This window comes from Streptomyces sp. NPDC005423 (genome assembly GCF_040606415.1).
In the GTDB taxonomy this organism is placed as follows: domain Bacteria; phylum Actinomycetota; class Actinomycetes; order Streptomycetales; family Streptomycetaceae; genus Streptomyces.
Window position 1 is genome coordinate 1 of sequence record NZ_JBEXET010000051.1, and the last position, 47,786, is coordinate 47,786.

General features: G+C 70.4%; 40 protein-coding genes and 8 pseudogenes. 22 read left to right on the forward strand and 26 right to left on the reverse strand.

From position 1 onward, the window contains the following. Nucleotides 1-263 precede the first annotated feature (263 nt). Nucleotides 264-3,089: a LuxR C-terminal-related transcriptional regulator gene (locus ABZT12_RS33995; protein ID WP_356391914.1), complete on the reverse strand. Its 2,826-nt coding sequence runs from the start codon at nt 3,087-3,089 to the stop codon at nt 264-266. Between the two features lie 172 nt (nt 3,090-3,261). Here ABZT12_RS33995 and ABZT12_RS34000 point away from each other — a divergent pair, with 172 nt between their 5' ends. Then, nucleotides 3,262-6,237: an AAA family ATPase gene (locus tag ABZT12_RS34000; RefSeq protein ID WP_356391917.1), complete on the forward strand. Its 2,976-nt coding sequence runs from the start codon at nt 3,262-3,264 to the stop codon at nt 6,235-6,237. Nucleotides 6,238-6,725: 488 nt separating this feature from the next. Beyond that, complete coding sequence (locus ABZT12_RS34005) at nt 6,726-7,769, forward strand: IS110 family transposase (protein ID WP_356391920.1); 1,044 nt, start codon at nt 6,726-6,728, stop codon at nt 7,767-7,769. Nucleotides 7,770-7,802: 33 nt separating this feature from the next. On the opposite strand, the pseudogene ABZT12_RS34010 reads toward ABZT12_RS34005, so the two are convergent. Beyond that, nucleotides 7,803-7,898: pseudogene (locus tag ABZT12_RS34010) on the reverse strand (transposase); the annotation flags it as partial. A gap of 316 nt (nt 7,899-8,214) precedes the next feature. On the opposite strand from ABZT12_RS34010, the gene ABZT12_RS34015 reads away from it, so the two are divergent. The 4 genes and pseudogenes from ABZT12_RS34015 to ABZT12_RS34030 all read left to right on the forward strand — a co-directional run bounded on the left by ABZT12_RS34015 (nt 8,215) and on the right by ABZT12_RS34030 (nt 10,968). Next, nucleotides 8,215-8,532, forward strand: a complete 318-nt coding sequence (locus tag ABZT12_RS34015; protein WP_356391923.1) for a hypothetical protein — start codon at nt 8,215-8,217, stop codon at nt 8,530-8,532. A 516-nt stretch (nt 8,533-9,048) separates the two neighbouring features. Next, nucleotides 9,049-9,882, forward strand: coding sequence for an alpha/beta hydrolase (locus ABZT12_RS34020; RefSeq protein WP_356391926.1), 834 nt, complete (start codon nt 9,049-9,051; stop codon nt 9,880-9,882). A gap of 22 nt (nt 9,883-9,904) precedes the next feature. Then, a pseudogene (locus ABZT12_RS34025) lies at nt 9,905-10,397 on the forward strand (WHG domain-containing protein). Between the two features lie 133 nt (nt 10,398-10,530). Continuing rightward, nucleotides 10,531-10,968: an SRPBCC domain-containing protein gene (locus ABZT12_RS34030; protein ID WP_356391929.1), complete on the forward strand. Its 438-nt coding sequence runs from the start codon at nt 10,531-10,533 to the stop codon at nt 10,966-10,968. A gap of 308 nt (nt 10,969-11,276) precedes the next feature. Here ABZT12_RS34030 and ABZT12_RS34035 read toward each other — a convergent pair. Then, a pseudogene (locus ABZT12_RS34035) lies at nt 11,277-11,495 on the reverse strand (DUF6009 family protein); the annotation flags it as partial. Nucleotides 11,496-11,514: 19 nt separating this feature from the next. Here ABZT12_RS34035 and ABZT12_RS34040 point away from each other — a divergent pair. Next, entirely contained in the window at nt 11,515-11,742 is a 228-nt protein-coding gene (locus tag ABZT12_RS34040) for an NAD(P)H-binding protein (protein ID WP_356391932.1), read from the forward strand. A 92-nt stretch (nt 11,743-11,834) separates the two neighbouring features. Here the strand turns inward: ABZT12_RS34040 and ABZT12_RS34045 are convergent. Together ABZT12_RS34045 and ABZT12_RS34050 are read right to left on the reverse strand one after the other, a co-directional pair. Continuing rightward, a pseudogene (locus ABZT12_RS34045) lies at nt 11,835-12,588 on the reverse strand (transposase family protein). Nucleotides 12,589-12,983: 395 nt separating this feature from the next. After that, a protein-coding gene (locus ABZT12_RS34050; protein ID WP_356392022.1) for an IS5 family transposase occupies nt 12,984-13,798 on the reverse strand; the annotation gives its coding sequence in 2 pieces (ribosomal slippage) (nt 12,984-13,456 and nt 13,456-13,798; 816 coding nt in all). A 42-nt stretch (nt 13,799-13,840) separates the two neighbouring features. Here ABZT12_RS34050 and ABZT12_RS34055 point away from each other — a divergent pair. After that, a pseudogene (locus tag ABZT12_RS34055) lies at nt 13,841-14,126 on the forward strand (IS5/IS1182 family transposase); the annotation flags it as partial. Nucleotides 14,127-14,335: 209 nt separating this feature from the next. Next, nucleotides 14,336-14,977, forward strand: a complete 642-nt coding sequence (locus ABZT12_RS34060) for a response regulator transcription factor (protein ID WP_356391935.1) — start codon at nt 14,336-14,338, stop codon at nt 14,975-14,977. On the opposite strand, the gene ABZT12_RS34065 is transcribed toward ABZT12_RS34060, so the two are convergent. After that, nucleotides 14,886-16,289, reverse strand: coding sequence for an ATP-binding protein (locus ABZT12_RS34065; protein ID WP_356391938.1), 1,404 nt, complete (start codon nt 16,287-16,289; stop codon nt 14,886-14,888). The two genes, ABZT12_RS34060 and ABZT12_RS34065, sit on opposite strands and share 92 nt — an antisense overlap. Before the next feature lie 47 nt (nt 16,290-16,336). Between ABZT12_RS34065 and ABZT12_RS34070 the strand changes: the two genes are divergently transcribed. Continuing rightward, nucleotides 16,337-16,609, forward strand: a complete 273-nt coding sequence (locus ABZT12_RS34070; RefSeq protein WP_356391941.1) for a helix-turn-helix domain-containing protein — start codon at nt 16,337-16,339, stop codon at nt 16,607-16,609. A 319-nt stretch (nt 16,610-16,928) separates the two neighbouring features. Here the strand turns inward: ABZT12_RS34070 and ABZT12_RS34075 are convergent, their stop codons facing one another. From ABZT12_RS34075 to ABZT12_RS34095, 5 genes and pseudogenes are all read right to left on the reverse strand, one after another. Further along, a complete protein-coding gene (locus ABZT12_RS34075) occupies nt 16,929-17,438 on the reverse strand; it encodes a nitroreductase family deazaflavin-dependent oxidoreductase (RefSeq protein ID WP_356391944.1) in 510 nt (169 codons plus the stop codon). A gap of 15 nt (nt 17,439-17,453) precedes the next feature. Further along, nucleotides 17,454-17,729 (reverse strand): annotated as a pseudogene (locus tag ABZT12_RS34080) (carotenoid oxygenase family protein); the annotation flags it as partial. Between the two features lie 94 nt (nt 17,730-17,823). Beyond that, a pseudogene (locus tag ABZT12_RS34085) lies at nt 17,824-18,258 on the reverse strand (transposase); the annotation flags it as partial. Between the two features lie 210 nt (nt 18,259-18,468). Next, a complete protein-coding gene (locus tag ABZT12_RS34090; RefSeq protein ID WP_356391946.1) occupies nt 18,469-19,284 on the reverse strand; it encodes a hypothetical protein in 816 nt (271 codons plus the stop codon). Continuing rightward, a complete protein-coding gene (locus tag ABZT12_RS34095; protein ID WP_356391948.1) occupies nt 19,281-19,682 on the reverse strand; it encodes a transposase domain-containing protein in 402 nt (133 codons plus the stop codon). The genes ABZT12_RS34090 and ABZT12_RS34095 overlap by 4 nt, the downstream gene beginning before the upstream one ends. A 179-nt stretch (nt 19,683-19,861) precedes the next feature. Between ABZT12_RS34095 and ABZT12_RS34100 the strand changes: the two genes are divergently transcribed. Next, a complete protein-coding gene (locus ABZT12_RS34100; protein ID WP_356391951.1) occupies nt 19,862-20,041 on the forward strand; it encodes a hypothetical protein in 180 nt (59 codons plus the stop codon). Between the two features lie 46 nt (nt 20,042-20,087). Here ABZT12_RS34100 and ABZT12_RS34105 read toward each other — a convergent pair whose 3' ends face one another. Continuing rightward, entirely contained in the window at nt 20,088-21,008 is a 921-nt protein-coding gene (locus ABZT12_RS34105) for an alpha/beta hydrolase (RefSeq protein ID WP_356391954.1), read from the reverse strand. 57 nt (nt 21,009-21,065) lie between these two features. Between ABZT12_RS34105 and ABZT12_RS34110 the strand changes: the two genes are divergently transcribed. Both ABZT12_RS34110 and ABZT12_RS34115 read left to right on the forward strand, forming a co-directional pair. After that, nucleotides 21,066-21,653 carry a TetR/AcrR family transcriptional regulator gene (locus ABZT12_RS34110; RefSeq protein ID WP_356391957.1) on the forward strand — a complete coding sequence of 196 codons (588 nt, stop codon included), beginning with the start codon at nt 21,066-21,068 and terminating at the stop codon, nt 21,651-21,653. Nucleotides 21,654-22,079: 426 nt separating this feature from the next. Then, nucleotides 22,080-22,769: a hypothetical protein gene (locus ABZT12_RS34115; RefSeq protein ID WP_356391960.1), complete on the forward strand. Its 690-nt coding sequence runs from the start codon at nt 22,080-22,082 to the stop codon at nt 22,767-22,769. Nucleotides 22,770-22,776: 7 nt separating this feature from the next. Here ABZT12_RS34115 and ABZT12_RS34120 read toward each other — a convergent pair whose 3' ends face one another. After that, a complete protein-coding gene (locus ABZT12_RS34120) occupies nt 22,777-24,018 on the reverse strand; it encodes an Ig-like domain-containing protein (RefSeq protein ID WP_356391963.1) in 1,242 nt (413 codons plus the stop codon). Between the two features lie 110 nt (nt 24,019-24,128). Here ABZT12_RS34120 and ABZT12_RS34125 point away from each other — a divergent pair, with 110 nt between their 5' ends. The 3 genes and pseudogenes from ABZT12_RS34125 to ABZT12_RS34135 all read left to right on the forward strand — a co-directional run bounded on the left by ABZT12_RS34125 (nt 24,129) and on the right by ABZT12_RS34135 (nt 24,939). Continuing rightward, nucleotides 24,129-24,452: a hypothetical protein gene (locus ABZT12_RS34125; protein ID WP_356391966.1), complete on the forward strand. Its 324-nt coding sequence runs from the start codon at nt 24,129-24,131 to the stop codon at nt 24,450-24,452. Next, nucleotides 24,449-24,685, forward strand: a pseudogene (locus ABZT12_RS34130) (hypothetical protein); the annotation flags it as partial. The gene ABZT12_RS34125 and the pseudogene ABZT12_RS34130, both read left to right, overlap by 4 nt. Beyond that, nucleotides 24,682-24,939 (forward strand): DUF5710 domain-containing protein, encoded by a 258-nt coding sequence (locus ABZT12_RS34135; RefSeq protein WP_356391969.1) that lies wholly within the window; start codon nt 24,682-24,684, stop codon nt 24,937-24,939. The pseudogene ABZT12_RS34130 and the gene ABZT12_RS34135, both read left to right, overlap by 4 nt. Nucleotides 24,940-25,149: 210 nt before the next feature. On the opposite strand, the gene ABZT12_RS34140 is transcribed toward ABZT12_RS34135, so the two are convergent. Continuing rightward, a complete protein-coding gene (locus tag ABZT12_RS34140) occupies nt 25,150-25,335 on the reverse strand; it encodes a DUF397 domain-containing protein (protein ID WP_356391972.1) in 186 nt (61 codons plus the stop codon). Continuing rightward, complete coding sequence (locus ABZT12_RS34145; RefSeq protein ID WP_356391975.1) at nt 25,332-26,183, reverse strand: helix-turn-helix transcriptional regulator; 852 nt, start codon at nt 26,181-26,183, stop codon at nt 25,332-25,334. Before ABZT12_RS34145 ends, ABZT12_RS34140 begins: the two co-directional genes overlap by 4 nt. A 166-nt stretch (nt 26,184-26,349) precedes the next feature. Here ABZT12_RS34145 and ABZT12_RS34150 point away from each other — a divergent pair, with 166 nt between their 5' ends. Continuing rightward, entirely contained in the window at nt 26,350-26,967 is a 618-nt protein-coding gene (locus tag ABZT12_RS34150; protein WP_356391978.1) for an ATP-binding protein, read from the forward strand. A gap of 23 nt (nt 26,968-26,990) precedes the next feature. Here the strand turns inward: ABZT12_RS34150 and ABZT12_RS34155 are convergent, their stop codons facing one another. The 7 genes from ABZT12_RS34155 to ABZT12_RS34185 form a co-directional block, all read right to left on the reverse strand. Beyond that, entirely contained in the window at nt 26,991-27,668 is a 678-nt protein-coding gene (locus ABZT12_RS34155) for a response regulator transcription factor (RefSeq protein ID WP_356391981.1), read from the reverse strand. Then, nucleotides 27,665-29,008 carry a sensor histidine kinase gene (locus ABZT12_RS34160; protein WP_356392025.1) on the reverse strand — a complete coding sequence of 448 codons (1,344 nt, stop codon included), beginning with the start codon at nt 29,006-29,008 and terminating at the stop codon, nt 27,665-27,667. The genes ABZT12_RS34155 and ABZT12_RS34160 overlap by 4 nt, the downstream gene beginning before the upstream one ends. Before the next feature lie 65 nt (nt 29,009-29,073). Further along, nucleotides 29,074-29,928, reverse strand: a complete 855-nt coding sequence (locus ABZT12_RS34165) for an ABC transporter permease (RefSeq protein WP_356391984.1) — start codon at nt 29,926-29,928, stop codon at nt 29,074-29,076. Continuing rightward, nucleotides 29,925-30,860, reverse strand: coding sequence for an ATP-binding cassette domain-containing protein (locus ABZT12_RS34170; RefSeq protein WP_356391987.1), 936 nt, complete (start codon nt 30,858-30,860; stop codon nt 29,925-29,927). The genes ABZT12_RS34165 and ABZT12_RS34170 overlap by 4 nt, the downstream gene beginning before the upstream one ends. Further along, a complete protein-coding gene (locus tag ABZT12_RS34175; protein WP_356391990.1) occupies nt 30,857-31,369 on the reverse strand; it encodes a hypothetical protein in 513 nt (170 codons plus the stop codon). Before ABZT12_RS34175 ends, ABZT12_RS34170 begins: the two co-directional genes overlap by 4 nt. Continuing rightward, nucleotides 31,366-31,920, reverse strand: a complete 555-nt coding sequence (locus ABZT12_RS34180; RefSeq protein ID WP_356391993.1) for a hypothetical protein — start codon at nt 31,918-31,920, stop codon at nt 31,366-31,368. The genes ABZT12_RS34175 and ABZT12_RS34180 overlap by 4 nt, the downstream gene beginning before the upstream one ends. Before the next feature lie 210 nt (nt 31,921-32,130). Then, entirely contained in the window at nt 32,131-34,041 is a 1,911-nt protein-coding gene (locus ABZT12_RS34185) for an ABC transporter ATP-binding protein (RefSeq protein WP_356391996.1), read from the reverse strand. A gap of 144 nt (nt 34,042-34,185) precedes the next feature. On the opposite strand from ABZT12_RS34185, the gene ABZT12_RS34190 reads away from it, so the two are divergent. Continuing rightward, nucleotides 34,186-35,109: a lysylphosphatidylglycerol synthase transmembrane domain-containing protein gene (locus tag ABZT12_RS34190; protein ID WP_356391999.1), complete on the forward strand. Its 924-nt coding sequence runs from the start codon at nt 34,186-34,188 to the stop codon at nt 35,107-35,109. A 241-nt stretch (nt 35,110-35,350) separates the two neighbouring features. Here ABZT12_RS34190 and ABZT12_RS34195 read toward each other — a convergent pair whose 3' ends face one another. From ABZT12_RS34195 to ABZT12_RS34205, 3 genes are read right to left on the reverse strand one after another with little or no spacing between them, the layout of a single operon-like run. Continuing rightward, nucleotides 35,351-36,592 carry an FAD-dependent oxidoreductase gene (locus ABZT12_RS34195; protein ID WP_356392028.1) on the reverse strand — a complete coding sequence of 414 codons (1,242 nt, stop codon included), beginning with the start codon at nt 36,590-36,592 and terminating at the stop codon, nt 35,351-35,353. 17 nt (nt 36,593-36,609) lie between these two features. After that, nucleotides 36,610-38,082: an FAD-dependent oxidoreductase gene (locus ABZT12_RS34200; protein WP_356392001.1), complete on the reverse strand. Its 1,473-nt coding sequence runs from the start codon at nt 38,080-38,082 to the stop codon at nt 36,610-36,612. Nucleotides 38,083-38,113: 31 nt separating this feature from the next. Continuing rightward, nucleotides 38,114-39,553 (reverse strand): FGGY family carbohydrate kinase, encoded by a 1,440-nt coding sequence (locus ABZT12_RS34205; RefSeq protein WP_356392004.1) that lies wholly within the window; start codon nt 39,551-39,553, stop codon nt 38,114-38,116. A 253-nt stretch (nt 39,554-39,806) separates the two neighbouring features. Between ABZT12_RS34205 and ABZT12_RS34210 the strand changes: the two genes are divergently transcribed. From ABZT12_RS34210 to ABZT12_RS34220, 3 genes are all read left to right on the forward strand, one after another. Beyond that, nucleotides 39,807-40,805: a hypothetical protein gene (locus ABZT12_RS34210; RefSeq protein ID WP_356392007.1), complete on the forward strand. Its 999-nt coding sequence runs from the start codon at nt 39,807-39,809 to the stop codon at nt 40,803-40,805. Nucleotides 40,806-40,887: 82 nt separating this feature from the next. Continuing rightward, on the forward strand, nt 40,888-42,420 hold the full coding sequence (locus ABZT12_RS34215) for an amino acid permease (protein WP_356392010.1): 1,533 nt from the start codon (nt 40,888-40,890) through the stop codon (nt 42,418-42,420). Nucleotides 42,421-42,620: 200 nt separating this feature from the next. Beyond that, complete coding sequence (locus ABZT12_RS34220; protein WP_356392013.1) at nt 42,621-43,718, forward strand: mechanosensitive ion channel family protein; 1,098 nt, start codon at nt 42,621-42,623, stop codon at nt 43,716-43,718. Nucleotides 43,719-43,731: 13 nt separating this feature from the next. Here ABZT12_RS34220 and ABZT12_RS34225 read toward each other — a convergent pair whose 3' ends face one another. Then, nucleotides 43,732-45,273, reverse strand: coding sequence for a M1 family metallopeptidase (locus ABZT12_RS34225; protein WP_356392016.1), 1,542 nt, complete (start codon nt 45,271-45,273; stop codon nt 43,732-43,734). A 210-nt stretch (nt 45,274-45,483) separates the two neighbouring features. On the opposite strand from ABZT12_RS34225, the gene ABZT12_RS34230 reads away from it, so the two are divergent. Next, nucleotides 45,484-47,703, forward strand: a complete 2,220-nt coding sequence (locus tag ABZT12_RS34230) for an NADP-dependent isocitrate dehydrogenase (RefSeq protein WP_356392019.1) — start codon at nt 45,484-45,486, stop codon at nt 47,701-47,703. Nucleotides 47,704-47,786: the final 83 nt, after the last annotated feature.

Genomic DNA, 47,786 nt, shown 5'->3' on the forward strand with positions numbered 1-47,786 from the left:
CTCCTCCGGTTGAACTGGCCGTTCACCAGGGAGACTTGCGCGGTGGCCTGCCCTTGTTCAGGGGGCATGCGCAGTCAGCGGATGCACGCCCCGGGGCAGAGACCCGCGCATTCCGGACTGCAGCCCGGCTACACCACTTCAGGGGACGCGATCGACAAGTCGGCCGTACCGACGGAGTCTATGCCCCAGCCATGACCACCTTCGGGAACGCAAGCACGGTGACGGCGAGGTCAGCCGACCCCGCCCGCCGTGCGCGACCGCTGTCAGTCCCCGCCGTCACTGCCCGAACCAGCGTCTGGCACCAGCCCCTGCCGGGCCAGGCTGCCGTCCAGCCAGGCCGCGGCCAGCTCCACCCGGGAACGGCGTCCGGTCCGCTGGAACAATTGCGACAACCGCTGTTCCACGGTCTTCTCACTCCACGCCAGCCGAGCGGCGATCTGCCGATTGGTGGAGCCCTCGCTCACCATGCCGATGAGCCGAACTTCCTGCTCGCTCAGTCCTTGGGACGTCGTGCGACGCCTTGGGAGCGAAACGTTCCGCCGCACCGCTGCAGCACCGAGCGGACTGCGGACGGGCCGACCCATGCCCAGCGTGTGCACGCTCCGCGCCGCCTCGGCCAGCCACCGCGAGGGGTCGTCGCCGACATCCGTCAGGGACTGGCAGCAGTCCACGCTCAAGGGCAGATCGACGCGCTGTCGCACCAGGTGGTACGCGCTCAGCGCGCTTTCCGCGTCGCCGTGCACCATCCCGCGCCCGAGGAGCACCGCCTCGTGCGTCATCGGCGAGGCCGCCTCCTCGTGCAGCGCCTCCAGGTGCCGAAGCGTATCCCGCGCCGTCTCCGCGCTGTCGCCCGCTGTCAGCGACATGATCCGCAGCAGCACCCTCTCGACCCCCGCCAGCAGTCCGCTCTCTTGTGCCCGCCGCACGTCGCGCCATGCCCCTGCCAGGGCCTCGTCCGGCTGCCCCGACCAGTACCGCACGCCCAGCCGCACCCGGGCAACCAGTGGATGGACGAAGGATGGGGGGATCAGTTCCAGCCACTGTCGGGCCCTGCCGAACTGCCCGCGCATGAGCTGGATCTCGGCCGCCAGCGCTCGGGCTGGCTGTGCGACCCCGGCCACGCCGTCGGACTGTCCCCTCGCCTCGATCCGGCGTGCGCGAGACAGAGCGCTGTCCCACTCTCCTGTCAGATAGTCGCTCAACAGGGCTTGATACTGCGCTGCTGTGCTCTCATCCGCCCTGGTGTACCGCTCCCCAAGCGCGGCGTTGAGAGCGCCCGCCAGGTCGCCGTACGCGGCGGCGTTCCGCAGCCGGTGCAGGGCAGCCTCGTCGATGGTGTGATGCAGCAGCTCTTGTCTGGCGCGCTGGAACTCGGCGTCGCCGCCTGCGGCGGCGGCCAGGAGCCGGACCTCCGCGGGCGACGGGACAAGTCTGGAGCCAAGGCCGGCGTCCGGGACGCAGTAGCCCGCCGCTGCCGGCCCGAAGGTCATCGGCGTGACCGGACCGATCCCGTAGGCGCCACCCAGCGCCGCCAGTCCGGCGGCGGTGGGCATCCGCCCGAGCGCCGCACGGTAACGGGGATCGGCGTCCTCGCTGTGCGGAGACCTGTGTTCGTGCAGCGCCATCAAGGCCCAGGCCCGAGCGACGAACACCAGAGGGCCCTGGACCTCGCTGTGCGACTGGTGCGACCCAAACGATTCCTCGATGCAGGCGAGCATCGGCTCGCCGAGCGAGAGTACGCCGATGTGGTCGGAGCGCCGCAGGCCGATGACGGCGGACTCGCGCAGGGCGCCGGGCACGTCGGCGCCGTATGGTGCCGGGCCCTCGTGGCCGACCGCCCCGGACCTCTCAGACTGAACGCCGTGGGGCGCGGTCGGGCGCTTCGGGATTGTCTCGGCAGGTGTCGGGTCCCTCGCCAGTACGTCCCCGAACGGCCATGGCCGCCCAGGGTCCGGTACGACGGCGCCCAGTTGGTCGGCCAGCGCTCTGGTGACCATGGCGTACGGCGGCTGCGCACCACCACGATCGGGCAGCGCACGCAGTGCCGCCGCGAGCGCCGGAACGGCGAACCCCGCCCTGCCGTCCGCATCGACGGTCACCACCCGATCCCTGATCAACCCCTCCACCCTGCGCCCGAGGGCCTCGAGCAGCCCGTCCGGCGACTTCGTCCGATACAGGGATTCGAGTTGCGGTGCCCCGAGCCGGGCCAGCGCCACCGCTGTCGCGACCGTGGAGGCGTCCGGCGACGTGTCCGGCCAGCCGTATCGGCGCAGCTCCGCGATGTCCGCCGAGAGCGGCAGCCCGCCCTCCGGGACGGTCAGACATACCTGCCCGTCGAGTTCGAGCAGAGCGCCGCACTCCTCCAGCGAGGCGAGGACCGAGAGCACCGCCCCCGCACTCCCAGCCAGCGGACCCAAAGCATGGGATATCTGCGTCACCAGGTCGGGTTCGACAGGTCGGCCCAGCCACCGCACGATGAGCGCGCCAACCGCGTCGGAAGACAGTGACTGCAGTTCGAGTACCAGGTCCGCTGTCGCGAGCAACTGCGCTCCGGCGACCTGTCCCGGGTCCATCGGCCGTCCGGCCAGTACCATCGGCACGCCGGTGGGGCGGAACGCGCGCAGCAGCAGACCCAGCGCGCAGGCCGTCCGCATCGGCATCGACCGAACATTGTCGAGGGTGATCGCAAAGTGAACATATTGGACGGCGTCTGTCATGACATCCGCCAAGGCCGACAGCAGGGCGATCTCACCGCCGGGGTCAGTGGTCAGCGCTCGCATCCGACGCACTTCGGCGATGCGTGCCGGAAGTCGGCCGTCCGAAAAAATTTTGGCAAGTGCGGCACATACAACGTCCACGAGGGCAGCCGCGCCGTCCGGGCCTTCGGCGACTTCCCAGCGGAGCCGCAAAACCCTGCCGCCCTCCTGGACCACCGCCCACCGTGCCTGCTCCAGGACAGCGGTCTTGCCGGTACCGACCGGACCGGTGACCAGGACCGTCCGCGCCGCGGAACCGGTGGCGCGCAACGCGGCGGCCACTTCCTCGACTTCGCCAGGCCTGACGGCAAGTGTCGAACGATGTTCCTGCATCACTACTCCTTGCCTCCCCCGTCCACCTACGTCGAACTGCTCTACGGAAAAACGGAGTTCGGTCGCATTAAGAGCGGGCCGCCCGTCACCTGCCTGGTTCGTCATGATTACAGGTGAAGAAAGTGGGCCGCTCGCGGGGGCGGTCCAGGACGGGCACCCGCCCGGTACATGTATGTCGTCGAAAGTCGTGGTGGAGACAGTGGCTGCTCGTTCGGACACCGACTGGGTTCTCGGTGGAACGCCTGTTCGTCTCGACCAGGCGGATGGACAGCTGATCGGCCGGGAGCGGGAGTCGGCCGAGCTCGACGGCGGCCTTCGCGATCCGGCTGGCCCGCGCCTGGTGTTCATCCGAGGAGAACGGGGCATCGGGCGCAGCGCGTTCGTGCACGCCGCTGCCGGTCGGCTTACCGCAGCGGGGATCGCGGTCCTGCCCGTGAACTGCGTTCCCGGTGACGACGAGCAGCCACTGATGCTGGCTTTTCGACTGGTTAAGGCCCTGGAGGAGCACCGGTCCGCGGCGGCGCAACGGCACCACCCACGTAAGCCGGATGCGAAAGCGCTGTCCGCAGCGCAACGGGGCGACCGAGCGGCGATGGCCGAGGCGCTCGCCGCAGCGCTGGCGCAGCCGACACCCGTGACGGTCGTCGTCGACGACGCCCAACATGCCGACGCGGATTCCCTCGCGCTGCTCGACCAGGCCGACCTCAGCCGCGTCCCGCCCGGCACCCGGCTGCTAGTCACGGCAGTACAGCACACGGGGACGGACACGGCGGATCCTTCCCGTAAGCCCGGCGACACCTCGAACCTGCGGAGTTCAGTGCCCCTCCCAGTGCCAGGGTGCGCCCCTGAGCAGCCGGTTCCCGATCCGGCAGTGCGCACGATCATTTTGTCGCGTCTGAGTTCCGAGAGCGTCACGGCCTGGCTCGAGCAGCGCTTGCGGGCCACACCCGACGCCGATCTCGTACAGCAGGCCCGGGTGCTGACCCGCAGCCTTCCCGGGGCACTCGACGCGCTGCTCGTCGCGTGGGTGGCTCAGGGTGCCATCGGTGTGGTCGACCGGCATGCCTTCCTGATCACCGGGGCGCCGGTGCCCACACTGCCGGACGGTGATCGCCATGTCGCGGCGCTGCGGGCGCTGGGCGAGCCCTGTGGGACAGTGGCCGAGGCGCTGAGCGTCCTGTGGCCGCTCGGCCGAGTGGCCGCGGCGCTGGTGGTGGCGTCGACAGGCCTCACCGCCGAGGTCGTCGACCACGGCATCGGTGCACTGGTCGACGAGGGCATCGTGGACGACCTGCACGCACCGGACGGCGCCACATCTCGCGGGTGGACATTTCGCGTGCCGCTTCTGGCACACAGCGTCCGGGAGCGGTTGAGCCCGTTCAAACGCGCCCGACTGTCCGCCGCCGCGGTCGACGCGCTGTGGTCGGCCGGGGCCCCGGGCGACGACACGGCCCCGCCGTCGGTCCTCGCCGAGGCGGACGCGGTGGCCTACCTTCCCAACCGGATCGCCGACGCCGGCCTTCTGGTCGACCGCGAACGCGCTGTGGCGGAACTGACAGCCGCCGCGGGAGCGGTGTACCCCGATCACGGGCGGCGCGGGATGGTGCGCTGGCTCCTCGGAGCGGTCCGCCTCATCGATGAGCCGTCGGCCCGCCAACGGGCGATACTACGCTGCGGCCAGGCGGCCTTTGGTTGCGATGACTTCCGTATGGCCCGAACAGCGGCCGAGCGGATCCTGAACGGTCCGGCCGAGGGTCTCGACGCGCTGACGCTCCACGAAGCCGCCACCCTGCTGGTGGCGTCGGCGGCTGTCGAGCAGGACTGGCAGGCATTGTCCCGGATGGGTACCGCAGAGTGGTGGGAGGGACGGCGGCTACCCGCTCTGGCCACCGTGTCCGGCCGTGTCCAGGCACTGTTGCAGCTAGAGAGGTGGCAGGAGTCGCTGACCCTGCTTGCACAGTCCGAGGCGGTGTGGAAAAGCACCCCGGGCACCCGCTCGTTGCTGGAGTTGTTCAGCCGGGTCGGGGAGTTTGTGCTGGGCCGGCCCGGTCGGTTCAGAAAGGATCTAGTCCTGGCGGAGGTGCCGGGCGTGCCACCCAACAAGGCCTTCGCGCAGAACATCGCCCAGTTCAACGTGCTGCTCGGCATCGGCGACCTACGAGAGGGAAAAGCCTTGTTGACTGTCCGGGCAATGAAACCCGAATCGCTGCCTGAGCCCAGCCGGTTCCTGTGGCATCACCTTGAGGGTCGGTGGGACGAGGCACTCACGCTGGCGCGCCGGAACCTGGTCAACGGGACGATGCTGACGGTCGCTCCCGGACACCTTCTGCTCCCTGCCCGAACGGCGGCCATACTTCTCGCACGAGGACGCGTCACCGGCGCGGCCCGACTGATCGACACCGTCCGCAGTCAGCTGAAGGGTCCGCTTGAACACGTCCTAGACCAAGCAGACGCAGAGGTACTGCGCACCCTGGGCGAACTCGAGGCGGCCGAGCAGGTACTGCGGCGTGGGCTGCGCGCCGCGGACGAGCGCGGATCCGTCTACGGCACGGACGAACTGTGGGCCTCCCTCGCCGCGGTGCACGCACAGGCGGGCGCCACCGAACGAGCGGCCGGCTGCGTGGCCCACCTGGAACAGCTGGCCGAACAGACAGACAGCAGCCGGACACGGCTGTTGTACCTGCTGACGTCCGGCACCGCGGTAGGGCCGGGTTCCGCGGAGGCCGGCCGGCATCTGTGCCAGGCGGTCGGTCTGGCCCGTTCACGCAGTCAGCCGTTCGAGACGGCCGTCACGCTCCTGACCGCGGCGCCCGCAACCGAGGGTCCGGCGAAGCTGCTACACGAGGCGTACGAGTTGTTCGGCGAGACGGGCGCCGCACTGTGGCGTTTCCACACCAGGACCGCAATGCGCGAAGCGAGGTTGGTCATACCGGGCCGCGAGATAGCCACGGAGGAAAACCAGCAGTTGCTGGCCACGCTGCTTGCCGAAGGTCTCACCAACCGACAGATCGCCCAGGTGCTGCGACTGAGCCAGGACGCCGTCGCGAACCGCCTGTCCAGGCTGTTCGCACGTACCGGTATGCGATCCCGCACCGAAGTCGTAACAGCCGTCCTCACTGGCAGCCCGCTCACTGGAGACAACCGTTGACCGCTCATGCCAGCTTTCCCTGTCGCCACCGCACGGAGGGTCTTCACAAGCGAAACGAAGTAACCCGGCAAGCCACGTCGGCCTCCTGAACCGCGTCAAACGCCGTCGATACCACTCTCCTCCGTCATGCCCTTCGCTCCCGTACTCGCGCTCTCCCCGGCCTCACCTGCGGCATCAGCGTGCCGGCATACCACGTTACGAAGAGACTGCCCAACGGGCGCTCGTGCGCCACCTGAGGTTCCCGACTTGTATTGGCCGTAGCGGAGCGCGGTCGGGTTGGCCGCTCGTAGCGTTCCGTTAGGACGCTGGGTTGGATGGCTCGTGAGGTTCCTGCCGCCCCTCTGGGGCTGGCCCGCTCGGGGTGTGCCGCTGGCCCGGTGTCCGGCCACGGCCTGACTCAACAGAGGCGTGTCCCGGCAGCGGTTCCCGAAGTCGGCGTGTCGGCCGTGGACGTCCTGTCGTCCGGCCGTGAGGAACGAACTCCCGTGATGTTGCTCGGTGTTGACCCGCACAAGTCCACTCACACCGCCACCGCGGTCGACCCTGTCTCGAATCAGCAGGCGGGCTCACTGAGGATCGACGCGAACCTGGCGGACTACCGGCGGCTCTTGACCTGGGGCCGCCGCTGGCCGCAGCGCAAGTGGGTGGTGGAGAACGCCAACGGGCTCGGCCGCCACCTGGCCCAGTGGCTCGTCGCCCGCGGCGAGACTGTCGTCGATGTACCCGCCTCGGCGACCAGCCGCGTCCGTCAACTCACCCGTGGCGGCGGCCGCAAGACCGACCGGATCGACGCTGCCGCCGCGGCCACGGCTCACATCCACGGAGACGGGCGTGAGGTGAACGCGGACGACCACACCACGGCCCTGGCCCTGCTCGACGAACGACGCGTCAACCTCGCCCAGGCCCGGGTCCGCACCGTCAACCAGCTGCACGCCGTGCTGCGTGACCTGCTGCCCGGCGGGGCTCCGCCTCAGCTGTCGGCGGACCAGGCCGCCACGCTGTTGCGCACGGTCCGCCCCGCCGGCGACGTCGAAAAGATTCGCCGGGACCTTGCCCGTGACCTGGTCACGGAGATCCGGGCGCTGGACAAGCGGCTGGCGGAGAACGCCGTACGCATGGAGGAACTGGTCGAGTCCTCGGGCAGCACGCTGATGAACACGCCCGGCGTCGGGCCGGTGCTGGCGGCACGGCTCGTCGGCCGCGTCGGGCGCGCCAGCCGGTTCGCCACTGCGGCAGCGTTCGCGAACTACACCGGCGTCGCCCCGGTCGAGATCGCCAGCGCGGACAAGGCCCGCCACCGGCTCTCACGTTCCGGCGACCGTCAGCTCAACTCCGTTCTCCACACCATCGCCGTCACTCAGATCAGGATGCCGAAGTCCCCAGGGCGTGCCTACTACCAGCGGAAACTCTCCGAAGGGAAGACACCAAGGGAAGCCAAACGCTGCCTGAAACGCCGCCTTGCCGACCATGTGTGGCGCGTCATGATCGCCGATGAGCGAATGTCCAAGCACCGCCTGCCTCAAGCTACTTGACAGGACACAGAGGCACCCCGAGATGCCAGACGGCCCCACGGCCTCGGGAATTCCCTTGAGCCCGTCACAGACCAGCATGAGCACGTCGTCCAGGCCGCGGTCCTTGAGCTCGGTGAAGACGTGCAGCCAGAGCGCCACGGGCGATGGCCGCTCTGCGGAACCTGGCCATCGGCAGACTGCAGCTCCTGGGAGCGGACAAAATCGCGAAACCCACCCGAACAATCTGGCACGCACCCAAACACGCCATTTGGATCTGAGGCATCATAAACAGCCCACTCCTACCGTGTACTGGGTACTTGTAGCCGCTCTGCCCTTGGGTGAAGCTACCTTCGGGACCAGACGCCCGGGCCAGGTGAGAGCTCTTATACCACTTCCCAGGACGCAACCAACAACCAATGCGCTGTCAGGCAATTCCTGCTGTGTCTTCGGGCAGTTCCGCCTTCTTGTGCTGGTCGACAACCGCGCTGCTGGAAGAGGATCAGGCAAGATTCCGAGCGGTGGTCGTATCACTCACGCCGTCTGCGGTTCTGCCCACTGCATTCACGTACTCATTGACCGGCTGCTGACCAACCTGATCAACAATGGCGCCGATCCACCCTCCCGGCTGATGCAGCCGCATCACGAACGCTGGGAGATCGAGTCCGCGTATTTCGCTTTGCGTCACACTCTGCTCAAGGGACATATGCTGCGTTCGAAGGATCTTGAGGGTGCCACCCAAGAGATGTGGGACCTCCTCGTGCTCTACCAGCCCTGCGATCGGTGACGGTCGCGGTGGTGGAGACCTACCCGGCCGAGTCTCCGCCCGGGGCCTGGTAGACGATCGCCCTCCAAGCAGCACGCGACACCGTCGTCCGTGCAATAAAAATGACCCGCAGGTGGTCCGATGCGGCAAACCGACCTGGTGAGGCATATCGGCACCGCTGCGCCGCGAAGGCAGTTGACCGCACGGCGGCCACGCGTCTCCACCCGCGTCACGAAGCACGGGATCTCTCCCGCTACGCCTGGAATGGCTACGACCGCCCGCTGGCCGGCACGGTCCGAAGCCCTTTAGCAGCATCAGCCTTGCACCTGCACCTGCACCTGCACCTGCACCTGCACCTGCAGACTCGTGCCACCAAAAACCCACATCGCGCCCCTCCGCGGGGTGGCACAGCCCGTGGCCGCCTCCAAGTGCGGCACAGATTTGCTCGCACCTTCAGCGGCGGAATTGAAGCTAACAGTGTTAGCTTTTGGATAACGAGATTAGCCAACAAGGCTGACAAACCATATGGAGGTAGCCGTGACCGAGTTCCTGAAGGTTGATGGTGGGACCATCGCGTACGAGGTGAGTGGCGCCTCCGGGCCGCTGGTCGTGCTCGCCCACGGCATGGGCGACAGCCGCGAGGCCTACCGGTTTTTCACCCCCGCCCTGGTGGAAGCCGGATACCGAGTCGTCGCGGTGGACCTGCGCGGCCACGGTGAGTCCAGCGTCGGGTGGGCGTCCTACACCCGCACCGACCTCGCGGATGACCTGATCGCCCTGGTGAAGCACCTCGGCGGGCCGGCGGTACTCGTCGGCCACTCCATCGCCGGCGGTGCGGTCACGATCGCCGCGGCCAAGGCCCCGGAGCTCATCACCGCGCTGGTCGAACTCGCGCCCTTCACCCGAAAGCAGGAAGTCCGTCTCGGCGACCTACGGGTGGCCGCCTACCGCCACGGCGCGACCCACCTCATGGGCACCACCATTCTCGGCAGCACCAGGCAGTGGGCCAAGTACCTGGACGCCGCATACCCCGGCCCTAAGCCCGGGGACTGGGACACACGCATAGGGCAGATCACCGCGATGCTTCAAGAGCCCGGCCGAATGAAGGTCCTGCAGGCGATGGGCAAGATCTCCCCCGCCGACGCCGGTGAGCAGCTCGCCAACGTCACCTGCCCGGTACTCATCGTGCAGGGCAGCCTCGACCCCGACTGGGCCTCGCCGCAGGCCGAGGGTGACGCGATCGTCGCCGACCTGCCGACCGGACTGGGCCGGCTACAGATGATCGAGGGAGCCGGTCACTACCCACACGTCCAGTTCCCCCAGCAGACCCTTACCGCCGTCCTGGCCTTCCTGGCCAGCGTCGGTGTCTAGGGCAGGCCTGGACGCGGCCACGATCACCGTCGCCGCCGCCGACCTCGCCGACGAGATCGGCTTCAGCGGGCTGACCATGAGACGGCTCGCCGAACGGGTCGGGGTGCGTGCCGCCTCTCTACAAGCACATCGCCAGCCAGGATGACCTCCACCGGCGCATCGCGGCACTCGCCTTCGACGAAGCCGCCGACGCGATCGGCACCGCTATCCAGGGCCGCGCCGGCCGCGACGCCCTGGCCGCCGCTGCCAGAGCCCTGCGGGACTTCGTGCTCACCCACCCCGGCCGCTACGCGGCCACCCTCGGCCTCACACCGACCGGTCCCGACGACCCGATCATGCTCGCCTCCAGACGAGGAATCGGACCCTTCGAAGCGGTACTGCGGGGATACGGCATTCCCTCACAGGACATGACCCACGCGCTGCGGGCGGTGCGCAGCGTCTTCCACGGGTTCGCCAACCTGCAGGCATCCGGCGGACTCCAGCGGTCCACCGACGTCGCCGAAAGCTTCGAGTGACTCATCGACCTCGTCGATCGCGGCCTTCGCGCCACCGCGGACACAGACTCCGCCGATCATCACGGGCAGACCACACGCTCGCCGGACCGCCACCCCCCTTTTCTCCCCGCCCCTGCCAGAAGTGGAAACCGTCATGGACGCAGTGCTCACGGCCGTCATAGACATCGACGCCACCCCGGAAGAGGTGTGGAACGTCCTCACTGATTTCGCCGCCTACGGCGAGTGGAGTACCTTCTCCGCAGCCGAGGGAACCGCTCAAGTCGGAAACCGACTGACCATGCGCATGCCAGGCATGACCTTCAGACCCACGGTCACCGTCGCAACACCCGGCCAGGAGCTGCGGTGGGCCGGCACGCTCGGCACGAAGCGGCTCTTCCATGGCCAGCACTCCTTCGTCCTCTCCTCCAACCACGACGGCACCACCCGCCTGACCAACCGCGAAGAGTTCTCCGGCATCCTGGTCACCCTGACCCGGCGGCTCTTCAAGACACCCAAGCGCGACGGGTACGCCGCGTTCAACAAGTGCCTCAAACAGCAAGTGGAAGTCTTCACCGAGCGCAGCACCTGGTGACGACGCCCTTCACCTGCCGGCACGACACGATCCCGCGCCTGCCGATGCCGCTGAGCGACCCGCTACAACTTCACCGACGGCACTCCCGCCCGAGCAAATCAGCCCATTTGGCTACGAATGGCGATCAACTATGCCGGCCTCCGGGGCACGACAACCGGTGTCCGCAACGGTGCGGAAGCGAGCGAGGTGGCGCCGCGGGCGCGAGCGCCGCCCGCGCGGCCTCGTAGTCGGCAGGACTGCGCGGCGAAGCTGGTCGGGCATGGTGGTTATCGTGGTGACCAAGGCCTCCTTCATGGCCGCGGCCCTTGGTCGACAGCTTCGCCGGGGGCGCCTTCGCGGTAAAGGCCGTCGGGGAGGCTGTCGCGGTCGTGCGGGAGGAGGAAGAAGACACGGAGCCGAAAACCGATACACCGCCACGCGGGGGAGCTGAGGTCCCAGCCCGGGCGCTTGTACAGGCCGCTGTCGGGGTCGGGTTCGGCCTGGTCGTCGAGGAGGGCGTAGCCGACCATGCGGCCATCACGTGCGTATAGGCTGTCCGACACGCCGATGCGCACCGTAGTCGCCGATCTCACGACCGCGGACCCGGCAGTCCTGCGCTCGGCAGTCACCGGAGCCGGCGCGGTCCTCTCAGGACTCGGCGCTCGATCGGGCGCCGAAGTCGGCGTCGCCTCGCAAGGAACCCAAGCGATCGTCCAGGCCATGCAGGAGACCGCCGTACGACGCATCATCGCCGTCAGCGCGGCATCGGTCGGCACCAGCCGGTCGCAGTGGTGAGCCGATCGGGGATGCACGTTTATTCCGGGCAGCGCAGCAGCCGCTCGAAGGCGAGTCGGCCGTCATGCCAGATCACGGAGCCCTTTCCCACCTCAGGTTGAGGCGTGGTGAAGGACGACGACGGCCTTCACGATGTTGGTGATCCGGTTGGTGCTGCAGCGGAGCTTGCGTAGCAGGCGCCAGCTCTTCAGGACGGCCATGGCCTGCTCGCCGAGGCACCGGATTTTGGCGTGGGTGCTGTTGTGCCGTCGCTTCCAGCGCTTGAGCCGGCGGCCCCGGAAAGGTACGCGGACATGACGGCCGGCCCCTTGGTACGCCTTGTCCGCCCAGCACTTCAGCCCTGCCGTTGCGAGCGCGTCGATGATGCCGTGTTCACGCGCGGCGGTCAGGTCGTGGGTGGAGCCGGGCAGGGCCGCGGAGGCCCACAGCGGTCGGCGGGAAGGGATCCGTGATGACCGGGACGTTCATGCCGTGACGCTTGTGTTTTCCGGAGTAGTACGGGGTGTCGGCGGCGATCCGGTCGATGGGCAGGAGGGTGCCGTCCAGGATCACGTACGCCTTCGTCCGGACGGTCGTCATTGCCTCGGCCAGGGTCTGCGCCTGGGCGGCCAGCACTTCGACGGCCTCGCGTATGTAGCGGTAGACGGTCGCGATGCCGATCTCGAACCCTGCGGCGAGTTGGGCGTACGTGTCGCCGCATCGCAGGTGGGCCAGGGCGAGCAGAGCCTGACGGCCGACGGGCGGACGCCGCCATCGCGTACCTGTCTCCCGCCGGTGAGCGGCCAGTTGCCTCGTCAGGTGCCGCAGCGTGCGGCTGGACAGATCGATCGACGACGGGACAAGCACGCGAAGCTCCTGGCGGACACGGGTGATCTTGGTCGAGAACCCGTCTACCAGGAGCTTCGTCGTTCCGTACAACCCATGCCCACCAACACCCCGACGCCACAGCCAGGTTGGAAAGGGCTCACTGATCACGCCCACTCGGGCCTGCCACCACGGCAGCACACGGAAGGAATCCGATGACCCCCAACGGCGATGCAGGGCCTTCCGGCTGCACACCCTTCGAAGAGGAACTGATGAACTCCATGAACCGATTCGCGAACTCCACCGAGACTCCCGCCTTCGACGCGATCGTGCCCCACAGACGGCTCAACGACCGCAGTCGCACCAGGAAACGGCAGATCTCAAACGCGGTCTCAGAGAACGCCGCAGGAATGCGTCTTCTCGACTAAGACGGTGTCCTACATGGTCAGTTTGCGGAGCCGTTTGTAGCAGCAGAGGGCTGCGGCTAGTCCGAGAAAGGCCAGGTAGTTGCCTGGTTGTCGCTCGTAGCGGTGGTTGAGTCGGTGGTAGCCGGTCAGCCAGGACATGGTGCGTTCGATGACCCACCTGCGCCGGCCGAGTCGCTCGCTGGACTCGATGCCCTTGCGGGCGATGCGGACGCCGATGTGCTTGCCCCATAGCCATCGCCGCAGGTGAGGCACGTCGTACGCCTTGTCAGCATGAAGGCGTTGAGGCTTGGAATCGGTCGCGTGGGATTCGTGTCCCATGTGGAAATGGGACAGCATCGGCTTCAGGGCCTGGCTGTCGTGGGTGTTGGCGGCGGAGACTCCGACGCGTAGCGGCAGTCCGTTCGCGTCGGACAGGACATGCATCTTGGAACCGGGCTCACCCCGGTCCACGGGGCTCGGACCTGCAAGTTCGCCCCCTTTTTAGCCCTCACATGGGCAGAGTCAAGGACCGCGCGGGAGAGGTCGACCAAGTCCCGCTCGTCCAGAAGCTGGAGAATCCTCTGATGCAGCCGCCCCCACACCCCGGCTCGCGACCAGATGACGAACCGGCGATGGACCGTCGACTTCGACGCCCCGAAGCACCGCGGCAACGCCCGCCCAGCGCAACCGCTGACCAGCACATAGACGATCGCGGCGAAGACCGCCTCATCATCGATGTTGGCGACCCCGCCCCCTTGCGGACGCACACGGGCCGGCGGCAACAACGGCCTCGCCAACTCCCACAGTCCGTCCGGAACGATCCATCCCCACCGTCCACTCCCCATGACCAGGACAACTGCCAACTGACCATGTAGGACACGGTCTTAGCCAAAAGGACGTCTCCAACCATCACCAAGAGCTGGTTCGACACCATCTTCAAGAACTGCTGCCATCGAGCACGGCGCACGTCGCGGAACTGACGTCGAAACCCCGAAGGTCGTGGCTTTCACGTTGTCAAAAGGCAGTCGGGCGAAGCCTGTGTTGGCTTATGTTGCGCCGGCGCCTTTCTCGCGATTACGAGGCCCTTCCCGCCAGCTCCGGGCCATGATCCACGTCGCCTCGATCGACAACCTTGCCAAGAACATAACGGACGAGACGACACCAACCCGGTGAGGGTGACCGGCTTACTCATCGGCGATCCAATGACCACGGACAGTGACTGACCAGCTGCTCCCGGACTCCTGGCGGCGTTCGGACCGCTTGCGCCAGTTTTCCCTGCCCTTAGCGAGCGAAGGGCCGATGGCGGCAAATGAGCCTGATCACCATGGCAGCATCAGCCTCTTGAATCTCGCGACTTCTTGTTCCTGACCGGGGGAGGGCGAATGCCTCAGCAACTACTCACAGCCACCGCGCGCGTGGCGATTCACGCACCCGACGGCATCACCCGCGCAGGGCTGGGCAGCTACCTTCAGCATGACCGTCGTGTCAGCGAACTCCCATCTGACAAGATGCAGGAAGCCGATGTCATCGTGGTGGCTGTGGACGTCACTGACGCCTCCGCCCTGGATTTGTTGCGCAGTCTGAACGACTCTCCCGATGCGCGCTTTGTGATGGTGACAGGCCAGCAGTGGCAGGCCGACATCACGGCGGCGGTCGACTGTGGAGTCCGCGCCGTACTGTGGCGCGACGCCTTCACTCCGGCCGTCTTCATCCGTACCCTGCTCACCATCGCAGGCGGCGGCGGAAACTTTCCGCACACCCTCCAAGGCGCCTTGATGGAACAGGTCCGCTGGACCCAACGGGAAGTTCTCGCCCCGCGAGGCCTGACCGCGTCCGGAGTGAGCCCTCGCGAAGTGGACGTACTGCGCCTGATCGCCGAAGGCAAGGAATACTCCGAGATCGCATCAAAACTCGCCTATTCCGAACGTACCGTCAAGTACACGATTTACGGCCTGATGAAGCGCCTACAGCTGAACAACCGAGCCCACGCCGTCTCATACGCCATACGTGCCGGCATAATCTGAGCGGAAAAAAATCAAAGATCAGAGTCGCCCTTCGGTGGCAAGTTGGATTTCGGTGTGGAGCCTCCGCAGGAGCGTCCCAGCCTTCGCCGACCTGACCACATCCTCTAGAACCTGTTCTATCTGAGTATCTGAGTATCCTGGAAGGTGGGCGGGAAGCGTAGGGGTTGCAAAGCAGTTGCAATGACGCTTGGGCGTATGCCGCGAGATCGGCTTCCTCGAAGTACGCGGGGTTGTCCAGGTCGATCACGCGTGCGGCGTCGCCGAAGGCGGCAATCAGGTCTCCTTCATCGTCTCGGCGCCTGCTGCCGATCATGACGCGTACATGCAGGTCCGCGCACGTTTCGGCGAGCGGAATGGCGATCTGGCGGGCGATGAGCCGGGCCTGCTTGGCGCTGGTCGCCTCGTCTAGCGCGTCGATGACGACAGTGAAGGGTGCCCCTGAGGCCTCGGCGAGCGCCGCACGCAGGGCGGGAGCGAGATCGCCCACAGCTTGCGGAATCGCCGCAGAAGCGGCGCGGGCAATCTCACGGGCGACTTCGAGTGCGATCTTGCCCTTGGTGTGGACGGCGCAGGACACAGAGCCGAGAGGGGCACGTACGGCGTCGTCCGCCTGGGGCAGAGTCGCCGCGATGGCGGTGTCGGCAGACGTCACGACCCGCCCGAGTACGGCCGATTTTCCCACCCCAGGTGATCCGGTGATCACCAGTACATGCCTGGGAGCCTCATCGGCGGTTATCCAGTCGACGATCTCGGTCAGGGCCGCGGTGCGACCGCGAAACCGGAAACCTCTCTCAGCGTCCGTGCTGACGCCACGCGCCCGCGGCTTCCAGTGCCGCCCTGCCTCGGGGTCGTCCTCCAGGGTCCAGCCCCAGGCGGCGAGTGCGCTTTCGCCTGCGTCTTGAGCCGACCACTCCGTCAAGGCAGACAACTTCTCGTCAGGAAGGCACTTGTCTGCCTGGAACAGTGTCAGGGCGAGGGCGTCGCCGCGGCTGTTCGCCTGGCCCACCATGCCGACCACCGCCTGGTAGGTGGGCGACCACAGGGCGGCGCCGCTGTAGCCGGGGCGCACCAGGTACCGCGAGGCGGTGTCCAGTCGGATCCAGCCATGACCCAGCCTCTCTCCCACCTCCCCGTCGGAAGAACTGCCGAAGACGTCGTCGGGGAAACCGAAGGACCACCAGGGCTCGCCCACGAGGTCTCCGGCGGTGGGACGGCGCAAGGGTGCCGCCGACTCGCCGGGAAGGCAGTCTGCGAGCACCAGGATCGCGACGTCCTGTGTGTGCCGACTGCTTTCCGGTCGCGGCGCGATCACCTCGCGCTCCTGAGATCGCGTCGCTTGTCGAGAAGCACGTGGCCACCGTGCGCAAGGCACTGCACCGGTTCATCGACGGCGGGTTCGAGGCCCTGGCGGAAGCGCCTCGTCCGGGCCGGCCGCCGCGCTGGATGCGCGAGGACCTGGACGCGTTGGAGGAGATGCTGGACGAGGCCGTGGCCCGAGGCGTGATCTGGACGTTGCCGGCGCTCGCCGAGTGGCTGCGCCGCGAGCGCGGGGTCGACGTGGATTCCTCGTGGCTGTCGGCAGTGGTGATACGCAGGCGGCCGAACCTCGAGACGGACTCCTCGATCCGGTAGGCGGAGGCGGGCGGAGCGCCAGGCGTTGCCTGACGCCTCCTGCTTGCGCTTGAGCACGCCGCTGCGCTCGGCCGACGGCTTGGTCATCCCCCAGCACCACGCCAACCTTGGCCCACGGGCTGAGTCGGTCACCTGCGGCTTCACTGAATCCAGAGCCACGCGCAGCTGCGGCAGGAGCGAGAGGGCGGCCAGCGCGGTGTCCTGGTCGACGCGGTGTCGTCCAGCGCCGCGGCGAGCGCGCCGGCAGGCGGCATCGGGGCGGCGGAGCGCCGCCAGGCGGCCAGGTGCTCACCGCCTGCGAAGCAGAGAGTGGGCCTCTTCAGGGGGTGAGAGCGGACGGGCTGGGGCGGGGGGTGAGACGGAAGATCCGGATCTCACGTTCGGTTCGCTCCTGGTAGGCCCCGTAGGGCGGCCAGAAGGCGACGATGTCGGCCCAGGCCTGGTCGCGCTGCTGGCCGACGAGCTGAGCTGCCGTCACCCTGATGTCCCGGCCTGCCCAGCTGATGCTCGCGTCTGGGTGCTTGCGGAGGTTCGCGGTCCAGGCGGGATGGCCGGGCTTGCCGAAGTTGCTTCCCACCAGCAGCCAGGTGCCTTCGTGCTCTTCGGGTACGCAGACCAGGGGGGTGGTGCGGAGCTGCCCGCTCTTGGCGCCGGTCGTGGTCAGGATGAGCCCGACTTTCGGGCGGGGCAGGGTGAGGAGCATCTTCCGGCCGCCGGTGAGGCGGTGAAGCGCGCGGTCGAGGTGGGGGATGACGTGCGGGGCGAGGGTGGCAAAGGCGCGGGTGGCCATCACTCGCTGGGCGAGCCTGATGGCCAGGTTGTCGGTCATGTCGAGGTGTGCCTTTCAGCGTGCTCGTGCGGTGGCAGAACGGGAGGGGGCTGGTGAGAGGACGGTGTCGTCGGTGGTCCGGATCTCCTCGGTGCGGAACCAGTTGCTGTGGCTGCCGAGCGGCACCCGGGTCGGGAGGTGGACAACGGCGGTGGGCGGACCGGTGAAGTCCTGCGCGTCGATGAGGACGAGAGCGCTGGTTCCGTCGGTCCGGTCGTGCTGCAGGTGGGCGATCCAGCCGTCGTCCTCGGTGTCGCCGCCGTGGCGTGGGATGAAGACCGGTTCGGTGGTGGCGTGCCCGGGGCACCAGGCGGACGGAGAAGTACGTCTTGCGAAGCCGCTCCAGCAGTGGGATGGCGGCGTCGCGGTCCTGCACGCTCGCCGCCGTCACCGCGACGGCCAGGCCGAGGCCGAGGCAGTCCACCACCAGGTGCCGCTTGCGGCCGCCCACCTTCTTCCCGCCGTCCCAGCCGGAGGTGGAGCGCGGGATGTCCGCCACTGCCCGCACTGACTGTGAGTCTACGATGGCAGACGTCGGATCCGAGGAACGGCCTTCCCTCTGGCGGATCTTGTCGCGCAGCCGGTCGTGGAGCTCGGCGAGCAGACCCGTGACCTGCCAGCGGCGGGCGAAAGCATCCACGCGCCGATATGGCGGGAAGTCCGCGGGGAGGTTGGCCCACTTGACGCCGTTGTCGACCACGTAGCGCACTGCGTCGAGTATCACGCGGTGGCAGTAGCCCTCCGGCCGCCCGCCCCGGCCCTCCAGCCAGGCCGGAACCGGCAGCACCGCCCGGATGGCCTGCCACTCGGCCTCCGTCATGTCGGAGACGTAGCACGCAGTGCGCTCCGGCCGGTCCGCCGCGTTGCCGAACCTGTGCGCGAGGCAGTCACACGATGGGGACGACAGGTTGGACTCCACGCGCGCGAGCGCGAAAGACTGTGGCAACAGGGCCTCCTGGCGCTTGGTTTGGTTCGAACCCCCGAGATACCAAGAGGCCCTGCTGTCATGCGCAGACCAACACCGTTACGTTTACTTCCGTGAGCGGTTTGCAAGTCCGTACTCGAAGAACGTGATGACGGTGTGGATGGTGTAGTTCTGGCTGGTCGTGGGGTGTTGTCCGGTGTTCGGTCCGTACTTGCTGGTGGGGTTCTTGCGGGTGCGGGCCTTGACGCGGTGCCGGTGGCGGGCGGGGTGCAGGGACTCGAGGGCGGCCCTGCCGATGGTGCCGACGAGGTCGGCGGGTCCGGCCGGGGGCAGGATCCCGGTCGCGGTGGTGACAGTGTCGGCGGCGGTGGTCTGCAGGACGGTGAAGCTGATGCGGTCCATGTCCAGTCCGGGCCGCGTGCAGGCGGTGTCGGCGGCTGCGCGGATCAGCGTCTGGTAGATGGTGAGCAGGGCGTAGACCTCCTGGTCGAGGCCGGTCAGGCTGCGCGAGCGCAGGACACGGCCGTCCAGCATGGTCGCCTTGATCGAGAAATAGGCCGTCTCCGTCTGGCACCGCTCGTGATAGAGAGCCACGAGCCCGGCGGCTGGGTGGGCGGCCGGGTCGAGGAGGCTGGTGAGCAGGCGCCACTGCTCGGTGCGGACAGTGCCGTCGGCCAGGGTGACGGTGACGGACGCCTCAATGACGCGGACGGTCAGCAGGACGGGCAGGACGGGCAGGACGCCGTAGCCGATCCGGGCGAGGTAGGAGCCGTCGCCCAGGTGCCGGAAGGGGGTAGGGATACGGCGGGCGGAGGAGCGCACCAGGAACTGTGCGCCGGTGGCCTGGATGTCCCGGGTGAACTCGTTCGCATCGAAGCCGGCATCGGCCAGCAGGAGCATTGTGCGGTCCAGAACGCTCAACAGGCGGCCTGCCCAAGTGAGTTCGCCGTCACGCTCCGGGCCGAACGCGGCGCGAGGATCTCGAACAGCCGCCGCAGCGGTGCCGCTCCTATTCGCCGTCGGGCCCTGGACAGCGAGGAGACGGCAGGACGCACCAACGGCAGTCCCTCCAGCCCCGCCGTCAACTTGCCCCACACGCCCCGATAGGAGCAGTCCTCGAACAGGGCCAGCGCGAGGACGAAATAGACCACGACCCGGGACGGCAGCAGCCGAAGCCGCTTCTCACGCGACCCGGTCTCCTGGATCACCGCGTCCACCAGCGCGAAGTCCACGATCTGGGTCAACTCGCCCAGGTGACCGGGCGCGTATATGCCCCCGGCCGCCTCGACCGTGCGGGTGATGACAGACTTCTCCTGCAACGGGACTCCCGATGATCTGCTTGCTCGACACAAGTTGATCTATCAGGACGTCCCGTTGCGTCATTCACCAGGGCTTGACCTGCGACTCAAGACCAAACGCAACGGTGTTGCTCCTGGCGGACACGGGTGATCTTGGTCGAGAACCCGTCTACCAGGAGCTTCGTCGTTCCGTACAACCCATGCCCACCAACACCCCGACGCCACAGCCAGGTTGGAAAGGGCTCACTGTGCAGAACGCCCGGGAGAAGGCTCCCTGCCTGCGCTTCTACGCGAATCGAGCTGTCGAGGCGGGCGTCGAAAACCGCCTCAAGCGCCCCACCTGTACGACCTTCTTCCTCGCGGGAGGCGCCGTGACGTGAATGACTGGGCGGAAGACGGAGTTGGCGAACCCGCACCACGCATGTGTCAGCCGTGCGGCACGCCTGCTACCGGTTCGCCACCGAGGAAGTCCTCCAGGACTTCGGTGAACCGCGCCGGCTGTTCCTCGGCTGCGTAGTGGCCGCAGTCGTCGAGGACCACCTCGGTGACGTCGTCGGCCGCCAGTCGCATCGTCTCGGCGACCATCGCGCCGCTGTACCGCGCGCCGCCGATGGCGAGCACCGGCAGGGTCAGCCGGGTCTTCTTGCGCCGCTCGTTCTGCGCGATCGTCTCGTCCAGCGCCCGGTAGTACGCGAAGCTCGCCCGCAGCCCGCGAGGATCCGCGACGATCGCATCGACGTAGACGTCGACGGCGTAGGCGGGGATCGCGGCCGGGGTGGCGGCCTTCTTGGCGAAGTGGTAGCCGAAGAAGAGCCGCTCCCGCCCCCGGACCAGCTCCTCGTTGAGGTCGGGGAGCCGGTTGAAGCCGAAGTGCCAGAGCCGCTGGTTGACCGCGTCCGGGCTGAAGACCGACGGGGCCGGCGTGAGGCCGGGAATGATGGCGTCGACGACGGCGAGCCGGCCCACCCGTTCGGGGTGATCGGCAGCGAGGGCGTAGGCCGTCCACATGCCGATGTCGTGGCCGACCAGGTCGAACCGGTCGTGCCCGAGCGCGGCCATCAGCGCGACCATGTCGGTGGCGAGCGTGCCGGCGTCGTAACCGTCGTCGGGCTTGTCGGAGAGCCCGGCCCCGCGCGAGTCGACGGCGACGACGGTGTGCTGGCGGGCGAGCGCCGGCATCACCTTGCGCCAGGCGTACCAGGTCTGCGGCCACCCGCCGACCAGCAGCAGCGGCGGGCCGTCCCCGCCGGTGACGGCGTGCAGCCGCAGCCCGTCCAGCTCCACGAGCCGGCTGGTGAAGACGTCGGTGAACCCGTCGGGCAGGGGCAGCGAACTCAAGGTTGTCATGCCGGTGACCCTATCCATCTTGGAACGATCGGCACAAGATGTGTAGGCTTACGAACCATGGCAGGCCGCAAGCAATTCGACGTGGACGAGGCACTACGACGCGCGATGCACGTCTTCTGGCGCTGGGGCTATTCGGAGGCCTCGATCGACCGCCTGACCGAGGGCACGGGCCTGGGCCGGGGCTCGCTCTACAACACCTTCGGCGACAAGAGCGCCCTCTTCCGGAAAAGCCTCCAACGGTACACGCAGACCTACCACCCACTGTTCGACCAGGCACTGTCCGGCCCCCACCCGAGCCCGAGCGCCGTCGTGGCCGCCTTCCTCCAGGTCACCCTGAACCGCATCGCCGACCCGACGGTCCCGGACGGCTGCCTGGTCACGGTGTCGGCAACGCAGTTCCCGGCCCTCGACGCGGAGGGCCAGGCGATGGTCCGCGCCGTGATGGATGGCTTGCGGGCGATGCTGGAGCAGGCGTTGCTGGCGGCGGGGGCCAGTGAACAGGAGGCGGCGGAGCTGGCGTTGTGCACGCTGGCGACGAACAAATCCCTGGCGGTGCTGAGCCGCGCCGGTTTCTCGGGCGAAGACCTGGCAACCGTTGCCGCAGCCGCCGCCCGTATCCCCGGGACCCCACACCCACTGCCTTGACCGTGCGATGGACACCCCGCGCCCCGTCAAGGCCGTCAGGTGAAGCCGGGGCCTGGACGCGCTGGGCCGCGCCCCGTCCACACCGTCCTGCCGCTCGGCGAATGCGGTCCGCAGCCGCGGGCGTCGTCGCGCACCCGCCCGTTGAGCCTGCTCCGCGTGAGAGCCGTTGAGCACGATCAGTGGCCGTCGGCGGCGCCACCGTCGATGCTCTGGAGGAGACACTGGCCACCGCGGCGGACCCCTGGACCTCCCTTCGGCCAGCCCGTCGCGCACTACTCGGAAGGAGTCAGGCATGCACGGCTGGAGCCATTCGGCCCCGACGTCCCCAGGCGTGCCCGGCGGCGTTCCCGTTTCCGGGATGGGGACGAGTCCCGCGCGGGGCCAGGCCCGGGCAGCGGTCCGAGTGGGGGCCGGGGGGTGAACCGGATGTTCGGCGGAACCACGCGACGGCCGCGGTTGTGCTTCGACGGATGGATCGCGGGCATGGGCACGTCCTCGGGTACGCGGATCGTGCTGGGGCACTGGCAGCGTTCACCGTTCGGAGCGTTCAGCGACGTGATGCTGGAACGCGCCGACGGGGAGAGACTGCTGCTGGCCCCCACGCGGGAGGTGGCCGACTTCATCAGCGGCACGTACGTCTTCGACACCGTGCGGGTCGTCCCGGTCGCCGTGAGCGTCACCGACAACACCTGGACAATCACCGCGGGACCGCTCGACCTGTGTTTCACCACCGGTCGGCGACGGCTGCTGGGCCTGGTCCTGCGGGCCGTTCCCGGCGCGCTCGCCCGTCGTCCGGCGTGGAGCACGGTGACCGACCCGCTCGCCCGCCTGCTCCTGTCGGGCGTACGGACCCGCGGCAGCGCCGCCGGGGGCCGCCGGGAGTGGTACGGCGCCCAGGACCTGCTGCCGGTCCGTTCGATGTCGGGCGCCTTCGCCAGCACCGACCTCGGAGTGCTGGCCCCGGTCGAACCGCCCGTGCGTTTCGGGTTCGGTTCGACGCCGCCGAAACCCGGCGTCACCCGGGTCACGACGACGGTGGCCCTCGCCACGGGGCAACGGCACTTCGACGCCCGAGAGGGGGGCGGGACTCCCCCGGCCCGGGACCTGGGCGATTAGCCTGATGTCAGCCGGTCGCGCTGCCCGCGACCCACTCACTCCACGGCATGTTCCAGTCGCTGAGACCGTTGTCCGGGGCCAGCGCCGTCTTGTCCTGTGAGTTCTTGACGGTCACGACGTCACCGATCATCGAGTGGTCGAAGAACCACGCGGCGGGCTGCTGTCCGTCGCCGCCACCTGCGACGTCCTTCAGGCCCACGCAGCCATGACTGGTGTTGACCCTGCCGAAGACCGAGTCGGCACCCCAGTAGTTGCCGTGGATGAACGTGCCCGAGTCGGACAGGCGCATGGCGTGCGGTACGGCCTCGATGTCGTACGCGGGCTTGCCGTCCTTCTTCGTCAGGCCGACGCTCGACGCGTTCATGTGGATCTGCCGATACTTCTCGGAGATGACCATCTGCCCGTTGTACGTGGGGTGCTCGGCGCTGCCGGACGAGATCGGGATGGTCCTGATCGTCTTGCCGTTCCGTGCGACGGTCATGCGCTTCGTCTTGGCGTCCACCGTGCTGATCTGGCTCCGACCGATCTTGAACGTGACCGTCTTCTGGATGCCATGGAGGGTGAGCTTGACGGTGACGGTGGAGCCGGGCTTCCAGTAGTGCTCGGGGCGGAAGTCCAGGCGGCCGTCGCTGAGCCAGTGGCCGACGACCTGCTGGCCGCTGCTGGAGCTGACCTGGATCTCCGACTCCACGGCGGCCTTGTCGCCGATCGCCTTGTCGAAGGCGACCGTCACCGGCATGCCCACGCCGACGGTCGAGCCGTCCTCGGGCGAAAGGTGGCCAATGAAGTCGTTGGCCGGGGAGACCGTGTTGATCGTGGCGTTCTCGATGGCGGAACGGCCCTTGGCATCCACGGCCTCCGCGGCGACCTGGTACGTGGTGGCCCGCTCCACCCGGCCGTCCGGCTTCCAGGACGTGCCGTCCGCGAACAGGGTGCCCGAAACCTGGGCACCGGTCGCGACGGCGGTCATGGTCACCTTGGTGAGCTTGCCGTTGCTGACGGCGACCGTGACAGGGTCGGCGGTCCCGACGTTGTGGGCGCCCTGTCCGGGCGTGATCGTGATTCGGGCGTCGGAGACATCCTGGGTGGCCGCCTGATCCACCGGAGCGTGCGTTGCCGGTGGGTTCCCGGCGGCATTGCCGCTGGCGGCAGCGTTGCCGACACCGCCGAGGGCCGTGACCGCGAGCACGCCGCCGAGTACGCCGGCCGCGGCCACCAGCCTGCTGAGTTCCTTACGCGCCGTGATCAAACGCTTCTCCCCATGCCCTTGCTGCGTGAATCTCGGAAGCCGGTCACCCGAGGAGCGCAACCGGCCTTTCATCCATTTATACGTACCTATTCATGCTAAATGGATGCTTTGTGGTGAAGACCACCCGCCGTCGTCACGCACGCCATCGAGGCCCTGACACTGCACGGCCGCGTGTGTTCTTCGCCACAGCACTGGTGCAAAGCATCGAGATTCGCCGTCGCCGTACGCTCCATGATCAAGGCGGCAAACGGCGATCAACGGCGATCCGGCACGCTGGACGGCCTTTTCGCGACCAAGTCATCGACGCGTCGCCGGCCGCGCTCGACGCCGACGAGGTGGTGTGTGTACCGGGGCTCGAAGACTCGGCCTTGATCAACGGTCTGGCAGAGGCCGAACTGGCGTTCCGCACGGCGGCCCGCCGCGGCGAGAGCTGACCCGGCTCCCTCGTGCGCTCTCCCGCATCCACGTCGAAGCCGTGACCGAGGAGATCGCCCAGGAGGCGATCGGGCTGCTGAAGAACGCGGGCCTCCACGGGCACAAGTACGCCACCGACGCGGCCCTGGCCACCGTCGCCCTGCGACAACCGGGACCGGTCACCGTCTTCACTTCCGACGAGGACGCCCTGCGAAAGCTGTGCGACGACCGTGTAGTGGTCATAGGCCTGTGACGACACCCCCCGACCACTGTGGGCTGGGCTCAACGACGTCGATGCGCTTCCTGACGCTCTCGCGGCAGGGGGCGGGCCGGTGGGCGGACCGTACCGACGAGGAGCGTCTCTATCTCGAAGTCCCTTACGCGGACAGGCACGAGGCGAAGAAGCAGCTCGGCGCCCGTTGGGATCCCGGCCGTCGGAAGTGGTACGTGGACGCCGCCAAGGTCAGCCGCGAACAGGCTGCACGCTGGCTGCCGCCGACGCCCTGACGTCCGCTTCTGACCTGCGCCCGCAGCTTTGTGCGTGACCCCTGTTCGAGCCTCCGACGACCTGGTGATGCTGGTGCCGAACCGCGGCGCCGGCATCAGGGTGACCTCGGCGGGCACCCCCTTCTCCAAAAAAGCGTGACACTTTCAGCAGAACCGACACGCTTTTCCGTCCGGCACCCCCTCCCCGGCGCGCGGCGCCGGCCCGGCGCCTCAGCCTCGTGCGACGTACCGCACGAACCGCGTCCAGCCCGCCAGATCCACGGAGAAGTGAGGGAGCATCACATCCTTGGAGTCCCGTACGCAGATGGCCACTTCGGTGACGGCGACCTCAACGCAACTGTCTCCCTGGCTGCCGCTGTAGCTGGACTTGAACCAGGCGAGTTCGGTTGTGTTCATAGCTCTCCTCGCAGTCGCTCCAACAGGCCCCGCGAGTCTTGGGGGTTGAGGGCCTGCGAGCGCAGTGTGTCATAGCGCTGGCAGAGAAGACTTACCTCTTTCGGCTCGGCGATCAGGCGTCCGTTCTGCTGTCCTTCCGAGTAGGCGAGACGACGACGCTCCGGGGTCTCCAAAAGCTGCACGGGCCCATCCAGACATGTGTGCAACCCTGCTTCCAACGGGACGATCTGAAGTGTCACGTTGCGGGGTGCGCTGTGTTCCAGCACGTGGTCGAGCAAGGCCCGCACCTGCTCCACGTCCCCGAACCTGCGCCGGAACACGTGCTCCTCGACGATGAAACTGAACGGTACGGTCGACCGCTCGTGCAGCATCCGCTGCCTCTCCATCCGCACGGCAAGCAGGGTCTCCAGCTCCCCGTCCGTGATCACCGGAATCGTGCCCTCGAACACCGCCCGCGCATACCCCTCCGACTGCAACAACCCCGGCACCAGCCTGCATTCGTACGTGCACAGGCTCACCGCCACCTTCTCCAGCCGGGCCCACCGCCGGAACCACGCCGCCAATCCCGCCTCGCCCCGCGTCAGATGCTTGGCCGCCTTCCGCAACGCCCCCGTGTTGCCCAACGCCCCCTCCGCCTGCTCCACGAACGAGTCGTCGGGCATCCGGCGCCCCAACTCCACCGATTCCACAGTGTGTTTGGAGAACTGGACCCGCGCCCCGAACTCCGCCCGGCTGAGCCCGGCATGCTCGCGCAGAGCCTGGACGACGGCTCCGAAGGTCCGCAGACTGTCGGAGGGATCGGGTTCGCGTTCCCCGTCGCAAGCCGTCACGTCACTGCTGTCCGTCATACGCGGCCACCTCCAGGTGCGTACATCCTCTGCGGCATCCCCGCGATGGACGCACTCACAGTGACGGCATGACGGCCGTACTGTCCACAGACAGTGCCCGTACGCTGACGCAGCGTACGGAGCCCGCCACTGGAACACGCCCCCGTACACCTGCCACGGTCTCCCCATGAACGTCCCCACACCCCAACCCTGCGCCACCGTACGCACGTTCGCGCAGCGCCTCTCCTCCACCCGCCGCGGCGCCCGCCTCGCCCGGCTCCTCGCCATGGAACGGCTGACAGCGTGGGAGCTGTCACCGGGAGTCGTCGAGCGCGCGGAGCACGTCATCGCGGAGCTGGCCGTCAACGCGGCACAGCACGGCCGCGTCCAGGGCCGCGACTTCCTGCTGGCACTGACACTGGACGAGGCGGCCGGCATCCTGCGCATCGCGGTGAGTGACACACGGGGCGAGTACCGTCCGGCGATCCGCCCGGATCGGGGCCCGGACGACGAGTCGGGGCGCGGCCTGCTCCTGGTCGACGCCCTGGCCGACCGCTGGGGCACCGAGCCCCGCCCGCCCTCCGGCAAAACCGTCTGGGCTGAGATCGACCAGCACGACGAACTACAGGAAGCGGTGCCCCGCAATGCGCTGACGGGCCGCCCCGCGTTCCCGTTCCCGTTTCGCACCGATCGCATGGGCGACTTGGACATCCCGGACCTGGGTGGCCCCGTCCTCGACGACGGGGAGATCCAAGCGACACTTCGGGGGCGGGGCGGATACATGGGCGAGCGGGCCGATGACTGACATCCCGGTCGCCATCGCCGTACTCACTCCGGGGTGCTGGGGCGGGCCAGACCGAGGTCGTAGGCGAGGATCACGGCCTGGATGCGGTCGCGGGCGCCGAGCTTGGCGAGGACTCGGCCGACGTAGGTCTTCACGGTGGACTCCGAGATGACCAGGCGTTCGGCGATCTCCCCGTTGGTCCAGCCCTGTCCGATGGCGACGAGGATCTCGTGCTCGCGTTCGGTCAGGGCGCGTACCCGGGGATCGTCCTGGGGGCGGGAGGCGGCAGTGCCGCGCGGGAGGTGCTGCGCGTAGGCGTCGAGGAGGCGGCGGGTGAGCGCGGGGGCGATGACGGCGTCGCCGACCGCGACGGCGCGGATGCCGGCGAGGAGTTCCTCGGGGTGGGCGTCCTTGAGGAGGAAGCCGCTGGCTCCGGCGCGGAGGGCCTCGTGGGCGTACTCGTCGAGGTCGAAGGTGGTCAGGACGAGGACGCGGGAGCGTCCGCCGGAGGCGATGACGCGGCGGGTGGCCTCGATGCCGTCCATGCCGGGCATCCGGACGTCCATGAGGATGACGTCGGGGCGGAGTTCGGCGGCCATCCGGACCGCCTCGCCGCCGTGCGCGGCCTCGCCGACGACGTCGGTGTCGGGGTTGCTCTCCAGCAGCATGCGGAAGCCGAAGCGCTGGAGGGGCTGGTCGTCGACGATGAGCACGGTGGTCATACGGCGCCTCCCGGGCCGGGGGCGGCGGGGAGTCCGGCGAGCGGGGTGACGTCGAGGACGGCCCGTACCGTCCAGCCGCCGCCGGGGGCCGGGCCGGCGGTGACGGTTCCGTCGTAGAGGGCCGCGCGTTCTCTCATGCCGGCGAGTCCGTGTCCTTCGTCGGTGGGCGGTGCGAGGGCCGGCGGTGTGTCCGGTCCGGAGTCGTGTACGTCGATGGTGACGCGGGTGGGCTCGGCGGTCAGCGAGAGCTGGACGCGGGTGTCGTGGCCGCCGTGCTTGAGGGCGTTGGTGAGGGCTTCCTGCACGATGCGGTAGACGGCGAGCTGGACTCCGCGGTCCAGGGCGTCGAGTTCGCCGCTCGTCCGGTAGACGACGTGCGGTCCGGCGGAGCGGATCCGGTCGCAGAGCGCGCCGAGGTCGGCGATGCCGGGCTGGGGGCTGAGCCGGGGCGCGGTGCTCTGTTCGCGCAGGACGCCCAGGGTGCGGCGGAGTTCGCCGAGGGCCTGGCGTCCGGTGTCCCCGATCAGCAGGAGGGCCTGCTTGCCGCGTTCGGGGGCGAGGTCGGCCGCGTAGGCGCCGCCGTCGGCGAGGGTGATGATGACGGACAGGTTGTGTCCGACGATGTCGTGCATCTCGCGGGCGACGCGGGTGCGTTCGGTCGCGACGGCGAGCCTGCCGCGCTGGTCGCGCTCGATCTCCAGGCGGGCGGCACGCTCGCGCAGCCCGGCCAGTTGGGCGCGCCGGACGCGTACGGCCAGGCCCAGCGCGACCGCGGCGATGATGGTGCTGCTGAGGAAGAAGAGGCCGTCCACGATGGAGACGTCGTCGCGCAGCCGGAAGGCGAGCAGTCCGAGCCCGCTCGCCGTCACCGCGCAGGCCACCGGCAGGTGGCGCAGCCGGCCGTGCAGGGCAAGGCTGTAGAGGGCGATCAGTACGGCGACCCCGGCCCGCAGCCAGGCGCCCAGGGAGCACTGGACGAGGAAGACGGCGGCGATCACGGCGAAGGCGAGGGACGGCCGGCGTCGCCGCCACAGGAGGGGCAGCACCTGGCCGGCCTGGAGTGCGAGAACCGCGGCCACCGGCAGGTGGGTGAAGACCTGGTCGAGGTCGTGGCCGTCGCGGTGGTGGCGGTCGGGGAGCAGGTCGGGCAGGCAGAGCAGCGGGATCATGGCGAGGACGAGTCCCGTGTCCAGGATCCAGGGGCGGTTGGCGTCGAGGTGCCGCAGCCGCTGCCCGGCCCGGTAGACCCGGGCCACGAACGGGTGGTTCCACAGCGGGTCCGTCCCGAGGACAGGCGGGTCGGGGAACGGTCCCGGCTGTGCGGTGCGGTCGCTGTCCATGGGTGTCACCCGTTCATCGTGGCGCACGGCGGCCGGGCGGTTCGCACCGCCCGGCCGGTGGCGCGTCAGGCGTCCGTGCGCAGGAGCCGGTAGGCGGCGCCCGCGAGGGCGAGCGCGGTCCAGGCGAGGAGGACCAGGAGTCCGGCGCCCGGCGAGAGGGTCGTCGAGTCGTGGGTGAGGGCGAACATCGACTCGCCGGCGTTGCTGGGCAGGTACGGGCTGACGTTGTCCTGCCACGAGGTGGGCAGCAGGGAGATCAGGCCGGGCACCAGCATCAGCGCGGCCACCAGGACGGCGATGCCGCCGGCCACCGAGCGCAGCAGCGCGCCGAGCGCGGTACCGATGACGGCGACCAGGCCGAGGTAGAGCCCGGCGCCGAGCAGGGCACGTACGACTCCGGTGTGGGAGAGGGTGAGCGCGGCGGGGGTCCCGGAGACGATGTGCTCGCCGATCGGGAACGCGATGAAGACGCCCACGGTGGCGACGACCAGGGCGACCAGGCCGAACACGGTTGCCTTCGCCCAGAGCACCGGCAGCCGGCGGGGCACCGCGGCGAGGGTGGAGCGGATCATCCCGGTCGAGTACTCGCCCGCCGTGACCAGTACGCCGAGGACGCCCAGGGCGAGCTGGGCGAAGTTGGTGCCGAAGAGGGAGAGGCCGAGGGCGGTGGCGCCGGCGTCGTCCGGGCGCATCTGGCGGCCGGAGGTGTACTCGGAGTGGTAGTGCGCGGCGGCGATGACCCCGAAGCCGACCAGGAAGAGCAGGCCGAGTCCCAAGGTGATCCAAGTGGAGCGCAGGGACCAGAGTTTGGCCCACTCCGAGCGCAGCACCCGGCGGCCGGTGACCTTGTACTGAGGACGCGGGGGGAGGGTGGGGGCCGGCGCGGGTGCGGGGCTCTCGGTCACGCTGGTGGTGGTCATGCGGCCCTCCCGGGGGTGTTCACCGTGGTGCTGCCGTGGTACTCGACGGCGTCGCTGGTCAGGTCCATGAAGGCCTGTTCCAGGGAGACGGTCCGGGAGCTGAGTTCGAAGAGGGGGATGCCGTGCTCGGCGGCCTTGAGGCCGATGGCGCGGGCGGTCAGGCCGGTCACCCGGAGTTCCTCGGAACCGATCTCGCCGGTGATCTCGACTCCGGGTCCGGACAGGACCTCGCGCAGCCGGGCCGACCGGTCGGTGGCGACGGTCACGGAGTCCCCGCCGTTGCGGCGGATCAGTTCCTCGACGGTGGTGTCGGCGAGCAGCCGGCCCCGGCCGACGATGATCAGGTGGTCGGCGACGAGGGCCATCTCGCTCATCAGGTGGGAGGAGACGAAGATGGTACGGCCCTCGGACGCGAGCTGGGTGAGGAGGTTGCGGATCCACAACACCCCTTCCGGGTCGAGCCCGTTGACCGGTTCGTCCAGCAGGAGGGTGGCCGGGTCGCCGAGCAGCGCGGCGGCGATGCCCAGGCGCTGTCCCATGCCCAGGGAGAAGGCGCCTGCGCGTTTCTTCGCCACCGACTGGAGCCCGGTGAGTTCGACGACCTCCTCGACGCGGCGGCGCGGGATGCCGTGGGTGTGGGCCTGCGCCATCAGGTGGTCGAAGGCGGAGCGGCCCGGGTGGATCGACTTCGCCTCCAGCAGCGCGCCGACCTCCTGGAGGGGCGCGCTGTGCCGGTCGTAGCGCGCGCCGTTGACCGTGACGGTGCCGCTGGTGGGGGCGTCGAGGCCGACGATCATGCGCATCGTGGTGGACTTGCCGGCGCCGTTCGGGCCGAGGAAGCCGGTGACCGAGCCCGGCCTGACGACGAAGTCGAGGTGGTCGACCGCCGTCTTCTCCCCGTACCGCTTGGTCAGTTGCTGTGCCTCGATCATCGTGGTTCCCTCGCGTCGCGCGGCCGGACTCCTGCGGTCCTCGTCGACTCCGACGTTAGGCGCCGGCAGGCCGTGATCCTTGGTACCCCGGGGGGCAATGCGGGACCGGAGTGGTACCGGGGTACTACCTCGGCCGGCCGACGGGGCAGGGAGCGTACGGCCAGAACGGCGCAGACCGCCGCGAGGGGCAGCTCGGCGCCGAGGCCCATGGCGACGGCCTCGACGCGTTCCCAGCCGCCGGCGGAGGTCGTGACGTCGACCCAGACGTCCACCAGGAGCAGGGCGGCGGTCGCGGCGGCCGTCAGCGAGCCGCGCGCGTCGCGGCGCAGCAGCAGGCATCCGGAGGTGACCAGGCCGAGGGCTTCGAGCGCGTCGAGTCCGACCCAGGCCGTGGACCAGTTGCTGACCCGGACGGTGCTGGGCAGGAAGGCCGCGAGGGCCAGGATCCAGGGCAGCACCGCGAGGCCGCAGCAGACCAGCAGCGTGCCCAGCCGGCGGCTCCCGGTCATGACCGGGCCAGGGCCGGGAGGACCGCCGGAGCCGATGTCGGCATGAACGGGGCGTGACGGACGGCTGGTTGGTCGCCCTGGTCGCCTTGGTCTCCCTGGTCGCCGAAGACGAACAGGCGCAGCACGAGGAAGCGTCCGAGGCCGGCGAGGCCGGCGGCGGCGAGGTAGACGGCCTGCTGCGGGAGGACGCCGGCCGTCGGCCGCAGCAACTCCAGTACGGCGACGGCGAGGGACGTCACCGCGTAGGCGGCCACCGCCGACCCGGCGGACTGCAGATGGCGGCGCCCGCCGGCGGGCCGTCCGGTGCCGAAGGTGAGGAGGGCGTGCAACTCGGTGCAGAGGGCGGTGGAGACGACGGTGATCAGCGCGTTCGCCAGTGCCCAGGGCATCGTGGCGGCCAGCTCCGTCACCGCGTAGCCGGAGGCGACCCCGGTCGTGCCGCCGATCAGCGCGAACCGTACGAAGGAGGAGAGGGTGCCGGGGGTCGCGGAGGCGCTACGCGCGCCGGATCCGGCGGTCTCCGCCGGCTTCGTGTGCGGTGTCCCGGTCATCGTCCCTGTCTCCCGTCCCCGGCCGGGTCGGACCCGGCTCGCTCACTGCTCCTTGCTGCTCCCTCACGCTAGGGGCGGGACGATCGACGGCCGTGGTACCCGGGAGGGCAATGAGGCGACGTCCGTGGTACCCCGGTACCACCCGGGACCGGCGCCCGTCTCCCCGGCGCCGGCCGGCTCACTGCTCAACCGCGTTCCCGCGTACGGCTGTTACCTGACGGGAGCCGCCAGGGGCCGCTCGCCGGGCTCGTCCGGCTCGCCGGGGCCTTCCGCGAACTGGGTCCGGTACAGCTCGGCGTAGCGGCCGTCGGCCGCCAACAGCTCGGTGTGCGTGCCGTGTTCGACGATGTGGCCGTCCTCGACGACGAGGATCCGGTCGGCCGAGCGGACCGTGGAGAGCCGGTGGGCGATCACCACCGCGGTACGGCCGGCCAGCGCCTCGGTGAGCGCTTCCTGGACGGCCGCCTCCGAGGTGTTGTCCAGGTGGGCGGTGGCCTCGTCGAGGATGACGACGCGCTGGCGGGCGAGCAGGAGCCTGGCGATGGTCATCCGCTGGCGTTCGCCGCCGGAGAGCCGGTAGCCGCGCTCGCCGACCACGGTGTCGAGGCCGTCGGGCAGGGACCGTACGAGGGCGTCGAGGCGGGCGCGGCCGAGGGCGTCCCAGAGTTCGTCGTCGGTCGCGGCGGGGCGGGCCAGCAGGAGGTTGGCGCGGACCGAGTCGTGGAAGAGGTGGCCGTCCTGGGTGACCATGCCGAGGGTGTCCCGCAGCGAGGCCGCGCTCAGGTCCCGCACATCGACCCCGCCGACGCGTACGGCGCCCTCGTCGACGTCGTAGAGGCGGGGCAGGAGTTGGGCGATCGTCGACTTGCCGGCGCCGGAGGAGCCGACCAGGGCGACGGTCTGGCCGGGTTCGGCGCGGAAGGAGATGCCGTGCAGGACCTCGGCGCCGCCGCGGGTGTCCAGGGCGGCGGCCTCCTCCAGGGAGGCGAGGGAGACCTTGTCGGCGGCGGGGTAGGCGAAGCGGACGGTGTCGAACTCCACGGCCACCGGACCTGCGGGCACCTCGCGGGCGTCCGGCTTCTCGGCGATCAGCGGGGTGAGGTCGAGGACCTCGAAGACCCGCTCGAAGCTGACCAGGGCGCTCATCACCTCGACACGGGCGCCGGCGAGCGCGGTCAGCGGGGCGTAGAGGCGGGTGAGGAGCAGGGCGAGGGAGACGACGGCGCCCGGCTCCAGGGTGCCGTGCAGGGCGAGCCGGCCGCCGAGACCGTAGACGAGGGCGAGGGCGAGGGCGGAGACCAGGGTGAGGGAGGTGATGAACACCGACTGGGCGGTGGCGGTGCGCACCCCGATGTCCCGTACCCTGCCCGCGCGTTCGGCGAACTCCCGCGACTCCTCCTCGGGGCGGCCGAAGAGTTTGATGAGGGTCGCGCCGGGCGCGGAGAAGCGTTCGGTCATGCGGGTGCCCATCGCCGCGTTGAGTTCGGCCGCCTCGCGCTGCATCCGCGCCATCCGGCCGCCCATCCGGCGGGCCGGCACCACGAAGAGCGGCAGCAGGACCAGGGCGAGCAGCGTGACCTGCCAGGAGAGGGTGAGCATGACGACGAGGGTGAGCAGCAGGGTGACGGAGTTGCTCACCACTCCGGAGAGGGTGTCGCTGAACGCGCGCTGGGCGCCGATGACGTCGTTGTTGAGTCGGGAGACTAGCGCGCCCGTACGGGTACGTGTGAAGAACGCGACCGGCATCCGCTGCACATGATCGAACACGGCCGTACGCAGATCGAGGATGAGCCCCTCCCCGAGCGTCGCCGAGAGCCGCCGGCCCACCACGCCGAGCGCCGCCTCGGCGACCGCGATCAGCGCGATGAGCAGGGCGAGTCGGACGACCGTGCCGTCGTCGCCGCCCGACACGATCGCGTCCACGACGCGGCCGGCCAGGACGGGGGTGGCCACGGCGAGCAGCGCGGTCACGACGCCGAGCGTCACGAAGCGCGCGATACGGCGGCGGTGCGGGCGGGCGAAGGCGGCGACGCGGCGCAGGGTCTCGCGGGCGAGCGGACGGTGCTCCCGCGCGCTCATGACCGTGCGCAGCTGGGTCCAGGCTGTGGTTTCCATGCTCATGGGAGGGAACCTAGGACCTCAAGCCCGATCGAGGTCAAGACGTCCACGGCGGCCGTGCGCGAGGTGGTCACGGCATCCGCCCGCCGTCCGCCGTCCCCGCTTCCGCCACCCGCGGTTGGCGTGGTGCGGAGACCCTCTCCGAGTGTGACAGCGCGCCGGCTTCTGTGTCTGCTTCCGCTCCTGCTGGTCACGGCCGTCGCCGTGCCGCACCGGTCGGTCCTCGTGGCGGGATTCGGCCAGTTGCGTTCGGCGCAGTGGCCCTGGCTGCTGGCGGCGGCCGGTGCCACCTGTCTGACGTGGGTGGCGGCGGCCTTCACCCGGCAGGGCGCGGTGCTGGAACGGCTGCCCGCGCGACGGCTGTTGGTCACCCAGTTCGCGGCGGGCGCGGCCAACCACCTGCTGCCGACCGGGCTGGGCGCGGGGGCGGTCAACCTGCGGTTCATGACGGTGTGCGGGGTTCCGCTCGCCCGCTCGTCGGCCGCGCTGGCGCTCTGTCTGCTGGCGGAGACGGTCGCCCGGCTGGGACTGCTCGCCGGACTGCTGATCGCCTTCCCGGACACGCTGCGGCTGGGAACTCTCGTACCGGACACGGCGGTCGGTCCGCTGCTGGGCGCGGTCGCCGCCGTACTGGCCGGGGCGCTCCTGGCGCTGACGCTCGTACGGCGGCTGCGGACGGCGGTCCACTCGTTCCTGTCCACGGCGCTGGGCGAGGCCCGATCCGTGCACACCAGGCCTGCCAGGGCGCTGGCGCTGTGGGGCGGTTCGCTGGCGTTCCCCGTGCTCCAGGCGACTGGACTGGCCGCCGTGGGGCAGGCGTTGGGGCTGCCGGTGCCGGCCGCGCACATGGCGCTGGCGTATCTCGCCGCGACCGTCGCCGTGGCGCTGGTGCCCACGCCCGGCGGTCTCGGCTCGGTGGAGGCGGCGCTGATCGTGGCGCTGGTCGCGGTGGGCGGTCCGGTCGCGCTGGCGACGGCGGTGGTGCTGGCCTACCGGATCATCACCGTGTGGCTGCCCCTGCTGCCGGGGGCGATCACGCTGGGGGCGCTGGTACGGCTGAAGGTGATCTGATCCCACGCGACTCCCTTGCGCCACAAGGCGGTTCAGTCAGCGGCACGTGGTCGCGGCCGGCACGCTCAGCGGGACGCGGGCGGTCCCGTGCAACTCCGCTGCGTCGCGCCGCAGTTCTCCCGGTCGCGCCCGGTCTCGCCCGGCACGCTCAACGGGACACCCCCGGTCCCGTGCAACTCCGCCGCGCCGCGCGGCAGTTCACCCGGTCGCGCCCGGTCGCGCCCGGTCGCGGCCGGCACGCTCAGCGGGACGCGGGCGGTCCCGTTCCGACGACGGACACCCGGACCGGGCCGCCCCGGGGGTCGACCCGGTGGGTCCAGCGGGCGGTCAGGGTGAGGGCGCGGTGGGGGACGGCGCCGCGCAGCGTCTCGTGGTGCAGCAGGCGGCCGTCCTGGGTGAGGCGGAGAACGGGGCGGCGCGGCAGGGCCGAGGTGCGCAGGGCGTAGGGCCGGTCGTCGGCCGGGGCGATCCGGTTCGGGGCGATCCAGCGCAACGGCGGGTCCACGAGCAGGGGCACCGTCGAGCGGGGCCACGCGGCTCCGGCCAGGGTCTCCAGCACGGCGGCGGCGCCGTACGCGCCCTCGCGGGACGCCGTGGCCGCGCTCCCCGAGGGGTGCGGCAGACTGCCGACGGCGAAGACGCCCGGCCGTACGGTGCGCAGGGCGCCGTCCACGGCGGGACCCCGGGTGCCGGGGTCCAGGGCGAGGCCGCCGCGGCGGGCCAGTTCGTGGTCGGGCACGAAGTCGCCGGTGAACACGACGGTGTCGCACGGGAGTTCAGCCGTACGGCCGTCCCGGTGCCGGACGCGGACGGCGGAGAGGCGTCCGTGGCCCAGGAGTTCGGTGACCGTGGCGTCGGTGAGGAGCGGAATCCCGTGCCGCAGGCGGGCGTTGAGGGCGCGGGCCGGTGCCGTCCGGGCGCGGGGCAGTTCGGTGACCAGGGCCACGACCTCGGCGCCTGCGGCGCGCACGGTGCCGGCCGCCGCGTACGACACGTCCTCCGCGCCGACCACCACCGCCCGGTGGCCGATCCGCTGTCCGTGCAGGTGCACCGCCTGTTGCAACTCGCCGGTGGTGTACACCCCGGCGGGCCGGGTGCCGGGCACCAGCCGGGCGGCGCGCGGCCGTTCACGGACGCCGGTGGCCAGGACGACCACCGCCGCGCCCACGGTCTCGCGTCCGCGCGGTCCCACGGTGTCGAGGGCGAGCGGGCCCGCCCAGTCGAGCACCGTGACGCCGGTGCGGACGACGGCCCCGGCGCGTTCGGCGGCGTCGACTGCCCGGCGTGCGTACCGGGGTCCGGTGAGCGGCCGGCTCCAGGTGCCGAAGCCGCCGTGGTGACAGTGCCGGGGCACTCCCCCGGCCTCCCGCTCCCGCTCCAGCACCTCGACCCGGCCGACACCGGCGGCGGCCAGCGCGGCGGCGACGGCGAGCCCGGCGGGACCGGCGCCCACGACCAGCACGTCCACCTCGCGCGGGGACAGTGGGGAGGGCGGCGAAGTCACGGAGCGGCCTCCTGTGTGCCGGGGTCGTCGATGCGGGGGCAACCGATGCGGGGTCCCGTCCCGTCGCCGTACCCCGTCCCTGCCAGCAGCGCCCGTACCTCCGCACCGCAGTAGAAACCCTGGCAGCGCCCGCCGCGAGCCCGGGTCCTTCGGCGCAGGCCGTCCAGGCCGCGCGGCGGGATCGTGCTGGCGAGGGCGGCGCGGATCTCGCCCCGGGAGACGCGTTCGCAGTGGCAGACGAGGGTGCCGAACTCCGGTTCGGCGGCGATGAGTCGGGCGTCCTGGTACGGGCGGGGGAAGGCCTCGCCGAGGTTCGGCATGCGGACCGGGGTCAGCTCGCGGACCGGGCCGAGCGCGATCCCCGTCTCCGCCAGCAGCGCGGTCACGTGCGCGGCGATGGCGAGCGACGCGGTGAGGCCGGTGGAGCGGATGCCGCCGACGGTGACACTGCCCCGCTCGGGGTGGGCGGTGATGCGGTAGTCGTCGTGCTCGGTGGCGGCGCGCAGGCCGGCGTAGACGCTGGTGACCTCCTCGTCGAGGAGGGCGGGCAGGATGCGGGCGCCCTTCTCGCGCAGCAGCGCCAGGCCCTCGGCGGTCGAGCCGGTGGCCTCCTTGTCGTCCAGGTCCTCGGCGGTGGGGCCGAGCAGCAGGTTGCCGTAGACGGTCGGGGCGACCAGGACCCCCTTGCCGAGCGGCGTCGGGACGGGCAGCAGGATGTGGCGGACCAGAGCGCGGGCGAACGTGTCGAAGACGATCAACTGGCCCCGGCGCGGGGTGACCGTGAAGTCGTCGTGGCCGAGTTGCCGGTCGAGGGTGTCGGCGTGCAGTCCGGCGGCGTTGACGAGCCGGCGGGCGCGCAGCGGCCCCCGGACGGTACCGAGGAGATGGTTGCCCTCCCGCCAGGAGGCCTGCTCCACGCGGGAGTTGAGGTGGAGGTCGACTCCGTGCCGGACGGCCTGGGTCGCGTAGGCGAGTGTCGTGGTCCAGGGGCAGATGACGCTCTCGCCGGGCACGTGCAGGGCGCCGAGCGCGCCCGGCCCCAAGTGGGGTTCCCGCCGCCGGAGTTCGGCCGCGTCGAGGATCCGGGTGGTGGTGTACTCGTTGCGTACGGCCTTCTCCGCGAGGCGGGGCAGCGCGGCGAGCTGTTCCTCGTCCCAGGCGATGAGGAGCGCGCCGACGGGTTCCACCGGGATGCCCGACTCGGCGGCGTAGGCGGCGAGCCGGCGGGAGCCCTCACGGACGAGCCGGGCTTCGAGGGAGCCGGGTACCGCGTCGAAGCCGGTGTGCAGGATCGCGGTGTTCGCCTTCGAGGTGCCCTGGCCGACGTCGTCCTGGGCCTCGACGAGGGCGACGCGCAGCCCCGGGTGGCGGGCGAGTTCTCGGGCGACGGCGGAGCCCACCACCCCCGCGCCGACCACCGCCACGTCGTAAGTGTCCGTCGGCAGCGGCCCGGCCACGGTGACCGTCATACGGGCCCCGCGGCCCGCCGCGCGGCGCCCCTCACGCCGGCCGCCGGTCCAGCAGCACGCCGACCTCCGCGCGGAACACGGCCAGCCGTTCCGCCGCCTCGTCGGAGGAGACCCGTGGTTCGTAGACGGCGGACGGCTTCCAGTCGGGGAGCGCTTCGGGAACGGTGAGGCCGGGTTCGGCGCCGAGCCGGGCCAGGGCGCCCGCGCCCAGCGCGGTCGCGTCGGGCAGGGCGGAGACCTCGACGGGGCGTTGCAGCAGATCGGCCTGGGTCTGCATGAGCAGCGCGGAGCGGGTGAGTCCGCCGTCGACGCGCAGGACGTCCAGGGGGGTGCCCAGGTCCCTCGCGGCGGCTTCGGCGAGTTCGACGACCTGGGCGGCGAGGCCCTCGCACAGCGCCCGCACCAGGTGCCCGGCCCTGGTGTCGAGCCCGAGTCCGGTGAGCGAGCCGCGCAGGTCGCCCCGCCACCAGGGGGCGGCGAGCCCGGCGAGGGCCGGTACGAAGGTGACACCGCCGGAGTCGGGTACGCCTGCGCCCACCCGGTCGAGGTCGGCGGCGCCGGTGATGACACCGAGGTCGGTGAGCCAGCGCACGGCGGACGCGGCGGTGTACACCTGGCCGTCGAGGCAGTAGCTGGTGCGTCCGGCGAGCCGCCAGGCGACACAGCTGACCAGGCCGGAGCCGCCGCGCCGGGGCTGCTCGCCGGTGTGCGCGAGCAGGAACGCGCCGGTGCCGTAGGTGCACTTGGCGCCGCCGGGTGCGGTGATCCGCTGGGCGAACAGGGCGGCCTGCTGGTCGACGACGAGGCCGGTGAGCGGTATCCGGGGGCCGAAGGCGGTGGTGGTGCCGATGTGACCGGCCGCGTCGACCACCTCCGGCAGGCGTTCGCCGGACAGGCCGTACAGCTCCAGGGCGCGCGGCGACCAGGCGGTCCGGTCGAGGTCGAGCAGCTGGGTGCGGCCGGCGGTCGCCGCGTCGGTGACGAAGGTGCCGGTGAGGCGGTGCACGAGCCAGGCGTCGCTCGTGGTGACGACGCCGTCGCGGGTGAGGTGACGGCGGATCCAGGCCATTTTGGGCGCCGCGAAGTAGGGGTCGAGCGGCAGACCGGTCAGCTGCCGTAACTCCTCGGCGTGCTCGGCGAGTTCGGCGCACACGCCGGCGGCACGCCGGTCCTGCCAGACCAGGGCGTCGGAGAGCGGCAGACCGGTGTCCGGGTCCCAGGCGAGGACCGTCTCGCCCTGGTTGGCCAGGCCCAGCGCCGCGATGGGCTCGTCGGCCTCGGCGACGGCCCTGCGGCCCGCGACGAGCACCGACTCGTAGAGTTCCTCGGGGCCGGTCTCGACCAGTCCGCCGGGCAGCCGGCGGGTGTGCACGGCGGCGAACCCGGTGCCGATGACGCCGCGTTCGGGGCAGATCACCAACGCCTTGGTGCCGGATGTGCCCTGGTCGACGGCGAGTACCGGACCCGTCATGCCACCCCTCCCGTCGATCACTGCGCGACAGCCTGCCGCCGCCCGGCACACCACGTCAAGCATCGCTGACCTGCGGTCAACTCACTTACAGCCAATTGGAGTTGACTTCGCCGAGGAAACGTTGGATGTGGCGGAACCGACCCCTCTATAGTGACCGCCGACCAACGCGATCTCCTCGACCGCCGCCCGGAGGAGGGCTGTTGTTACTCCACCCTGCCGTCATGCCGTGCCCCGGCCCCGAGGCGGGCGGCTGATGGCCAGAGACGGAGCACGTCCCGCCTACGACCCCGCCGGCCACGACTCCGCCCTGCGGGCGGCCCTCCAGGACCTGCGCACCGGGCGGTGGATGGCGATGCGCGGGCTGCTCGCCGAGACCGAGGAGTGGTGGCAGTGGACGCAGCGCACCCAGGTCCTCGCCGCCGCGGCGGCCGGCACGGACGTGGTGCGGGTCTGGCTCGCGGAGGAGCCGCACAGCGTCCCGGCCGCCGTGATGCACGCCCGGGTCGCCGTGGAGCGGGCGCTGCGGGCCCACCGCGACAAGCACCGCCGTACGCACCAGATGTGGCTGGAGGCGTGGGACGCGAGTGACACCGCCACCCGGATCGCGCCGCAGGACCCGGTGCCGTGGGTGTGTCTGCTGGCGCTGGCGCAGATCGACCGGGACCAGCGCTGGGACGAGCACCGGGCGGCGCCGCCCGAGCCGACGCTGCCGCCGGGGCCGTGGGGTCTGCTGGCGGAGGCCGGCAAACGGGACCCGTACAACCGCGAGGCGCACCACCGGATGCTCCAGTTCCTGTACGCGCGCGGGTCCTCGGGCCGGCTGGCGGAGGCGGTCGGCTACGCGCACTGGGCGGCCGGCTCGGCGCCGCGCGGGTCCGCCCTGCACATGCTGCCGCTCTATGTGCGGGTGGAGCGGTACCGGCGGGTGGGCGGCCGGGACGCCGCGCTGGACCTGCACTGGGTCGCGGAGGACGCCGGCCGTGAGGCCCAACAGGCCTTCCACGCGTGGTTCGAGCACACCGACCGGGCCGAGCGTTCCCTGCTGGACCTGAACCATCTCGCCCACGCGCTGTGGGGCGCCCTCCAGTTCCCGTACGCGGCCCGGGTGTTCGACGCGCTCGGCCCGTACTGCACGCCCGTGCCGTGGGCGTACCGCACCGGCCGGCCGGGCGACGCGGCGCAGGCCGCCGAGGTCTTCCTCGCCGCCCGCACCCGGTGCACCACGGCCCGCGGTCCGGGCGGCCGTTCCTGAGATTTCCCCGGACTCCCCCCGCTGTCGGCTGTCGGCTGTTACTGCCCTGTGTCCCCAACTCCCTTGCCTCGGAGGTTTTTTGATGTCCCCCACGTCCGAACGGTCCGGCACGCCCGATGACGCGCAGCACGACGAGGAGCGGCGGCTGCGCGAACTCGGCTACCGGCCGGTGCTGGCCCGCCGGATGGGCGGCTTCGGCAACTTCGCGATCAGTTTCTCGGTGATCTCGGTCCTGTCCGGCTGCATGACCCTGTACGGCTTCGGGATGGGCGCCGGCGGGCCCGCGGTGATGCTGTGGGGCTGGGCGGGCGTCGGTCTCTTCGTGCTCTGCGTGGGCCTGGCGCTGGCCGAGGTCACCAGCGCGTACCCGACCTCGGGCGCCCTCTACTACATGGCCGACCGGCTCGGCGGGCGCCGTTGGGGCTGGTACACGGGCTGGCTGAACCTGCTCGGCCTGCTCGGCGCGATCGCCGGCATCGACTACGGCGCGGCCCTGTTCACCGGCGCGTTCCTGAACCTGCGGTGGGGTTTCACCCCGACACCCGGCAGAACCATGCTGATCTTCCTCGCGATCCTCCTGCTGCACGCCGTGCTCAACCTGTTCGGGGTGCGGCTGGTCAGCGTCCTGAACTCGGTCAGCGTCTGGTGGCATCTGGCCGGTGTCGCGGTCATCGTCGGCGCGCTCGCCGTCGTCCCCGACCACCACCGGTCCGCGTCCTTCGTCTTCACGAAGTTCGTCAACGACACCGGCTGGTCCAACCCGCTCTACGTGGCGGCGATCGGACTGCTGCTCGCGCAGTACACGTTCTCCGGCTACGACGCCTCGGCGCACCTGTCCGAGGAGACCTCGAACGCCTCGGTGTCGGCCGCGCGCGGCATCGTGCGCTCGATCTGGGTGTCGTGGATCGCGGGCTTCGCCCTGCTCGCCGGCCTGACCTTCGCCATCCAGGACTACGCCGGCACCCGGAACAGCGCGACCGGCGTGCCGCCCGCGCAGATCCTGCTCGACGGGCTCGGCAAGGGCGGGGCCAGCGCCCTGCTCCTCGTGGTGATCGTCGCGCAGCTCTTCTGCGGCAACGCCGAAGTGGCCGCGGCCAGCCGCATGGTGTTCGCCTTCAGCCGGGACGGGGCGCTGCCCGGCTCGGCCCTGTGGCGCAAGGTCAGCAGCCGCACCCAGACCCCGGTGGCCGCGGTGTGGCTGGCGGTGGTGGCCGCCGGGGTGCTGGCACTGCCCTCCCTGTACTCGGCGACGGCGTACGGCGCGGTCACCGCGATCAACGTCATCGGCATCACGCCCGCCTACGCGATCCCGGTCTTCCTGCGGCTGCGCGCGGGCGACCGGTTCCGGCCGGGTCCGTGGAGTCTGGGCCGCTGGAGCCGGCCGATCGGCTGGATCGCGGTGGTCTGGGTGGCGTGTGTGACGGTGCTGTTCTGTCTCCCGCAGTCGTCGCCGGTGACGGCCGACTCGATGAACTACGCGTCCATCGCGCTCGCCGCGGTCCTGCTGCTGGCCAGTGTGTGGTGGTACGTCGCCCGCCGCTCGTACGGTACGCCGACGGCCGCCGCCTACGGCTCCGAGCTGGACCAGGCCGAACTGGCGGAGGGCATCGTCTGAAAAGCGGTGCCCGCGCTCCGCGGCCAGGTGTCGACGCCCGCGCCGGGTACGGCAGGATGAGCGTTCGCGCCGGTCAAGGGTCCGTCCCGGCCGGCGCGTTCGTACTTCCCGCGACCGAGCAGGTGACCCCACGTGATGACATTGCCCGTCCGGCCGTCGGCGGCGTTCCGCGCCGTCCAGCCTCCGCCCGGAGGTGACCGATGAGCCGCGCGCTCTCCCTGGACGACCTCACCCTGGCCGGCATAGCCCTGATGTGCGGCCTGGTCGCCGGCTTCCTGCTGCGCCTGCTGCTGCGCTGGCTGGGCCGGCACGCGAGCCGGACCCGGTGGGGCGGCGACGACATGATCGTGGACGCGCTGCGCACCGTGGTGCCGTGGGCGGCGATCACCGCCGGCGCCGCCTCCGCCGCGGCGGTGCTGCCGCTCACCCGGACCGTGCAGCACCAGGTGAACCAGGGCCTGAAGGTCCTGCTGATCTTCGTCGTCACCGTGACGGCGGCCCGGGTGATCGCCGGTCTGGTGCGGGCGGTCACCAACTCCCGCTCCGGAGTTGCCGGTTCGGCCACGATCTTCGTCAACATCACCCGGATCGTGGTCCTCGCGATCGGCTTCCTGGTGATGCTGCAGACGCTGGGCATCTCGATAGCGCCGCTGCTCACCGCCCTGGGCGTCGGCGGTCTCGCGGTGGCGCTGGCCCTTCAGGACACGCTCGCCAACCTCTTCGCGGGCATCCACATCCTCGCCTCGAAGACGGTCCAGCCCGGCGACTACATCCGGCTGAGCAGCGGTGAGGAGGGGTACGTCGAGGACATCAACTGGCGTCAGACGACGGTCCGGGCGCTCTCCAACAACCTGGTGGTCATCCCCAACGGGCAGCTCGCCAAGACGAACATGACCAACTTCATGCGTCCCGAGCAGCAGTTGACCATCCTGGTCCAGGTGGGCGTCGGCTACGACAGCGACCTGGAGCACGTCGAGCGGGTGACCATGGAGGTCGTCGCCGAGGTGATGACCGACATCACCGGAGCCGTCCCCGAGCACGAGCCCGCGATCCGCTTCCACACCTTCGGCGACTCCCGGATCGGCTTCACGGTGATCCTGGGCGTGGGCGAGTTCAGCGACCAGTTCCGCATCAAGCACGAGTTCGTCAAGCGGCTGCACCGGCGCTACCGCGAGGAGGGCATCCGGATCCCGGCGCCCACCCGCACGGTCGCGCTCCACCAGGGCGCGCTGACGATCCCCCAGCAGCGGGCCGGCTCCGGCGAGCCGGGCGAAGTCTCCTCCGCCCGGCTCGACTGAGGAGTCAACTCCCTCAGAGAGTGGCGGAGTTGTCCTGGTAGCGGCCGTCGGTCCGGCTGTGCGGGGCGGCGAGGGAGGGGATCACGGGGGTGACCGTCCACTCCGGATGCCCGGGCATGCGCGGCGTCGACGTGCCGTACAGCCAGTCGCGCAGGAAGCCGGAGAGGTCCTGGCCGGAGACCTCGGAGGCGACGGCGATGTAATCGGCCGTCGTCGCCGTGGAGTCGCGGTGGCGGGCCAGGAAGGCGCGCTCCACGGCGTGGAAGGTGTCCTCGCCGACGAGCTGCCGCAGTGCGTAGAGGACGAGGACGCCGCCCAGGTAGCGCTGGCTGTCGAAGAGGTCGGCCGCGTTCGGCGCCGCGACCGGTCCCGAGTCGTGGCGCCACTGGTCGCCGCGCGCGTAGGTGTCCTTCATGCGCGCTTCCATCGTGGTGAGGCCGAGGGAGTCGGCCCAGCCGCGCTCGTAGCGGTAGAGCAGGCCGTAGAAGTCGGCGTGGCCCTCGTTGAGCCAGAGGTCGGCCCAGGTGCCGGGGCTGACGCTGTTGCCGAACCAGGAGTGGACCAGCTCGTGCATCATGTGCGAGCCGATCCTGCTCTCCTCCTGGAGCAGGAAGTTGGGCTTGTAGAGCGTGAGGGTCTGGGTCTCCAGTCCCGTGAAGTCGAAGGCGCCCGGGTCGTCGGAGTTGCAGGGCAGCAGTCCGTACGTCTCGAACGGGTAGGCGCCCAGGCGCTGTTCCAGCCAGTCGACGAGTCCGGGGGTCAGCGCGAGCGCCGGTTCGAGGGCGGCGGCGCGGGCGGCGGGCACCACGTCGCGCAGCGGCAGCCCGTGCGGGCCCTGCCGCTCCTTCACCACGTAGTCGCCGACGGTCAGCTGCACGAGTTCGGTGGCGATCGGCGAGCGGGAGCGGTAGCTGTACGCGGTCCGGCCGTCGTCCAGCCGCTCGGTGCACACCAGTTGGCCGTTGGCGACGCCGCGCAGCCCGTCGGGGACGGTGAGCCGGAAGGTGAAGTCGGCCTTGTCGGCGGGGTGGTCGTTGCACGGGAAGACGGTGTGCGCCGAGTCCGGCTGGCCGCAGACCGCGAAGCCGTCGGGGGTGGGGACCCAGCCGGTGTGCGTGAGTGCGCGGCGCGGGTCGGCGGAGTACTCGACGCGGACCTCGGCCCAGGAGCGTGCCGGCAGCGCGGCGCCGGGGGTGATGCGCAGCTTCTCGCCGGCCTGCTCGAAACCGGCCGTACGGCCGTTGACGCGGACGGTGCGGATGTCGAGGCCGAGGGCGTCGAGGGAGAACCGGGTCAGCGTCTCGGTGGTGCGCAGCTTGAGGGTGGCCGTCGCGTCGACGAGCCGGGTCGTCGCGTCGTAGGCGAGGTCGAGGTCGTAGGCGAGGACGCGGTAGCCGTCGTTGCCGAGGCCGGGGAAGACCGGGTCGCCGAGGGTCTCGCCGCCCTCCGTGCCGTTCCCCCGCGGGACGGCGGAGGCCGGCGAGCCTATGGTCAGCGCCGCCGCGGTGCCGATCAGGGCGGCCGCCGGGGCCGTCACTCTGGTGCGATATCTCATGATCCGCCTTCGCTCGGGAGGCCGGGTGGTCGGGCCCGGCCGCCGGGTCTGCTGGTTCTTCCGACCTTGTAGACGGTGAGATCGGGCGATCGGTGGGCACCGGATCGGCACCTTCTGGAATCGGCGGCGGGGCGGACCCCTGTCGAGCCGGACCCGATCAGGAGATATCTTGATGTCGAGCAATGTTGCAGACGTGGAGCGGAGCACCCGGTGACTGACTCGACCATCATCTATACGCACACTGACGAGGCCCCGGCCCTCGCGACGTACTCCTTCCTGCCGGTGGTCCAGGCGTACGCCGCGCAGGCAGGTGTCACCGTGGAGACCCGGGACATCTCGCTGGCGGGGCGGATCATCGCCCTGTTCCCGGAGTACCTCACCGAGGACCAGCGGATCCCGGACGCCCTGCACGAGCTGGGCGAACTGGCGAAGACGCCCGAGGCCAACATCATCAAGCTGCCGAACATCTCGGCGTCGATCCCGCAGCTCAAGGCCGCCGTCGCCGAGCTCCAGGAGCAGGGTTACGCGCTGCCGGCCTACCCGGACGACCCGAAGACCGACGAGGAGCGGTCCGTACGGGCCCGCTACGACAAGGTCAAGGGCTCCGCGGTCAACCCGGTCCTGCGCGAGGGCAACTCCGACCGCCGCGCCCCCGCCTCGGTCAAGAAGTACGCGGAGACCCACCCGCACCGCATGGGCGCCTGGACCGCCGAGTCCAAGACCAACGTGGCGACGATGGGCGAGAACGACTTCCGCTCCACCGAGAAGTCCACGGTGATCACCGAGGACGGCTCGCTGCGGATCGAGCTGGTCGCCGAGGACGGCACCACCACCGTGCTGCGCGACTCCGTACCGGTCCTGAAGGACGAGGTCGTCGACGCCTCCGTGCTGCACGTCGACCGGCTGCGCGAGTTCCTCACCGCGCAGATCGCCCGCGCCAAGGCCGAGGACATCCTCTTCTCCGTGCACCTCAAGGCCACCATGATGAAGGTCTCCGACCCGATCATCTTCGGCCACGTGGTCCGCGCCTTCTTCCCGAAGACCTTCGAGCGCTACGGCCGGACGCTCGCCGCGGCCGGCCTCTCCCCCAACGACGGTCTCGGCGGCATCCTCAAGGGCCTGGCGGCGCTCCCCGACGGCGACGAGATCAAGGCGTCCTTCGACGCGGAGATCGCCGAGGGCCCCGCGCTCGCGATGGTCGACTCCGACAAGGGCATCACCAACCTGCACGTGCCGTCCGACGTGATCGTCGATGCCTCGATGCCGGCCATGATCCGCACCTCCGGCCACATGTGGGGCCCGGACGGCGAGGAGGCCGACACCCTCGCGGTGCTCCCCGACTCCAGCTACTCCGGCGTCTACCAGGCCGTGCTCGACGACTGCCGCGCCCACGGCGCCTACGACCCCTCGACGATGGGCTCGGTCCCGAACGTCGGCCTGATGGCGCAGAAGGCCGAGGAGTACGGCAGCCACGACAAGACCTTCGAGGTCCCGGCGGCCGGCACGGTCCGTCTGGTCGACGCGGCCGGCGAGGTCGTCCTGGACCAGACGGTCGCCGCGGGTGACATCTTCCGCGCCTGCCAGACCAAGGACGCCCCGATCCGCGACTGGGTGAAGCTGGCCGTCACCCGGGCCCGCGCCACCGGCGACCCGGCGGTGTTCTGGCTCGACGAGACCCGCGCCCACGACGCCCGCCTGATCGAGAAGGTCAAGGCGTACCTGCCGGAGCACGACACCGAGGGCCTGGACATCCGCGTCCTCGCCCCGGTCGAGGCCACCAAGCTGTCGGTGGAGCGCATCCGGCGCGGAGAGAACACCATCTCGGTGACCGGCAACGTGCTGCGCGACTACCTCACCGACCTCTTCCCCATCCTGGAGCTGGGCACCAGCGCCAAGATGCTGTCGGTCGTCCCGCTGATGGCGGGCGGCGGCCTGTTCGAGACGGGCGCCGGCGGCTCCGCGCCCAAGCACGTCCAGCAGCTGGTCCGGGAGAACTACCTGCGCTGGGACTCGCTCGGCGAGTTCTTCGCCCTGGTCCCCTCCCTGGAGCAGTACGCGACGTTCACCGGCAACGCCCGCGCCCAGGTCCTCGCCGACACCCTCGACCGCGCCACGGCGACCTTCCTCAACGAGGACAAGTCCCCGACCCGTCGCGTCGGCGGCATCGACAACCGCGGCAGCCACTTCTTCCTCTCCCTGTACTGGGCGCAGGAGTTGGCCGCGCAGACCGACGACGCGGAGCTCGCGAAGGCGTTCGCCGGCCTCGCCGAGACGCTCGCCGCCGCCGAGCAGACCATCATCGGCGAACTCGGCGCGGTGCAGGGCGCCCCGGCCGAGATCGGCGGCTACTACCAGCCCGACCCGGCCCGGGCCGCCGAGGTGATGCGCCCGTCGGCCACCTGGAACGCGGCGCTGGCCTCCCTCAGCTGACCGGCGGGGGCCCAAGGCCCCCCGCGCCCCTGGTCCGCCCCGCCGCCCCAGATCGGAAGAGCGTCGGGGAGGGAAAGAGTGTT

Excerpts from the sequence above, each read along its gene's own strand:
- ABZT12_RS33995 (WP_356391914.1), bottom strand. The coding sequence starts at position 3,089 with ATGCAGGAACATCGTTCGACACTTGCCGTCAGGCCTGGCGAAGTCGAG.
- ABZT12_RS34000 (WP_356391917.1), top strand. The coding sequence starts at position 3,262 with ATGTCGTCGAAAGTCGTGGTGGAGACAGTGGCTGCTCGTTCGGACACC.
- ABZT12_RS34005 (WP_356391920.1), top strand. The coding sequence starts at position 6,726 with ATGTTGCTCGGTGTTGACCCGCACAAGTCCACTCACACCGCCACCGCG.
- ABZT12_RS34030 (WP_356391929.1), top strand. The coding sequence starts at position 10,531 with ATGGACGCAGTGCTCACGGCCGTCATAGACATCGACGCCACCCCGGAA.
- ABZT12_RS34040 (WP_356391932.1), top strand. The coding sequence starts at position 11,515 with ATGCGCACCGTAGTCGCCGATCTCACGACCGCGGACCCGGCAGTCCTG.
- ABZT12_RS34060 (WP_356391935.1), top strand. The coding sequence starts at position 14,336 with ATGCCTCAGCAACTACTCACAGCCACCGCGCGCGTGGCGATTCACGCA.
- ABZT12_RS34075 (WP_356391944.1), bottom strand. The coding sequence starts at position 17,438 with ATGACCGACAACCTGGCCATCAGGCTCGCCCAGCGAGTGATGGCCACC.
- ABZT12_RS34100 (WP_356391951.1), top strand. The coding sequence starts at position 19,862 with ATGCCCACCAACACCCCGACGCCACAGCCAGGTTGGAAAGGGCTCACT.
- ABZT12_RS34105 (WP_356391954.1), bottom strand. The coding sequence starts at position 21,008 with ATGACAACCTTGAGTTCGCTGCCCCTGCCCGACGGGTTCACCGACGTC.
- ABZT12_RS34110 (WP_356391957.1), top strand. The coding sequence starts at position 21,066 with ATGGCAGGCCGCAAGCAATTCGACGTGGACGAGGCACTACGACGCGCG.
- ABZT12_RS34115 (WP_356391960.1), top strand. The coding sequence starts at position 22,080 with ATGTTCGGCGGAACCACGCGACGGCCGCGGTTGTGCTTCGACGGATGG.
- ABZT12_RS34140 (WP_356391972.1), bottom strand. The coding sequence starts at position 25,335 with ATGAACACAACCGAACTCGCCTGGTTCAAGTCCAGCTACAGCGGCAGC.
- ABZT12_RS34145 (WP_356391975.1), bottom strand. The coding sequence starts at position 26,183 with ATGACGGACAGCAGTGACGTGACGGCTTGCGACGGGGAACGCGAACCC.
- ABZT12_RS34150 (WP_356391978.1), top strand. The coding sequence starts at position 26,350 with ATGAACGTCCCCACACCCCAACCCTGCGCCACCGTACGCACGTTCGCG.
- ABZT12_RS34155 (WP_356391981.1), bottom strand. The coding sequence starts at position 27,668 with ATGACCACCGTGCTCATCGTCGACGACCAGCCCCTCCAGCGCTTCGGC.
- ABZT12_RS34160 (WP_356392025.1), bottom strand. The coding sequence starts at position 29,008 with ATGGACAGCGACCGCACCGCACAGCCGGGACCGTTCCCCGACCCGCCT.
- ABZT12_RS34165 (WP_356391984.1), bottom strand. The coding sequence starts at position 29,928 with ATGACCACCACCAGCGTGACCGAGAGCCCCGCACCCGCGCCGGCCCCC.
- ABZT12_RS34170 (WP_356391987.1), bottom strand. The coding sequence starts at position 30,860 with ATGATCGAGGCACAGCAACTGACCAAGCGGTACGGGGAGAAGACGGCG.
- ABZT12_RS34175 (WP_356391990.1), bottom strand. The coding sequence starts at position 31,369 with ATGACCGGGAGCCGCCGGCTGGGCACGCTGCTGGTCTGCTGCGGCCTC.
- ABZT12_RS34180 (WP_356391993.1), bottom strand. The coding sequence starts at position 31,920 with ATGACCGGGACACCGCACACGAAGCCGGCGGAGACCGCCGGATCCGGC.
- ABZT12_RS34185 (WP_356391996.1), bottom strand. The coding sequence starts at position 34,041 with ATGAGCATGGAAACCACAGCCTGGACCCAGCTGCGCACGGTCATGAGC.
- ABZT12_RS34200 (WP_356392001.1), bottom strand. The coding sequence starts at position 38,082 with ATGACGGTCACCGTGGCCGGGCCGCTGCCGACGGACACTTACGACGTG.
- ABZT12_RS34205 (WP_356392004.1), bottom strand. The coding sequence starts at position 39,553 with ATGACGGGTCCGGTACTCGCCGTCGACCAGGGCACATCCGGCACCAAG.
- ABZT12_RS34210 (WP_356392007.1), top strand. The coding sequence starts at position 39,807 with ATGGCCAGAGACGGAGCACGTCCCGCCTACGACCCCGCCGGCCACGAC.
- ABZT12_RS34215 (WP_356392010.1), top strand. The coding sequence starts at position 40,888 with ATGTCCCCCACGTCCGAACGGTCCGGCACGCCCGATGACGCGCAGCAC.
- ABZT12_RS34220 (WP_356392013.1), top strand. The coding sequence starts at position 42,621 with ATGAGCCGCGCGCTCTCCCTGGACGACCTCACCCTGGCCGGCATAGCC.
- ABZT12_RS34225 (WP_356392016.1), bottom strand. The coding sequence starts at position 45,273 with ATGAGATATCGCACCAGAGTGACGGCCCCGGCGGCCGCCCTGATCGGC.